Origin of the sequence: Pedobacter sp. R-06 (genome assembly GCF_049913135.1) — a bacterium.
GTDB lineage: Bacteria > Bacteroidota > Bacteroidia > Sphingobacteriales > Sphingobacteriaceae > Pedobacter.
Genome location: NZ_CP183977.1, coordinates 3690779 through 3748449, shown reverse-complemented (window position 1 = coordinate 3748449; position 57671 = coordinate 3690779). Strand labels below are relative to the sequence as shown.

The 57671-nt window shown below is 39.9% G+C and carries 51 protein-coding genes (2 of these 51 running past the window's edge); 29 read left to right on the top strand and 22 right to left on the bottom strand.

The genetic code is table 11. The features are described from left to right. The 5 genes from glp to ACN9MR_RS14890 all read right to left on the bottom strand — a co-directional run. Window positions 1-1020 carry the 5' portion of a gephyrin-like molybdotransferase Glp gene (gene glp, locus ACN9MR_RS14910; RefSeq protein ID WP_426324750.1) on the bottom strand. Its footprint begins 159 nt before the window's first position, so only the first 1020 of its 1179 coding nucleotides appear in the window; it begins with the start codon at window positions 1018-1020; its stop codon lies beyond the left edge, outside the window. Between the two features lie 7 nt (window positions 1021-1027). Then, entirely contained in the window at window positions 1028-2008 is a 981-nt protein-coding gene (gene moaA / locus ACN9MR_RS14905; RefSeq protein WP_426324749.1) for a GTP 3',8-cyclase MoaA, read from the bottom strand. Further along, window positions 2005-2595, bottom strand: coding sequence for a nucleotidyltransferase family protein (locus ACN9MR_RS14900; protein WP_426324748.1), 591 nt, complete (start codon window positions 2593-2595; stop codon window positions 2005-2007). Before ACN9MR_RS14900 ends, moaA begins: the two co-directional genes overlap by 4 nt. Before the next feature lie 13 nt (window positions 2596-2608). Beyond that, window positions 2609-3712 (bottom strand): XdhC family protein, encoded by a 1104-nt coding sequence (locus ACN9MR_RS14895; RefSeq protein ID WP_426324747.1) that lies wholly within the window; start codon window positions 3710-3712, stop codon window positions 2609-2611. Between the two features lie 365 nt (window positions 3713-4077). Continuing rightward, window positions 4078-4308 (bottom strand): hypothetical protein, encoded by a 231-nt coding sequence (locus ACN9MR_RS14890; protein WP_086547003.1) that lies wholly within the window; start codon window positions 4306-4308, stop codon window positions 4078-4080. Window positions 4309-4464: 156 nt separating this feature from the next. Here ACN9MR_RS14890 and ACN9MR_RS14885 point away from each other — a divergent pair, with 156 nt between their 5' ends. After that, window positions 4465-4647, top strand: a complete 183-nt coding sequence (locus tag ACN9MR_RS14885) for a Sec-independent protein translocase subunit TatA/TatB (protein WP_426324746.1) — start codon at window positions 4465-4467, stop codon at window positions 4645-4647. Window positions 4648-4759: 112 nt separating this feature from the next. Here ACN9MR_RS14885 and ACN9MR_RS14880 read toward each other — a convergent pair whose 3' ends face one another. Genes ACN9MR_RS14880 through ACN9MR_RS14870 form a run of 3 tightly spaced genes read right to left on the bottom strand, consistent with a single transcriptional unit; the run spans window position 4760 to window position 7080 of the window. Beyond that, window positions 4760-5551, bottom strand: coding sequence for a molybdopterin-dependent oxidoreductase (locus ACN9MR_RS14880; RefSeq protein WP_426324745.1), 792 nt, complete (start codon window positions 5549-5551; stop codon window positions 4760-4762). Further along, a complete protein-coding gene (locus ACN9MR_RS14875; RefSeq protein ID WP_426324744.1) occupies window positions 5535-6254 on the bottom strand; it encodes a cytochrome b/b6 domain-containing protein in 720 nt (239 codons plus the stop codon). The genes ACN9MR_RS14880 and ACN9MR_RS14875 overlap by 17 nt, the downstream gene beginning before the upstream one ends. Window positions 6255-6306: 52 nt before the next feature. Continuing rightward, window positions 6307-7080: a DUF1223 domain-containing protein gene (locus ACN9MR_RS14870; protein WP_426324743.1), complete on the bottom strand. Its 774-nt coding sequence runs from the start codon at window positions 7078-7080 to the stop codon at window positions 6307-6309. A 129-nt stretch (window positions 7081-7209) separates the two neighbouring features. Here ACN9MR_RS14870 and ACN9MR_RS14865 point away from each other — a divergent pair, with 129 nt between their 5' ends. The 8 genes from ACN9MR_RS14865 to ACN9MR_RS14830 all read left to right on the top strand — a co-directional run bounded on the left by ACN9MR_RS14865 (window position 7210) and on the right by ACN9MR_RS14830 (window position 12860). Then, window positions 7210-7809, top strand: a complete 600-nt coding sequence (locus ACN9MR_RS14865; RefSeq protein ID WP_426324742.1) for a sigma-70 family RNA polymerase sigma factor — start codon at window positions 7210-7212, stop codon at window positions 7807-7809. Window position 7810: 1 nt separating this feature from the next. Then, on the top strand, window positions 7811-8077 hold the full coding sequence (locus ACN9MR_RS14860; protein WP_147229072.1) for a zf-HC2 domain-containing protein: 267 nt from the start codon (window positions 7811-7813) through the stop codon (window positions 8075-8077). A 60-nt stretch (window positions 8078-8137) separates the two neighbouring features. Then, on the top strand, window positions 8138-8401 hold the full coding sequence (locus ACN9MR_RS14855) for a hypothetical protein (protein WP_426324741.1): 264 nt from the start codon (window positions 8138-8140) through the stop codon (window positions 8399-8401). Between the two features lie 51 nt (window positions 8402-8452). Then, window positions 8453-9034, top strand: coding sequence for a peroxiredoxin family protein (locus ACN9MR_RS14850; protein WP_426324740.1), 582 nt, complete (start codon window positions 8453-8455; stop codon window positions 9032-9034). 210 nt (window positions 9035-9244) lie between these two features. Continuing rightward, entirely contained in the window at window positions 9245-9730 is a 486-nt protein-coding gene (locus ACN9MR_RS14845) for a hypothetical protein (protein WP_426324739.1), read from the top strand. Window positions 9731-9740: 10 nt separating this feature from the next. Continuing rightward, window positions 9741-10355 carry a glycine-rich domain-containing protein gene (locus ACN9MR_RS14840; RefSeq protein WP_426324738.1) on the top strand — a complete coding sequence of 205 codons (615 nt, stop codon included), beginning with the start codon at window positions 9741-9743 and terminating at the stop codon, window positions 10353-10355. A gap of 190 nt (window positions 10356-10545) precedes the next feature. Then, window positions 10546-10710 (top strand): hypothetical protein, encoded by a 165-nt coding sequence (locus ACN9MR_RS14835; protein ID WP_426324737.1) that lies wholly within the window; start codon window positions 10546-10548, stop codon window positions 10708-10710. Between the two features lie 5 nt (window positions 10711-10715). Further along, window positions 10716-12860 carry a hypothetical protein gene (locus tag ACN9MR_RS14830; protein ID WP_426324736.1) on the top strand — a complete coding sequence of 715 codons (2145 nt, stop codon included), beginning with the start codon at window positions 10716-10718 and terminating at the stop codon, window positions 12858-12860. A 115-nt stretch (window positions 12861-12975) separates the two neighbouring features. Here the strand turns inward: ACN9MR_RS14830 and ACN9MR_RS14825 are convergent, their stop codons facing one another. Continuing rightward, window positions 12976-14064 carry a cell division protein ZipA C-terminal FtsZ-binding domain-containing protein gene (locus tag ACN9MR_RS14825; RefSeq protein WP_426324735.1) on the bottom strand — a complete coding sequence of 363 codons (1089 nt, stop codon included), beginning with the start codon at window positions 14062-14064 and terminating at the stop codon, window positions 12976-12978. Then, window positions 14061-15038 (bottom strand): Gfo/Idh/MocA family protein, encoded by a 978-nt coding sequence (locus ACN9MR_RS14820; RefSeq protein ID WP_426324734.1) that lies wholly within the window; start codon window positions 15036-15038, stop codon window positions 14061-14063. The genes ACN9MR_RS14825 and ACN9MR_RS14820 overlap by 4 nt, the downstream gene beginning before the upstream one ends. A 276-nt stretch (window positions 15039-15314) precedes the next feature. Here ACN9MR_RS14820 and ACN9MR_RS14815 point away from each other — a divergent pair, with 276 nt between their 5' ends. Both ACN9MR_RS14815 and ACN9MR_RS14810 read left to right on the top strand, forming a co-directional pair. Beyond that, window positions 15315-15512 carry a hypothetical protein gene (locus ACN9MR_RS14815; protein WP_426324733.1) on the top strand — a complete coding sequence of 66 codons (198 nt, stop codon included), beginning with the start codon at window positions 15315-15317 and terminating at the stop codon, window positions 15510-15512. 73 nt (window positions 15513-15585) lie between these two features. Beyond that, a complete protein-coding gene (locus ACN9MR_RS14810) occupies window positions 15586-16404 on the top strand; it encodes an endonuclease/exonuclease/phosphatase family protein (RefSeq protein WP_426324732.1) in 819 nt (272 codons plus the stop codon). 18 nt (window positions 16405-16422) lie between these two features. Here ACN9MR_RS14810 and ACN9MR_RS14805 read toward each other — a convergent pair whose 3' ends face one another. From ACN9MR_RS14805 to ACN9MR_RS14795, 3 genes are all read right to left on the bottom strand, one after another. Next, window positions 16423-17376: an alpha/beta hydrolase gene (locus ACN9MR_RS14805; RefSeq protein ID WP_426324731.1), complete on the bottom strand. Its 954-nt coding sequence runs from the start codon at window positions 17374-17376 to the stop codon at window positions 16423-16425. A gap of 162 nt (window positions 17377-17538) precedes the next feature. Beyond that, window positions 17539-19026 carry an ArnT family glycosyltransferase gene (locus ACN9MR_RS14800; protein WP_426324730.1) on the bottom strand — a complete coding sequence of 496 codons (1488 nt, stop codon included), beginning with the start codon at window positions 19024-19026 and terminating at the stop codon, window positions 17539-17541. 42 nt (window positions 19027-19068) lie between these two features. Beyond that, window positions 19069-19752, bottom strand: coding sequence for a phosphatase PAP2 family protein (locus tag ACN9MR_RS14795; protein ID WP_426324729.1), 684 nt, complete (start codon window positions 19750-19752; stop codon window positions 19069-19071). Window positions 19753-20008: 256 nt separating this feature from the next. Here ACN9MR_RS14795 and ACN9MR_RS14790 point away from each other — a divergent pair, with 256 nt between their 5' ends. Continuing rightward, on the top strand, window positions 20009-20239 hold the full coding sequence (locus ACN9MR_RS14790) for a hypothetical protein (protein WP_029278309.1): 231 nt from the start codon (window positions 20009-20011) through the stop codon (window positions 20237-20239). Between the two features lie 176 nt (window positions 20240-20415). Here the strand turns inward: ACN9MR_RS14790 and ACN9MR_RS14785 are convergent, their stop codons facing one another. After that, complete coding sequence (locus ACN9MR_RS14785) at window positions 20416-22209, bottom strand: M60 family metallopeptidase (RefSeq protein ID WP_426324728.1); 1794 nt, start codon at window positions 22207-22209, stop codon at window positions 20416-20418. Window positions 22210-22878: 669 nt separating this feature from the next. On the opposite strand from ACN9MR_RS14785, the gene ACN9MR_RS14780 reads away from it, so the two are divergent. Further along, complete coding sequence (locus ACN9MR_RS14780; RefSeq protein ID WP_426324727.1) at window positions 22879-23766, top strand: helix-turn-helix domain-containing protein; 888 nt, start codon at window positions 22879-22881, stop codon at window positions 23764-23766. A gap of 118 nt (window positions 23767-23884) precedes the next feature. Here the strand turns inward: ACN9MR_RS14780 and ACN9MR_RS14775 are convergent, their stop codons facing one another. The 8 genes from ACN9MR_RS14775 to ACN9MR_RS14740 form a co-directional block, all read right to left on the bottom strand. Then, on the bottom strand, window positions 23885-25003 hold the full coding sequence (locus ACN9MR_RS14775; RefSeq protein WP_426324726.1) for an ABC transporter permease: 1119 nt from the start codon (window positions 25001-25003) through the stop codon (window positions 23885-23887). Then, entirely contained in the window at window positions 25000-26106 is a 1107-nt protein-coding gene (locus tag ACN9MR_RS14770; protein WP_426324725.1) for an ABC transporter permease, read from the bottom strand. Before ACN9MR_RS14770 ends, ACN9MR_RS14775 begins: the two co-directional genes overlap by 4 nt. Window positions 26107-26117: 11 nt before the next feature. Next, the gene (locus ACN9MR_RS14765; RefSeq protein ID WP_426324724.1) at window positions 26118-26858 is read right to left on the bottom strand and encodes an ABC transporter ATP-binding protein; all 741 of its coding nucleotides are present in this window, start codon (window positions 26856-26858) and stop codon (window positions 26118-26120) included. 2 nt (window positions 26859-26860) lie between these two features. Further along, entirely contained in the window at window positions 26861-27766 is a 906-nt protein-coding gene (locus ACN9MR_RS14760) for an ABC transporter ATP-binding protein (protein WP_426324722.1), read from the bottom strand. A 3-nt stretch (window positions 27767-27769) separates the two neighbouring features. Then, the gene (locus ACN9MR_RS14755; RefSeq protein ID WP_426324720.1) at window positions 27770-28666 is read right to left on the bottom strand and encodes an HlyD family secretion protein; all 897 of its coding nucleotides are present in this window, start codon (window positions 28664-28666) and stop codon (window positions 27770-27772) included. A 9-nt stretch (window positions 28667-28675) separates the two neighbouring features. Beyond that, on the bottom strand, window positions 28676-29941 hold the full coding sequence (locus tag ACN9MR_RS14750) for a TolC family protein (RefSeq protein ID WP_426324718.1): 1266 nt from the start codon (window positions 29939-29941) through the stop codon (window positions 28676-28678). A gap of 65 nt (window positions 29942-30006) precedes the next feature. Then, window positions 30007-30615, bottom strand: coding sequence for a TetR/AcrR family transcriptional regulator (locus ACN9MR_RS14745; RefSeq protein WP_426324716.1), 609 nt, complete (start codon window positions 30613-30615; stop codon window positions 30007-30009). Between the two features lie 316 nt (window positions 30616-30931). Beyond that, window positions 30932-31549: a MarR family winged helix-turn-helix transcriptional regulator gene (locus tag ACN9MR_RS14740; protein ID WP_426324714.1), complete on the bottom strand. Its 618-nt coding sequence runs from the start codon at window positions 31547-31549 to the stop codon at window positions 30932-30934. Window positions 31550-31631: 82 nt separating this feature from the next. On the opposite strand from ACN9MR_RS14740, the gene ACN9MR_RS14735 reads away from it, so the two are divergent. The 16 genes from ACN9MR_RS14735 to ACN9MR_RS14660 all read left to right on the top strand — a co-directional run. Continuing rightward, window positions 31632-31970, top strand: coding sequence for a YciI family protein (locus tag ACN9MR_RS14735; RefSeq protein WP_426324712.1), 339 nt, complete (start codon window positions 31632-31634; stop codon window positions 31968-31970). A gap of 239 nt (window positions 31971-32209) precedes the next feature. After that, window positions 32210-32716 (top strand): Crp/Fnr family transcriptional regulator, encoded by a 507-nt coding sequence (locus tag ACN9MR_RS14730; protein WP_426324710.1) that lies wholly within the window; start codon window positions 32210-32212, stop codon window positions 32714-32716. A 64-nt stretch (window positions 32717-32780) separates the two neighbouring features. Further along, window positions 32781-33791, top strand: coding sequence for an NAD-dependent epimerase/dehydratase family protein (locus tag ACN9MR_RS14725; RefSeq protein WP_426324708.1), 1011 nt, complete (start codon window positions 32781-32783; stop codon window positions 33789-33791). Between the two features lie 443 nt (window positions 33792-34234). After that, window positions 34235-35125: an ROK family protein gene (locus tag ACN9MR_RS14720; protein ID WP_426324706.1), complete on the top strand. Its 891-nt coding sequence runs from the start codon at window positions 34235-34237 to the stop codon at window positions 35123-35125. A 156-nt stretch (window positions 35126-35281) separates the two neighbouring features. Next, window positions 35282-36490, top strand: coding sequence for a glycoside hydrolase family 88 protein (locus ACN9MR_RS14715; protein ID WP_426324704.1), 1209 nt, complete (start codon window positions 35282-35284; stop codon window positions 36488-36490). A gap of 278 nt (window positions 36491-36768) precedes the next feature. After that, window positions 36769-38397, top strand: a complete 1629-nt coding sequence (locus tag ACN9MR_RS14710; protein WP_426324702.1) for a glycoside hydrolase family 43 protein — start codon at window positions 36769-36771, stop codon at window positions 38395-38397. Between the two features lie 384 nt (window positions 38398-38781). Continuing rightward, window positions 38782-41943, top strand: a complete 3162-nt coding sequence (locus tag ACN9MR_RS14705; RefSeq protein ID WP_426324700.1) for a SusC/RagA family TonB-linked outer membrane protein — start codon at window positions 38782-38784, stop codon at window positions 41941-41943. Between the two features lie 11 nt (window positions 41944-41954). Then, the gene (locus ACN9MR_RS14700; RefSeq protein WP_426324698.1) at window positions 41955-43706 is read left to right on the top strand and encodes a RagB/SusD family nutrient uptake outer membrane protein; all 1752 of its coding nucleotides are present in this window, start codon (window positions 41955-41957) and stop codon (window positions 43704-43706) included. A 22-nt stretch (window positions 43707-43728) separates the two neighbouring features. Further along, on the top strand, window positions 43729-46812 hold the full coding sequence (locus ACN9MR_RS14695) for a SusC/RagA family TonB-linked outer membrane protein (protein WP_426324696.1): 3084 nt from the start codon (window positions 43729-43731) through the stop codon (window positions 46810-46812). Window positions 46813-46829: 17 nt separating this feature from the next. After that, window positions 46830-48683 carry a RagB/SusD family nutrient uptake outer membrane protein gene (locus tag ACN9MR_RS14690; protein WP_426324694.1) on the top strand — a complete coding sequence of 618 codons (1854 nt, stop codon included), beginning with the start codon at window positions 46830-46832 and terminating at the stop codon, window positions 48681-48683. 25 nt (window positions 48684-48708) lie between these two features. Continuing rightward, entirely contained in the window at window positions 48709-49203 is a 495-nt protein-coding gene (locus ACN9MR_RS14685) for a CHRD domain-containing protein (protein WP_426324692.1), read from the top strand. A 117-nt stretch (window positions 49204-49320) separates the two neighbouring features. After that, the gene (locus ACN9MR_RS14680; RefSeq protein WP_426324690.1) at window positions 49321-49479 is read left to right on the top strand and encodes a hypothetical protein; all 159 of its coding nucleotides are present in this window, start codon (window positions 49321-49323) and stop codon (window positions 49477-49479) included. 88 nt (window positions 49480-49567) lie between these two features. Next, window positions 49568-51463, top strand: coding sequence for a glycoside hydrolase family 97 catalytic domain-containing protein (locus tag ACN9MR_RS14675; protein WP_426324688.1), 1896 nt, complete (start codon window positions 49568-49570; stop codon window positions 51461-51463). Between the two features lie 25 nt (window positions 51464-51488). Beyond that, a complete protein-coding gene (locus tag ACN9MR_RS14670) occupies window positions 51489-52721 on the top strand; it encodes a sugar MFS transporter (protein ID WP_426324686.1) in 1233 nt (410 codons plus the stop codon). A gap of 297 nt (window positions 52722-53018) precedes the next feature. After that, entirely contained in the window at window positions 53019-57170 is a 4152-nt protein-coding gene (locus ACN9MR_RS14665; RefSeq protein ID WP_426324684.1) for a two-component regulator propeller domain-containing protein, read from the top strand. Window positions 57171-57324: 154 nt separating this feature from the next. Then, window positions 57325-57671: the 5' portion of an RNA polymerase sigma factor gene (locus ACN9MR_RS14660; RefSeq protein WP_426324682.1), read on the top strand. The gene runs 217 nt beyond the window's last position; the window shows 347 of its 564 coding nt (coding positions 1-347); it begins with the start codon at window positions 57325-57327; its stop codon lies beyond the right edge, outside the window.

Here is a 57671-nt window from a genome sequence, read left to right as displayed (position 1 = left end):
AAGGAAATGTGTAAGTCCTGCAGCTTTGGAATAGGAATGGGTGAGTTTTGCCTGAACCTCAATTACGCTATTGCTTTTATGAGATAAGGCTTTAATAGATGGTAATACATAATTATAGTAGCAACTGAGTACAGATGAAGGGTTTCCTGGCAGTCCGAATATTAGTTTTTGATCTTTTGTGCCAAAAAACAAAGGTTTGCCTGGTTTTTGTTTTACCTTATGAAAAATCTGTTTAATGCCACAATGTGCAGCGGCTTCGATAACAAAATCATAATCGCCTACACTTACGCCTCCGGTTAGCAGCACAACATCGCTGCTTTCTATTGCAGTTTGTAATACTTTTTTTAGGATTTCCAGATCATCATCTGCTTTGTAAACGGCAATTTGTTCAATGCCTTCATGTTTTAAAGCTGCAGAAAGCGAATAGGAATTCGATTCGTACACCTGGCCAAATCCGAGTGTTTTTCCGGGTTGTTGTAATTCTTTCCCCGTTACAATAATCGAAATCTTTGGCATGGGATAAACGCTAACTTCGTTAATACCAATCCCAGCCAGAAAGCCAATAGCGGCAGGACTGAGCAGGCTCCCTTTTTCCATCGCCAAGGCTCCGGCCATAATTTCTGAACCTTTATCCCGTACATTTAAGCCAAGCTTTAAATTAGGATCTTGCAAGGTAATTTTTCCATCTCTACGTGCGATTTTTTCTTGCATCACCACAGTATCGGCACCTTCTGGCAAAGGCGCACCTGTAAATATCCTGCTGGATTGCCCGTTTCGTATAGTAATGGTGGTTGCCGTTCCCGCGGCCATTTCGCCGATTAAGGTGAGTTCTTGTTCATGATCTGTAAACTTAATGGCATAACCATCCATGGATGATTGGCTAAATGCAGGAATATCATATTTAGCATAAACGTCGGCTGCAAGAATGTGCCCTGATGCCTTTGCCAAATCAATTGAAATGGGATTGAGTGCTATGATGTGTTGAGAAATGAGGTCTTTTGCTTCTTTAACGCTAATCATGAAAATTTTATCCTCCAATGGTAATCATACTTCTGTTTTGAATGGTTGTAGCATCAATTTTTTCGAAATCGCTTACCAACTGTCCGCCCAATGCTTTCTTTTTGCTCCAAATAGCCGATTGAATTAGTGGAAGCACATCTTCATTTTTCCGCAATGCCGTAAGCAGATCGGTTTCACTATCCGAAAAAAGGCAGTTTTTGAGTTTGCCATCTGCAGTTAAGCGCATGCGGTTACAGGTATCGCAAAAAGGATTGGTCATGGTGCTGATAATGGCAAACGAACCTTCGTGACCAGGGATCATGAAACTTTTGGCCGTATCGTGCGGTTCTCCTTTAACAGGTAATACGGTGAAATCTTTTTCAACAACGGATAGGATTTCATCTAAAGAAAACATTTTATTGCTCGTCCATTTGTTACCGCTAAAGGGCATAAACTCAATAAACCTGATCTGGATAGGATTGTGTTTGGTCCAACTGATGAAATCATTGATCTCGTTATCATTAAGCCCTTTCATCACCACCATATTTACTTTTACCTTGATTTTGTGCTGCAAAAGCAGTTCGATATTACTCCGTACCTGATGGAAAACATCCCTGCGGGTAATCATAAAGAATTTTTCTGGCTGAAGGGTATCTAAGCTGATGTTGATGGTTTTAATACCAGCCTCTTTTAATACAGGCAACATTTCGGCAATGCGGGTTCCGTTAGTGGTGATTACGAGCTCGACCGGAAGTTTACCCAATGCCGCAATAATTTGGGCTGCATCTTTTCTCACCAATGGCTCACCACCTGTAAGCCTGATTTTTTTTACGCCATTGGCCACAAAAACTTCTGCCAGCTTAATAATTTCGCCGGTTTGCATGAGCCGGGAGGCAGGGGTGAAGTCGTATTCTTCCTCTGGCATGCAATAAAAGCAGCGAAAATTGCAGTTATCGGTAAGCGATATCCGCAGGTAATCGTGTATTCTTCCAAAAGAATCTGCTATCATTGCTGGCTAATTAAATTGTTATAATCTGTTTCTGTATCAATATCAATTTCTCCATGTTCAAAAACAACTGTTTCTACATCCTGAGGATATTGTTTGAGTATCTTTTTTGCTCCTTCTGCTCCTGTGAGCGATAAAAGTGCTTCAAAATAATCTTTTTTGAAGAGGGCAGGAGTTCCTATCGTTTCGGCATATGTACTGGCAATTATATTTTTACCTATTTCTTTCTGCTTTTCGATTAAGTTATTAAAGTTAGTCATTTTTATAAAAGCCTGGTCGGCTACAGCAATAATGATACTTTCAATTTCACTATTATTTTTGATCATAGTTGAAAGTCCGGCTACAATACTCGATGCCATTCCATTTTCCCAACTTTCATTAATAACAAAATTAGCCTGATCATTTTGATGTTGGCTGGCTATTTCTTTAGCATTTGCACCTAAAACAACGATAACAGGTCTGCAACTTGTTTCTAAAGCTTCATTTATTACGGTTTGCAATAACGTTTTTCCTTTGTAATCCAAAAGCTGTTTTGGTCTTCCCAAACGTGAAGAACTACCTGCTGCCAATATGATAATGCCTGTTTTCAATGCTTAATTGTTTTTATTCGTAAACATGGATCGGTTTTTTCTTCTCTTTTAAAAACACGGCCGAAGCACCTGTAAAAACAGATTTAATCTCGGCGAGTATGGAAATGGCGATTTCTTCTGCAGTTTCTGCGCCAATATCCAATCCAACCGGACCATGCACACGTGTTTGGTTTGCTGGCGTTGCCAAATCCAGTTCATCTAACATCCTGAGTAGCTTTTTCTTTGGCCCTAGTGTACCGATATATGGAGCGTTTGTGCCCAATAGATATTTAAGTAGTTCGAGGTCGTAATTGTAATTATGGGTCATCAGAACAAAAGCCGTTTGTTCATCTATTTGAATTTGAGCTAATACATTTTCGGGTTTGCTCACCAAAACCTTGGTGGCGTTTGCAAAACGTTGTGGTGTAGCATGCGCAGGTCTTCCATCTATCACCGTTACTTCCCAGCCTAAAAGGTAAGCCATTTCGGCTAAAGGCTGTGCATCATTGCCTGCACCTGCTATAATTAATGAAATTGGGGGTTGGATGAATTCGAGAAAGGCATCAATCCGTTGGTTGTCAAAATTATACGCCTTAATTGCTGTGGTCTTATGTGCTGAAACTTCAAGGATATCTTTAATTATCTCATCAGAGATTGCCTGAGGGATTTTAGATAGAATAGGTTCATTTCTAAAAAGCATGCTTGTACCCAACTGCAGCTTATCTGTTAGGGAAAAAAGTGTTGCTAAAACTGCATTTTCCCTTTTGCCTTGCAATGCGGTTAAAATGGAAATGGGGTTTAACCCATCTTCTTCTATAATGGGTTCGAACAGAATATGCACAATACCATTGCAGCCCAGCTGAACACCAAATTTGGCATCATCTTCGTCTGTAGTATCGTAAGTAATGAGCTTGTTTTCTTGCTGTACAATTGCCGAAAGTGCTTTCCGCAATGCATCGCCTTCTAAACAACCGCCACTAATGGCACCTGTTAACTGGCCATCTTCAGTAATCAGCATCCTGGCACCAGGCCTGCGATAAGAGGAACCTTCTACCTTAACTACCGTTGCAAGGGCTGTTTTTTTCTTCTCCTTCGTTGCTTTTTGATATGCCTTTATTATATCGGTAATTTCTTTCATTAGGGATTAATGCAATAGATGATGCAATTTAATGATAATCTATTACAAATAGCCAAAGCAAAGGAAGATGTATTATGAATAAAAAACTTGGATTTTTTGATTCTACTTGTACAGTCAGATGGCACTACTAGACTATGTTTGTGCAGTCAGATGTTACCATCTGACTGATAAAGTAAATTCCAATGTGGAATTGCGATAGCAACTCCAATGCTTATTGCCTCTGAGAACGAGATTAAGTGTCAGATAGTAATATCTGACACCACTAGAAAAGATATTTTTCGATCAATGTTTGTGCAATCAGATAGTATATCCGGCACACTACAATATGATATCCATAATAATTACCGGAAATTTCAATGTTAGGCTTAAAAAGGCTCGGAATGAAAAATTTCGAGGTTAATACAGCGCAAACCAATACTGTTAAAGAGCTCGGTGATTTCTTTTGTCCAATCTCTTGGCGAATCTACCCTGAGGATTTTATCAGAATCCCATAAATCGATATTCCATTTAATTTCTTTGAACTGGCTGTTCAGCAATGGACTGATTACGTTTAACTCGCTATCAGTGGATACATTTGTTTTGAAAACGGCTATCATATAGAAAAGTTTTTAGGTTTGTTGCAACTGTAGACGTACAACTTTAGAAATTACTTTAAATACAAGTAGATTTTTTAAACTATTTTAAATTTTGCTGTAAAAGAACCAAGGCTCTGGTTTATGCGTAAGTGTAACATATCCATAATTAAAAACAAAATGTTGAATACAACCATCGCTGCCTTGCTTGGAGGCCCTGAAATGATTATTGTTGGAGTTGCTGTTTTATTATTGTTTGGCGGCAAAAAAATCCCTGAATTAATGAAAGGATTAGGAAAAGGCATAAAAGAATTTAAAGCCGGGCAGGAAGAAGAAAAACCTGAGGTACCAAAACAGGCTTAGTTAAGCTGTTCTCAATTCTGATTTTGCTTTATTCAGCCTAAGTTTAACCATTTGTAAGGAATTTCCTTGCCATATTCCTATCTAAAGCCAGAATTTAAGATGTAAGGTCAGTTTATAAACCTGAATAGTAATCATAACCTTGTTCTGCCCAGTAATCTCTAGGTCTGCTATCGCTAAAACTCATGGTGCCGATTCTTTTCAGGTTTTTAATACCATATTTAACCGGCACAATTAGCCTTAAGGGTGCTCCATGGTCAATACTGATTGGTTTGCCGTTCATTTCATAAGCCAGTAAGGTTTGCGGATGCATGATGCTTTCTCTTTCCAATCCTACATAATAAGCTCCATTTGGCGTTTCTAAGCCCATATATTGTTTTTTAGCTTCTTCCTGGAGCTTAAAATGTGCTAAAAAATCACTTAATCTAACACCTGCCCAATGTTGGATTTCGTCCCAACCTTCAACACATTTAAAATCGTAAACAATCTCTGTTTTGGGTAATGCTTTTAGTGCGTCTATGCTGATGTAACGATCTTTTTGGTTTTTAAGTTTTACAATGAGTTTCCAACTGCTAATATCAAAACCCTCGTCATCTTCAATACCGATCAGGCTGTTTACTCTTGGGGTTTTTGCAGCTTCCGTTATCGGATAGGTTTTAACCAGGTGTTTGTTGCTGAAGAAATTGCGGAAAAAGAGTTCAGTTTTATTTAGTGCCCTGCGTAAGGGAGCTCGGGTACCACCAGTAATGCCAGGTGTTTCTTCAGGAGCGTTTAAAAGCCACTTCCAGCCAGCAATAGTACTAACTCCGAGGGCTGAGAATGCCCCAAATGAAATAAAGGTTCGCCTTTTGATTTTCTGTTCAACTGTTAATGGCGTCTTAATCTTCTTTTTATAGTTTGCTTTCATCTTTATCTTCGGTTTTTCGAGGTATTGCGGGTTTGTGTTTAAGTTGAGGCTCTTCTTCCACCACTTCAAATCCAGCCACCACCGCCCTGAAATTATTCCATCCGGCAAGCACTACTTGAACAATATGGATCAAAAAGAAAAAGACATATCCAATGGTTAATGCAAAATGGAGGATCCTGGCGAAATGATAACCACCACATAACCAGCAGAGCCAGTAAAACTGTACAGGTTTGTAAATGGCCAGGCCCGTTGCGATGGAACCAATACCCATAAATATAATGGCCGTATAGGCGATGCGTTGTGCGGCATTGTATTTCTTTTGTGGTGGAATAGTTTTACGGATATGCAGATCGTGAAGGAGTACGAGCCAGGCTTCTTTAAAAGAGTATCTATTTGGTAATAGCGCTCGCCAGGCACCCGAAAAAACAGTGTAAATGATATAGAGCAAGCCATTAATGAAAAAGAACCACATAAAAAGAAAGTGAAATGCCATTCCTTCTGCCAGCCTCCCCGAAATGTGGAAGTAATCGTAAAACCATTCAGGAAAAAATTTGATCAGACTGAAGCCAAATATTGAAATGCCATAAGCATCATTGGCCCAGTAAATAAAAAGTCCGCTCCAGATCATCACCGCCAAAACCGGAAAATTAATCCAGTGTGTCCACCGCATTAAGAGCGAATGTTTTTCTTTAATTACTTTCATTGTGAGGCTGTTGATGTGATAAACACTAGGGCTTATCGTTCGGATTTACGACTTACTTATGATCTAACAAAGGGCTTAAACTTGTTGCCACAGTTATCTTACCTGTTTTATTGTTTTGCAAAAAAGCAATTAATTCTGTGGGCTGTTCCCCGTTCACTTGGTTCATTTGCACATTTACTGACCCATTGGTTTTTCCTCCCAGGACAAAGGTTTCGAACTGAGTTACAATCTGTACATGGCTTAAAGTCTTGCCTTTATTCTCACCCCTTAAAACCTGATTGCTTGCTTTTGCAATTACCAAAGCCACCGCCAGCGAATAACCATCGGTTGGTTGATTGGTATTATAATTTAGTATGAGGTTACCATTGCCGGTTTTGCCCGTTGAAATATCTAAATTTCCCATAGATGGACTGGCAAGTGCTGTTTTAATGCTATTACGGAGGATGCTTTCCTCCGAGCCTACAAATTCTTTGTTTCCATTTACCACAACCTGTGGTGTGTAAACGGTTTTTAAGCTTAGCCAATCTGCATATTGGTTTTGTCTTGCAGAAAATTTCGCGTTGCTAAAACGATCTTTCCAGCCCAGTCTGTCCCAATAATCTACATGAAAGGCCAATAAGTATATAGGTTTGTTTTGATTTTCTTTTTCGATCTCAGCCAACAATGCATCTGCAGAAGGGCAGCTCGAACAACCTTCTGAAGTAAAAAGTTCTATAACTGCAAAACCTGATTTGGCTATAGGTTTAGGGATGGTTTTATGATCTGCAATAAAGGCAGTACTGAGAAGGTTTATCACCAAAAAAGGTAATACTATTTTTCTGATCATGGTTGCTAATTTTATGCTTAGTCGTTTTTGATTTATAATCCTTACAGAAAAAATAAAAAAAAGTGTAAGGATGTTTCTTGTCTCGCGACTAATCAATTAAGCACTATATTTATATAACATACGTAAAAAATGCAAAACGAAACGGACAAAGATATTGCTCCCAAAAGTCTTCACTCAGATCCATTGAGCTGGGTTGAAAAATATGCCGATTACCTCTATGGATTTGCCATGTCGAGATTAAGGGATGAAGATGTGGCCAAAGATATGGTGCAGGATACCTTTTTGGCGGGGTTACAACGTGTAGACCGTTTTGAAGGGAATAGTGAGGAAAAAACATGGTTAACGGCTATCCTTAAAAACAAGATTGCAGATTTTTACCGGAAACGATCTTCAAACGGGCTAAGAGATTTAAAGCTAACAGATGCCGAAGGCGAGCAACAGGATTTCTTTGACACCGAATCAGGGCACTGGAATGAAAAATACCGTCCACAGGCCTTTGGTTTGGAGGTAGACAATCCTTTGATGATTAAAGAACTGGGTAGTATATTAAATGAATGTTTGGCTAAACTCCCTGGATTATGGTTTTCAGTATTCTCGATGAAACATATGGATGATCTGTCATCGGAACTGATCTGTACCGAACTTAAACTTACCGCGGCCAATTTCTGGGTAATTATGCACCGCACAAAACTTAACCTGAGGGCATGCCTTCAAAAAAACTGGAACTGATATGACGAGCGCGCTAAGAAATATAATTTATAACTGTAAACAAGCTACTTTTTTGATCGAAAAAAGAATTGCCGGAAAAATTACAGCTGCCGAAACACTACAATTGCATATACATCTGGCGGGCTGTTCGGTATGCAAAATTTATCAGCAACAGAGTATATTGATTAACAGGGTATTTGTAGGGTTTGAAAACACTGATTTTAAACTGGATGAAGCCTTTAAAAAAACATTAACGGAGAAGATTGAAAAAGAAATCAATAAAAATTGATTTTTCTTGTAAGGTTTTAATTATCGCTTCGACTAAGGGATAAACAAAACGCATAAAAACATGAAAAATCTAATTTTAAAATCAGCAGGAAAATTGTTTATGGCTGCTTTAGTTGTGGCTAGCCTTTCGTTACCAAGTTTTGCTTCGGTTAACAGTTCCTTACAGGAAAAGATGTCTAAAATGAAACAAAACAAAATGGAGAAGAAGAAAATGGATAAAATGGAGAAGAACAAGATGGACAAAATGAAAACCGATTCGATGAAAAAAGCCAAAATGGAGAAATCTAAAATGGCTAAAGGAAAAATGTCGAAAAGTAAAATGTAAAAAAACTAGGCAGGGAAGCTTGCTCCCTGCCTTTTGTTAAATAAATATAAAATGAAAAGAATTATACTATTTGTTACCTTAATTGTTGCATTATCCTTTCAGGTAAAAGCACAAAAAGGATTAAAAGAAGGGGATAAAGCCCCAATGTTTAGCGGGGTGGACCAAAACGGCAAAACCGTGAGTTTGAAAAGTGCACTTAAAGCGCACCGTTCTGTGGTATTGTTTTTTTATCGCGGTCAGTGGTGCCCTTACTGTAACAAACACATTAAAGAACTTCAAGATTCTTTAAGTTTGTTAAGCGGGAAAGATGCTTATGTTATCGGTGTTACACCTGAAACGAAAGAAAACATTGATAAAACAATTAAAAAAACGAGCGCTGGTTTTTCTATCCTTCAGGATAAAGACGATGAGATTATGAAAGCCTACAATGTTAACTTTATGATGGACGAAGCAACCTTTACCAAATACAAGGGCTATGGTATAAATTTAGAAGACAACAATGGGAATACCCGACATACCTTGCCCGTTCCTGCAACCTATATCATCGATCGTTCAGGGAAAATTAAATATGTTCATTTCGATCCCAACTATCAAAAAAGAGCCTCTGTAAAACTTTTGCTTTCGAAACTTTAAGCTGTTAATAATAGCATTAGATTGGTTTTCATCTTTTACAAATATTAGCCGCAGATTAATAGATTTTATAAAAAAAAAATGTTCAGCATTTAAGCTGTGACAACAAGAATGGGTGTTTTTGTTTTAGCATTGATCGATTAATGCTAAGACTTTTAGCGCTAAAATTCAGCTTTTTATCTGTTATTTTCTTACCTTCAGATTTTAAGGCTTATGGTAAAAGATGAAATTATTTTGTATAAAAAGGCTTGGGACCCTAGCAATTGTTCATTTATAGCCGGCATGTTTTTGTTTTCATTTATCATTATTGTCATTGTTTCCTTTTTTTCGAAAGAAAAAGGGGCCTTATCTATCTCGCTTTATGTTTCTGCGATACTGACTTTTATATTAGTAACCGTAAGAGTAGTGGGTTATTGGGCTAAGCGTGAAGAAAACACAGTGGTATTAAGGGTATGTGAAGAAGGACTTCATTATTATGAGCATACTGCCCTTATCCAATGGAAAGCCATAACCGATATACAGATTGTTAACCGTGAACTTTCGGTTTCTGTTGGCGCCTCACCTGTATTGGATTTTACATTAAATTTATTGGACACCGATCTACAGGAAACGTTCGACGATTTCTGCCAGCTGCTTAACAGGTATTATTATCCCAAAACCGTTTATATCTATGAATCTTCAGTTTCTTGCGGCTGCTAACTAATTCACGATGAAACCTGAATATATAACGATATTACCTGATGAAAGAGATGTAAAATATGCAGAAGATCCTTTGTGGCAACGGATTTATGGCTATTCGCCGGACAATGAAGATTTTGCAATCCCTTTTTCGCGCAAATTAGCAGTTACCGAGGGCTGGACAAGACGATTTACTTTACTGGCAATAGCAGAGTATAAGCGTTTTGTGTATCTCTGCTGTATATCACAGAATGGGGCATCGCCTTCTGTTGTGGTTGATAAGGTATGGCACATGCACCTGCTATATACTGTAGAGTACTGGGAAAAATTCTGTCCATTGGTTTTGGGTCGGAATTTACATCATTATCCCAATGTGGGGGGGATTGTGGAATACAATAAACATCAGGATTGGTATCTGGAAACATTAAAACTTTATCTGCTTATCTTCAAAGAAAATCCTCCTCCAGATTTTTGGAGAATACCCAAGGATATTTTACCGCATTTATTAGATAAGAAAGGTGCCGCCGCTTCACAAAACAATAGGAAATCGTTATGCAACAGAATTACAGGCATCATAATACGTAGATTTCAGTTCCTCAGTAATTTTAGAATTATAACAGATAAGGAGAGAAAAAAATCGGTGTAAACCGACTTTAAGTCATTTATACCGCATAAACTAAAACAAGAAGTACCCATCGATATCAAAATAGGCATAAACGACACCTTATAAAATAGCTTAACACATAAAGAATTTAAAAAGGCTATTGCTTATACAGTCCTCTATATCTGAAGACTTTATCAAAGAAACAGCCGCGCTTCTCAAAAAAATCACTTCTGTGAAGTTGATTAAATTAAGCGTAAAGTATGCAGACCAAGACGGGATTCCGGATGGTTGGGAAAAATCAAAACGCTTAAACCCGACAGATGCCAGGGATGCACAGAAAATTAATGCAAATGGCTATAGCAACCTGGTTCAATATTTAAATGATTTAGTAAAATAAACGGTATGTGTAGAATCAAAAACCAATTTAAGCTATTGATACTCTTCGTAATGCTTTTCACTTGTAAAACTGTTTTTGCACAGATTGATCGGGAGGCATTGGTAACACGGCATACCATTGTAGTAAAAAAAATAGATTCCCTTTCTTCCTTATCGGTTGGTAATGGCCGTTTTGCTTTTACGGTTGATGCTACGGGACTACAAAGTTTTCCAGATCGCTATGCCAAAGGTGTTCCACTCGGTACCCAATCACAGTGGGGATGGGGAGCGTACAAAAATGAAGGTAAGTATAACATCGCCGAAGCCTATAAATATTACGATCAATATGGTCGCAAAGTACCTTATACGGTACAGTTAAATACACCGCTTAGGGCCAAGGCTGCTACCAATTATTTCCGCCAGAATGTACATCGTTTACAATTGGGGAATATTGGCTTCGAGCTGGTTAAAGAGAATGGCCAGCTGGCCAAAGCCAGCGATATTAAAAATATTAACCAAAAGCTTAACCCCTGGACGGGTGAAATTAAGAGTAGTTTTACCTTAGAGGGAATTCCTGTTGAGGTAATTACGGTTGGACATCAGGATCTTGACCTGATCAGCGCATCGGTGTTGTCGCCTTTAATTGCGGCAGGAAGGTTAAAAATCAGGGTTAGGTACCCCGTAGCTACTGGCGAATGGGCAGATGTTGGAAATGATTGGAGCAATAACAACAAACACCATTCACAGTTAGTGGCACAAAGTGCCGATGGTGCTGTAATTAAGCACCTGATCGATTCTGCAGTTTATTATACTTCCTTTTCTTGGAAAGGTAAGGCTCAGTTGACCGAGAAACAGGCACATTATTTTACTATTACTCCCAATAAAATTAGTCAACAGTTTAGCTTCAGTTGTCTTTTTTCACAGCAGAAAAGCATTCGGCCTGTTCCTTCTTTTGTATTGAGCCAACAAAATAGTCAGAAGCGATGGAAAGCCTTTTGGATGAGCGGTGCTGCGGTCGATTTTAGTGGAAGTACTGATAAACACGCATTTGAACTCGAACGCAGAATCATCCTTTCCGAATACCTCACTAAAATACAATGTTCGGGCGATTTTCCTCCACAAGAAACCGGCTTAACCTACAACAGTTGGTTTGGTAAACCACACCTCGAAATGCATTGGTGGCATGGCGTTCACTTTGCATTATGGGGCAGACCAGAATTGTTAAACCGAAGCACCGATTGGTATTTTAAGGTTGCGGATAAAGCAAAAAAAATTGCACAGGTACAAGGTTTTGATGGTATACGCTGGCAAAAAATGACCGATAACAAGGGTAATGAAAGTCCCTCATCAATCGGGGCAATGTTAATCTGGCAACAGCCACACCTCATTACCTTCGCTGAATTGGAATACCGTGCACATAAAGATGAAAAAGTATTACAGAAATATAAAGACCTTGTGTTTCAAACTGCCGATTTTATGGCTTCGTTTGCTCATTTCGATGCTGCAAAAGGTTGTTATGTACTCGGACCTGGGCTAATTCCCGCCCAAGAGCGTTTTAAAGCCGAAACAACCTTCAATCCCACTTATGAGCTGGCCTACTGGGAATGGGGTTTGAAAACCGCTCAAGAATGGCGTTTGCGTTTAGGTTTGCCAAGGAACTCAAAATGGGATGAAGTTATGGCTAAATTATCACCTCTACCGATACAAAATGGCGTGTATCTGGCTGCAGAAAGTGCGCCTGATTCTTACACCAATCCCGAATATAAAACCGATCACCCTTCCGTATTGGGGGCATTTGGTATGTTGCCTGAAACAAATTTATTGGATAAAGCAACCATGCGCAAAACCTTTGATCTGGTTTGGAAAGACTGGAGCTGGAATGATACCTGGGGATGGGATTTCCCGATGACAGCAATGACTGCCACACGCTTAGGCATGCCTGAAAAAGCGATCGATGCCTTGCTGATGCCAGTACAAACCAATACTTATCTTGTTAACGGCCACAATTACCAAGATGATCGCCTGCGCATTTATCTGCCTGGAAATGGAGGTTTACTTGCTGCTGTGGCTTTAATGTGTGCTGGCTGGGATGGAAATAACACCACAAATCCTGGTTTCCCTAAAGATGGAACGTGGAAAGTACAGTGGGAGGGCTTTAAGAAGATGATGTAGGAGCAACTATTCGGATTTTCAAATCGTATTTTGTTTAATTTGTTCGTTTAAGGATTGCAGATCCTTAGCGCTTGGGACGGGATTATAAATCCGATTAACTGAAGAGTGTTATTTATCAAAAAAATTTTAATGCATCGCTTGAGCCAGGGATAATCCCTTTCTGCTTCATTTTGGAAAGAAACACTTTGAGTTTTAGTTTTTCATTGTCGAAATTGAATGGCTGGCCGTCTCCGTTTAGGAGTTCTCCACCCAATCTTTTCTGGCAATATTTTGCTGCCTCCACCATGATTTCGAATATATTTTCCGGGTCTGCGCTTCGGGCTATGGAGAAACCAAAAATAAGATCATTGGGGTTCATGTTACCAGCTCGAACTTCTTCGGGTAAGAAATAGTTTGGCGCGGTAGATGTCCATACGCTAAAATTTTCATCTCCACCATAATCATGTGTGTTGATCCAATGAAATAGGTCGCCATCTCCCCAACTTAGCCCAACACTTTGTAAGGCATCCCATGCAGAAGTTCCTTTAAAAGGTTGTTTCGCTTGGAGGATTACAATTGCATCTAAATTGAATTCTTGATGTAGTTGAATGATTTTTTTTGCTTTGGTAATCGCATGCTCTGTTGTCTCAGTTTTTTCGAACTGAAGTTTATCAGAGAACTTTTTAGAGCGTTTTTGCAATTCAGTTATGTAACCTTCTAATTTTTTTTGATAGTGATCAAGGCTTTCTGCGTTGTAAGTATCTAAGAGATTAATTGCAATTTCAATTTTATTGAAATAATCTGGGGCATCGCTGGCATCTGCAAAAGACCATCTATGATTCTTTACCGAATAACCATAAATAGTGGATGGGTATTTTGTTCTCCATTCATAATCAAATAGTTTTGCAATGTCATTCTTATTAAAGTCCTCGCCATTTACTTTTATCAACTTGATGACCCACTCGCGTTTAGGATCAGCATTGTAACCTTCATTCTTCATCTCGTTGTTTTTGGCTGGAAATGACAGCTTTGTTGTGTCAAGAATGTATGATGCATCTTCCGAAATACCATTCAGGTTTAGTGCTTTAAGCCGTTCGTTGCTTTCCATTTCGGTAGAAATAAAGTATTTGTCAGAATCTCCAGCATTTTTCTTATTTGTTATGAAATAAGCTAAAATACTTAAAGCAATAATAGCTAAAGCAATAAATAGTGTAGTTCTTTTCATGATTTATTTCCTGTAAAATTATCCATTAATTTCATCGTAATCAATGCATCTTCGCCACTGCATGGGTTTTCTCCTTTGCCTAAAAAGTAATCAACTACTTTTTCAATCATAGGTTGTTGCACATGCTGCAAAGGCTCGAATATAAATTCTTCTTTTCGATCGGTAGTAACGGTGATTTTATTGCCAAACATCGGGAAACTAATGTGACCTTTTGAACCATAAATCACGCAGCTATCAGCTTGATCTTGTGCGGCAACAGAGAAACACCAGGTACCGCTGAAAACAACTCCATTTTCGAAAAGGATATTTCCCGCAACCAGATCATCAACCCCGGTGTTTTCCTGTTGCCTGGTGGCAACGCCCATGGCATTTTTTACAGCACCGAAGTAATAAGTCATAAGATCTAATTGATGCGGAGCCAGGTCATGAAATAAACCACCCCCAGAAATAGCTGGATTGATCCGCCAATTATCGGCTGTTTTGGCAATTAGCACAGGGTTGGGTGACTGGAGCATTTTTAACCGGACTAAACGAACATCGCCAATGGCATTTGCTCCCAGCAGTTCTTTAACTTTTAAGAACATTGGTTGTGCGCGGCGATAATGGGCCACGCAAAGCTTTATCTTTAGCCGATTAGCTGCATCAGCCATACGTTGAGCAGCATTAGCATCTAAAGTCATGGGTTTTTCTACATATACTGGCTTGCCGGCTTTTAAGGCTTCAATGGTGTAAGCTTCGTGCTGTAGCGGAGGGGTAGCAATGTAAATGGCATTAACCTCAGGATCGTTAATCAGTTGAGAAGCATTATCATACCATTTAGGTACCTGATGCCGTTTGGCATAATCTGCTGCTTTGGTACCATCGCGACGCATTACAGCCACCAATTTAGAATTGGTTACTTTATTAAATGCTGGTCCGCTTTTTACTTCGGTCACATCCCCACAGCCAATAATGCCCCATCTGATTTCTTCCATTATATAATCGATTTAAAAGCTGAATTTAGAAAATATTGTCTGGAAACTATGCTCAATTGATAGAAAGCTTTGTAAAAAAGAAAAGGGATTCACTTTGGGAGTGATCCCTAATCAACTAACCAAACAAACTATTCCGGAAACCACGCCGGAATCAATTTATAAACGAAAGAATTAGGGGATTGTTTTAATGGGTTTGTCTATTTAGTGTATTTTTTTTTGAAAGAAAAATAAAACCTTTATCCGAAATTATAGTCTCCCTTTTTTTAGCTTTGTACTATGCAAAATCTTTCCAAGAAACTTCAGATTGATCTTATAGAACTTAAGGCAAAATATGCCTTTATTATGGATGAGCTTGAAGTAACATTTGCAGATGCTTACCTGTCGAAATTGCAGGCTAAACAACGCCTGGCCGAACAGATGATGATAGAAATGGAAAGGATACTGGGCGGTGAGGCTGGAGAGCATGAAAACTAATCCGTTAAGATAGAGCGATCATTTTTGATATTAATTTTAATGAAGCCTCTTTTTATTTGTTAATTTAACAGATATGAAAAAATTACATGCTTTTTTAATGATCAGTATTTGCCTTTTAGTCGCTTGTTCACCTATAATCAGCAAGCAAGCTGAATCAAAGCGAAGTAATGTACTGCGCATCATGTCTTATAACCTTCACCACTGTAACCCGCCGTCAAAAGAGAAGGAAGGCCTTATTGATGTTGATGCCATTGCCAAAACGATAGCACAAGAAAAACCTGACCTTCTGGCTTTACAAGAAGTAGACGTGAATACCAAAAGATCGGGCGTTATTAACCAGGCCGCTTTGCTGGCCACCAAATTGAAGATGAATTTTTATTTTGGTAAAGCAATAGACCATGATGGGGGCGACTATGGCGTAGCCATTTTATCACGTTTTCCCTTATCAGGTCAGCAGACTTTTATGTTGCCTAAAAATAACGATGCCAAAGCAGAACAAAGGGTTTTAGCCATTGCAACTGCCGAAATTGCCAAAGGAGTTTTTATCCGTTTTGCTTCTACCCATCTTGATGCGCAACGCCCGGAAGATAACCGTATCCTTCAGGCTAAGGAGATTAATCGGTTAACAGCAAAAGAAACTCTGTCGCTAATTGTTGCGGGTGATTTGAACGCCGATCCAAGTTCAGAAAGCATTAAAATATTCGATTCTAATTTTACCAGAACATGTAGCGATTGTGGTTTTACCATTCCTGTGATCAACCCACGGAAAACCATTGATCATATTGGTTTTAAAACAGGAAATCCTTTTAAAATTGTTTCGCACGAGGTTATTCCTGAGCGTTATGCTTCTGATCATTTGCCTATCGCTGCAGTGCTCGAATTGAAAAAATAAGAAACCATACGATTTACGCTACCTCCTTTTTAAAGCAGGAGGTATGCTAAAAGTGGGTTTTTTGTCGGCATCTTTAAAGTCTACTTCCATAAAGTAGCGCTTTTGTTTAATGATGTAATTTTCAATAAACCACAAAATATCAGGCAGGTTTTCAACCATTGGAGAGCCTGCTATTTCGTGTCCCATATCTTGCACATACTGAAAGTAATACGGATATCCATTTTTTCTGAAGGTGCGTGCAAGATACTTCGAGCCAAAAAAGCCCCTGTTAAGTAATCTCACTTTGTTGTAAGGAACAAGTTTATCGGCTGTGCCATGGAAAAGCATCGTAGGTGCTGGTGGCATAGCGTATTTTGGTGCACCATGATAACTTAATATTGCCCCGGCAAAAGAAATTACACCTTTGTATTGAAAATACTGTGGGAGTTTAGCCGATAACGCTGTTGCATTCCGCTTATTGTAGTCGGCGTGTAGTGCAGTAATAGCGCCCGCACTAGATCCCGATAGGATGATCATAGCCGTATCGATACCGAGTTCTTTTGCATTTTTAAGCAGATAGGCTGTTGCATCGAAAACATCAGTCGTAGCCGTATCAATAGCTGCTTTTAAATTTGAAGTATTAAATGGACTTGGAAATTTCTTTCCTTTCAGGCCTAATCGATAGTCAACAGACACCACTTTATAACCATGCCCTATCAAAGTATTAAAATATTGATCAAATAACTTACTGTCTCTGTGGCCCATTACAAAGCCACCACCAAATACAAAAAGCACTGTTGGCTTAATTTCTGTTATTTTACCACTGTAATAAATATCTAACTTTAGTGTGCCGGAATCTGTTTGCGAAAATATTTTAGTATCTACGTGATATTTTTTATCCTTGAGTACAATCTGCCCTATTGAGGATAGAGAACTGAATAAAAACGTCAGGAACAGCAAACTTAGCGGATATACTTTAATATTGGGCATCATCTATTTTTAGGAAGAGGTTCGCTACCAGCCAAATGTGATCGGCTTTGATTTCTAAGCTAATTTATTGCATTTTCTGCTCAAGTGCAATTAATTACTTTATATTTTATACCATCATTTTATTTAGTTTTAGATTTTAATTAATCGGCTTTAATTGAGCTTGAACTATTCTTTATAGCCATTTAGCCGAAATAATAAAATGTTTTTGCAAATAACTCCGTTTCTGAAAATAGGTGCAATAATTGGTGTTTTGCAATCTTTAAATTGAGATTTGATTAATTCTAGGCTGTTTTCATCGTAAAGATTAGAAGGGATAATGTAATATGCGTTATCTCCGGCAGTTAATTTCTGTTTAGTTTGGTTCGACCAATAATACTGGTGAAGATCGAAGATTTTTCCTATGCCAAAGGTATGTAAACCTGTTTTGTTGCAGACATAAAAATCTAAATGAGCAGCAGGAAACCATTTTGTAATCACAATGGTATGGACCGTCTTATTCTTTTTGGATGATTTATCAACGCGGTAAATAGAATCAATTATTCTTGCTGTTTCTTTCCAGCCGTATAAGTCTAAGGTGGGGTCTCCGGTACCCAAATGCATGGTGTCTTTTTGTGGCGAAAATGTACCCTTGTAAAAATTAATTGCGATGAGACCCGCACTTACCACGAATAAGAAAAACAGCATACTAGCACTAATAGTGGCTTTTACTTTTGAGAAGGTAAAAGATTCCAGCTTCAATGCAGAAAGAAATATTAAACAGCTATAGGCCGGACCAGACCAATGTGGCAATGTATCTCTAAAAATCGAAAGAAAAATCAGGGTTGCAATAAGTGGGAGTGCACAATATAATAGCAGTCGTATTTCGCTTTTAAAATGATGATTCTTGGTTTTGATCAAACTAAAAACTGCAATCCACGTCAGAAAAAAAACAATTGGATTGTTGTAAAATATTTGCCCGCTAATTTCTCTGGCAAAAGCCAATGGATTTATGCCAGCGTGGAACAGGCTAACCCGATTACTGTGATAGGTGTAGGTAATGAAATGATGCCGGATGTTCCAGATGATAAAAGGAGATACAATAATCAAGCTAATTAAGGCAGAAACATACATGCCTTTTTGTACCATCAATTTTCTATTGCTAAACAGAGCGAACAGTAGAACGGCCACCCATAAATAGATACCATGAATCTTACACATCATACAAAGACCTGTTGCCACACCGAACCAGCAGCATAAACTTAATGTGGGTAAACCCAGATGGATAGATTTGGTGATTTTAAGTAACAAAAAGATGCTCCAAAGCCAGAAAACCATTTGAGGGCTATCTGGCAAAATAAATGTCCCAGCGATAATGCTGCAATAAAAAGACGAAGAATAAAGTAATACGGCAAACCAACCTACTCGGGCATTAAGGAGTAATTTACCTGTTTTATATACGATTATTGTACCAATTGTTGATGATATTATGGCGCCGAGCCGAACAGCCAATTCGTTATGAATGTATAAATTTACTGTTGTTGCTCTGATTAACCACGCCACAAATGGGGGATGATCAAAATAATTCCATTCCAGATTTAAAGCATAGGTCCAATAATATACCTCATCGTTTCCAAGTGCTGTTGTTGAGGCAATGATCAGTTTGATTACAGTCATTACCATTATAAAAAGCCAAAGTTTAGCAGGAATTTCTTTCACTTAAATGGGGTTGGCCTGACTGGCGATTTTAAGCTGTTTATACCTTTTGCTTAGCTTGGCCGATCTGAAAAGTTTAAGATCGTATACTTGATGATAACTAACTAAAGCACAGATTATACCGGTTATTGCCCCAAAAATTACATCAATAAGGAAATGCTGAGCCAGGTATATGCGCGAATAACCGACTAAAAAAGCAAAAAATAAACAGTAAAATGAGATTTTATTTTTCTTGAAAACCAAAACCAATACTGTGGCCAAGGCAAAAGCAGAAGCGGTATGGCCTGAAGGAAAAGAATTTTGGTCGTGCATGTTTACCCCTTCAACAAAATGAGTATACTGAAATAAAGTCTGCTCGAAAAAATATTTAGGCCTTGGCATGTGGAATATCCTTTTTGCGATTTGAATAAGCAGCCCTGAATAAATATAAGCAAGAGCCACAGTCATTGCTTTTTTCTTTTTCCGGACTGAAAGCAGTATTACTGCAGCCAGAATACTGATTAAACCATCTCCAAAATTGGTGATATACTTAAAAAAAATATCTAGCCACGTTGGATGAAAACGGTTAAAAATGAGGAATCCATCTGTTTTAGAAAAGCTAAAATTAAAGAGGAGCGACAACAGAAGTACTGATATTGTTGTAAAGAAATAATAATTGAGTTTGGTCAATCTTTTTATCGTACGCATGTCCCAGTTCTTTAACACAAAACTATTAGCCGAATATCATCTGAAAGTTAAGTGAACGTCATGTTTATGTCATGCTATTCGATTTTAAGGTTTATTTCCAATCTGCATGTTGACTGGGATAACCTCAAATATCGGTGAAAGAAGGGATTATATTGAAGAAAGCCCTTTGTTAACATTTCTTAATAAGTTAATATGAAAGCGCTGATAAGTTAAAATGCTTTGTCTTGCTTTGTGGCAAAAGAATTAATAATTGATTATGCAAAACAATCAGGTAACAGTTAGCCCAGATCTACAGCAGTTTATTGATAAGTTTGAGCCCAGCAAATTTAAACTAATGTCTGGGGGAATCGAAATCAGGGGAATAAACGATATGCAAAGAAATATTGCCCAAGCCAGAGCAATTATCGAAAGACTAAAACTCCGCCTAATTGTTTCGCATAATGCCGAAATGCTTAGCTATCGTGGTTTTGAAGTAAATAACCTATAAGTCCAAAAACCGATTTATCTGTTTATATTCAGTCTGCCCATCAGGCTCATCATTAAAATGCTGTTTCCGTTATACTTGTAACATTTTTTTTCGACTGTGAATATAAATCAAAAAGACAATGTATGCAGCGATAAATAAGAAGAGAGCCACATATTGACCCTCTTCTTATTAAATTGTTAATTGTATAATCCCAGCTCTGCCAGCGATGCAAACTGCAAACCATCTTGTGCAGAGTTCATAATTACCTTGAGGTACCTTAAGGTTTTGGTACTGCCAAACGCAAAATATTGTACTCCGGCAGCATTTTGAGCTACATAATTGTTTACTGATGTGAAATTTATATTATCGGTACTTGTTAAAACCTGAAAGTTTTTAATCGCCCGGCTCAATCCGCTTCTTTGCACTAAACTTAAGCCGTTTGCCGATTTCGAAGATCCTAAATCAATCACAATCTGGTGTGGATAACTTGTTGCAGAAGTGGTCCAGCGTGAGTGCCAGAAGGTACTGTGGCTACCATCGATTAAAGTAGCTGCCCTGCCATTGATAGCGCCCTCGCCACTGGTCTCTTCAGAGCTGAAAGAGTTTATGCTCCAGCCAGTTTTACTTAATTCTGTTAAAGGTGCAACATTGTCTTGCAGGGTAGAGGGATCAGTGCTTGGCGCTGGTAAACCCAAAGCAGCCATGTCTGCATATATTTGAGTAGTAGCTGCTGAAGTAGACAAATTTAATCCCCAATTTTGGAAGAAGTTACTTAAGTTTCTGCCCGATATACTACAAGCCTTCAGCATGAAATAACGCATCCTGGCATCATCATTAGCTAAGGTTGGATTTTCAACACGCATATCCTTTGCCAAGGTTAATTGTTGGAACATGCAGAGCCTGATAAACAGATCGGTTAAAGGATTGGCATAACTTGTTGATCCGTTATAATCTTTGGTGCCGGCAGGTTTTCCTAAATAGGTAAAGGCTTTTGGCCAAACCCCATCATTTACCAGTCTGTTGATAGATGGAGTAAGGGTACGCTGCACATATAAACTGTAAAGATTTACCGAAACCTCACCCAGAGCACCCCAACGCCACATCATTTGGTGCTGGTGGCCCAGTTCGTGCCATAAGCCCCAACCATTGGTACCCACCGCGCTTAATGTTAAAATTGCATTAACATCTGAGGTGATATAAGCCGTGCGGTAATCGTAAGCAAAAAAGTAATAGGCTGGATCTTCATGCTGGGTTAAAAGATAGGTATGCACATTTTTCGCATGTGCAGGTAAGGAATTGTCTAAGCCGTTTAAATCGTCCTCTAGCGCAATAACCTGGGTAATTTTGTTCAATATAGCACTCTGATCTTCTGCCTGGTATTGTATTGCCTTAGTTCTTGATACTACAATAAAGCAATTTGTGCCCTCTAAAACAACATCAGGAGTAGTGTATGTTTGTAATTGATTAATCCAGTCTGAATTGGTGGTTACGCCAAGTTTGTAATATGGAGCGTATTGGTAACCACTATTAAAAGTTACTTTAGCGGTAGAGCCAGTTGTAGAATTTGTGTACCTGAGCCATAATAAACCGCCAACAGCGTTGGTAATGGTATTGGTGCCTGCCGTTAACTGTACGGATGTGGGCTGGGTGTTCCAGGTGCCATATCTAGAATAGGTACCAATTAATAGTTTTGGCAGGCGGGTTCCTGTGGTTTGTTCTACGGTGATATCTACAGTAGTACCTGGAGCCATGTATAAACCGGTTGCAGTAAAATCGGTTAGGTAGTATCCATTTTTTAAGCGGTCCCTTTCAATTGATGCATTAATTTTTTCGGTGACATTAAAAACATTGGTCTGAGTGAGGGATTGCACGTTGGCGCCACTCATAGTTTTTTTGCTGTTTACAACTTCTTCTTGTAATACAGCCGTTTTTTTACAGGCCGAAAGGCCTACAATTGCCGAAACGGTTAAGAGTAATAATTTTTTTTTCATTTTTAGGTTTTTAGTAAGTATTTGGTTATAGGTAACCATATTCCAGTAATGGATTACGGTGATAATTTTTACTGTAATGTTTAGTTCGCCAGTTTAAACCCTAAGATAAATTGATGTATGTCTGTTTAAAATGTCAATACAATGTATTCATAATTACATTTAAATAAAATGAAAAAGACTGCGCAAACGTTTGATCTGCCTATACTTACAGCAGTAATCACTAAATGCGCTTCCACTTTGAGCTATTCTTTTAATATTTATTAAGAAATGGTAATTAAGGCACGTGATTCGAAAAAATCATGTAGGTATCCGGCCTGTTCGAAAGTGAAACGGCTTATACCATTTATTTAAGTGTTCAAAAATGTGTGTAAGTACAGCGATGTTTTCATTATCGGTATGCCGTTCTTCAAGGTTTTTTAGGATTTGGCAGGAATTTTCTGCAATATTTAATATGACTTTAACACTTTTTTCGGTTAGTATTTACTGATTCAACTGGAGCTGAAGGCAGTTACAGTTACTTTAAGTGCTTTCCTTAAATCGATTCCCTCAGTTTTATTTTCCTTAAAATCTATTGAAATGGTGGTATTTGTAAAAAACCGATTTTATTATATTTAAAATCTTGCGCATACGTTCAAAGATTTTAAAGTAGTTTGCATATTTGTAGTTGAGATGATCAAAAGAAACTTACGGCATAGCTTTTCACTTCTTAATGTTGATTATGTGCGACTTAACGCCAAATGGAATTATAGGAATGTGATCAGCCCGTACTACCGCATTTACTATATAGATGAGGGTGAAGGTGAAATATCAGATGCAGAAAGCTTGCTAAAGCTAGAGCCTGGTTATTTGTACATTGTTCCAAGTTTTACGTTATGTAATTTAAACTGTAAGAATTACCTGGGCCAGTATTTTGTCCAGTTTTTTGAGGATTCGACAGATGGAAGTTCACTTTTTGCCAATAACAGAAATGTGTTGAGGACAGCGGCTACTGAAATAGACCTTAATCTTTTTCGCAGGCTCCTCCAGATTAATCCTGGAAGAGGAATTAACCGGTCTGATAATCCTAAAATCTACGAGAAAGATATTTATTATAAAGAATATCAGGAGCTTAATAACCAGCAGAACACTTCGGCGTATCTGGAAACCCAGGGGATCCTGATGCTGCTAACTGCCAGGTTCCTGAATCCCCAGCTTTTCAAAAGCCCGGAACAGAAAATTATACCGGTAAAAATTGCAGAAACCTTAAATTATATTCTTATCAATTTACACACAGACCTTTCTGTATATCATCTTGCTTCTCGTGTAAATCAAAATCCCGATTATTTTTCAAGGCAGTTTAAACAGCATACGGGAACCAGACCTTTGAATTATATAAACGAAAAACGCATTGAACGGGCACAGTATCTAATGGCGACAAGCAGAATGTCATATTCAGAGATTTGTACCCAGACCGGATTTGATAACCTTTCCTACTTTTCTAAAACCTTCAAAAAATTAACCGGCCTGGCGCCAAGTATATATAAGAAACAGATATATCAGGTGGGTTTTAACCATTAAATAGAATTTAAAAGATGCATGAGCTGACCTACCTATTTCATATCTAAGATTATCGTTTTTGTGGTTTTCGAAGGTTTGCTTATTCGTGCCCAGAAAAGAAAAGAATAGCAGACACCTGTTAACCGGTCTTCTTGTAATTAAAGATAGCCCAACCATTAAATGTTATGGCGAACAAACTGATAACACCAAGCTGTGGCAATACATTTTTAAGTCCACTTCCCTTAAGGATTATCATTCGCATCACCTCGATCAGGTAACTAACCGGATTAAACTTGGTAATTATTTTTGCCCAGTCGGGCATGCTGTCGACAGAAGTGAACAAACCGCCCATCAAAATAAAAATCATAATAAAAAAGAACATTATAAACATTGCCTGTTGCTGCGACTCGCAAAAGGTGGAGATCAAAAGGCCAAAACCGGAAACAGCCAATAAGTAAACCGTGATAAAACCATATAGTAACAATAAATTACCCACTGGAACAATGCCATAAACTAACCAGGCTACGATCAGCCCAAGCGTGAATACCACGTTGCCCAAAATCCAGAATGGGATCAACTTGCCCAATATGAAATGATGTTTCTTTATCGGTGTCACGTTAATTTGTTCGATGGTGCCTACTTCTTTTTCTTTGACAATATTCAGTGCGGTTAAAAAACAGCCTATCATGGTTACCAGTGTAGCGAGGATACCCGGAACCATAAACTTATGATAATCGAGCATAGGGTTGTACCGGTTTGATGCGGCAATATCAATTATCGGTTGCTGGTTAAACCTGCCGGGCTGGATAAACTGCAATCTTACTTCTCCATTAAAATCCTGGATTACATTCATAAGATACACACTTCCCAGGTTGGCTTTTGTACCGTTTATTGCATTTACGGCTACAAATAATTTCTGCTCATTTTCGCGGACCAGATTTCGTTCAAAACCCTGGGGTATTTCCAGTATGAGGTCAGCTTTATCCCTTTCGATTAGCTGGTATGCCTGGTTAAATGAAAAATTGTACCCGGTTAATCTGAAATACCCTGATGAGGTTACTTTAGCGATTAATTTCCGTGAAAAGGAGGAATGATCATTATCGATTACCGCGACGCTGATGTTTTTTACCTCATAATTGGCTGCTAACGGCAGGACGATTAACTGCACGATCGGCATGAAGATAACCATTCCTAATATTGACCGGTTACGGAAGATCTGTCTGAATTCTTTTTGCAGTAAAAATTTTATAGTTCTCATGATAAGCGGATTTTAAAATTTTTTAAGCTGATAACCAGCATAAATACAGTTATTCCCGTCAGTATAAGTGTTTCCTTCCATATAGCAGTAAAACCGAGGCCTTTTATCATAATACTCTTAACAATAATATAATACCATTTTGCAGGTATGATATTTGAAATAACCTGTAGGGGTAGGGGCATATTTTCTATCGGGAACATAAAACCGCTGAATAGGATAGTGGGTAGCATCATGCCCATTAAAGAAATCAACATGGCCACCTGCATGCTATTTGTTTTTACCGAGATGAAAATACCGATGGTTAAACAGGTAATGATAAATAATATGCTTTCGGCAAAGAGTAGCATTATGTTGCCGTTTATAGGCAGATCAAGCACAAAAACACTAAGTAATAAAATAGAGGTTACATTGATAAGTGATAGGAGCAGATAGGGGACAGCTTTAGATACGATTATCTTGAACGGACTAAATGGCGAAACCAAAAGAATTTCCATTGTGCCTGTTTCTTTTTCTTTTACAATGGAAACAGCCGTCATCATAACGCAGACCAGCATTAATACCAGGGCCATCACACCAGGTACATAATTGGGCGCACCTTTGAGCTGGGGATTATAAAGAAACCTGATTTCGGGCGTTATCCGGTAAGGTATGTTATTGATTTTAAGGGTGCCTGTCATATAATCCTGAGTAATAGAACGGATATAACTGGTCAAGGTGGTGGCATTGTTGGGATCGGAGGCATCGGCAATTACTTGGATATGGGCAAGATTGTGATGCAATAAGTCGTTATTGAAATTAGCAGGAAAAATCACAGCGAGCCTGATGTCCCCCTGTTTAAGCGCATTTTCCATTTGCCGATGATTCATTACCACTTTTTCTATCTCAAAATATCTGCTTGCTTTTATTTTAGCTATAATTTGCTTCGAGGAAATATCATTCGCTTGGTCCATAATCACTATTTTGGCATTCTTTACCTCACTGGTGAGTGCGAAACCAAATATCAGAATCTGCACAATGGGCATTCCAAACAGGATCAGGAGTGTTTTCCGGTCGCGCAGTACATGTGCGAACTCTTTTTTTATAAATATCAGAAACTGTTTCATTTGCTTGAGTTTTATTCACTTCGTTTTGCACCACGAGCCAGTTCGTAAAATACTCCGTCCATATCTTTGGCCTGAAAAGCCTTCTTTAAATTTGCCGGTGTATCCAATGCCTTTATAGAACCGTCAACCATGATGGAGATCCGGTTACAATATTCTGCCTCATCCATATAATGAGTAGTTACAAAAATGGTTATCCCTCTGTCCGCTGCGTCATAGATCAGGTCCCAGAACTGTCTACGGGTCACAGGGTCGACACCACCAGTCGGTTCGTCCAGAAAAACGATTTTTGGTTCATGTATTACAGCGACTGAAAAGGAGAGTTTTTGTTTCCAGCCAAGGGGAAGGGAAGCCACTAGTTTTTTTGCCTGTTGCTGTAAACCCAATTGTTCTATGAGCTCAATGCTTTTTGTTTTGATCTCTTTATCGGTTAAACCGTAAATTCCACCAAAGAAATTAATGTTTTCCAGTACCGTAAGATCTTCATAAAGCGAAAACTTCTGGCTCATGTAGCCAATGTTTTTTTTGATTTGCTCGGTCTGTTTATAAACATCAAATCCAGCTATGGTGGCTTCGCCTGATGAGGGTAGGGAAAGCCCGCATAACATACGCATAGCAGTAGTTTTTCCTGCACCGTTTGCACCAAGAAATCCAAAGATTTCTCCCTTATTCACTTCAAAGGTAATCTCATTGGTAGCAATAAAATCACCAAAACGTTTGGTTAGTTTATCTGTTTTAATTACGGCCTCGCTCATGATTACAATAGTTTAATAAAACAATCCTCAATGGTTACTGCTGTTTTTTTAAGTTCAATATCACTTAATCCCTGATCTTTTAAGTAGGTAATCGCCTGATCTGGATTAAATTCCGGGTCCTTGAATGAAACGTGTACAAATTCTCCGAAAGCATAACTACTCATTACCGGCTCGTATTTTCTCAGTACCTTTAAAAGAGCATGCATATTAGTGGCCTTAATAGCATACAATTGTTCTGGATACAATGTGATAATGTTTTCAGGGCTATCGACCGATAAAAGTTTTCCCGACTGGATAAGGGCTATCCTGTCGCACATATTGGCCTCATCCATATAAGGAGTAGATACAACAATGGTAATGTGCTGTGATTTTAACTGTTTGAGCATTTCCCAAAACTCCTTACGGGATACAGGGTCGACTCCGGTTGTTGGTTCATCCAGAAATAAAACGGTGGGCTTATGGATAAGCGCACAGCACAATGCCAGTTTCTGTTTCATACCCCCCGATAGCTGACCTGCTTTGCGGCTTTTAAAAGGCTCCAGCTGGATGTAAATATCTTTGATCAGGTGGTAATTCTCTGATACTGTAGTATTAAAGATTGTCGCAAAGAAATTCAGATTTTCTTCCACACTCAAATCCTGGTATAAAGAGAATTTTCCGGGCATGTAGCCCACTTTGTTACGGATCTGTTTGTAATCCTTTACCACATCAGAACCATCAACGATAGCTGATCCACCATCAGGTAGCAGCAAGGTAGTCAGTACCCTGAAAATGCTTGTTTTTCCGGCACCGTCCGGGCCAATCAGCCCAAATATTTCACCTTGATTTACCCGAAAAGAAACATCATCAACGGCAGTTTTGTCTTTACCGTAAGTCTTTACCAGGTTTTTTACAATAACAGCCTCCATAGTCTATAATTTAACCTCTCCGTACATCCCGATTTTCAGGTAACCATCATTTTTTATCCTTATTTTAATTGCGTAAACCAGATTGGCCCTTTCATCTTTGGTCTGAATGGTTTTTGGTGTGAATTCTGCTTTATTGCTCACCCATTCTATTATACCTGGATAAGTTTTATAGCTGTCCTTAGTATCGTCAACCAATACTTTTACCTGCTGACCAACTTTGATATGGAAGAGCTGGTTCCCTGTGATATAAGCGCGTAAGGTAATGGTATTTAATTCTGCTATTTTGTAGATGGGTTTGCCTATATCTGTTCCTTCGTTAACCTCAGCATATTTAGTCAATACCGTGCCGTTAACCTGATTGATTATCCTGGATTTGCGGAGCTGATCGTCAATCTGCTGTATCTGTACGCTTAATGGTACTGTCTGATCGTTTAAACTTGCAGAAGTAATACCTAATGAAGATTGTAGTGCGGTAATCTGTTTTCTGATAACATCTACCTGTGTGTTAGCGTCATCAAGCTGCTTTTGCGTAGCCGCATCTGATTTTAAAAGGCTGGCTGTGCGTTTTTGTTCACGCAAAGCCTGGTACAGCTGTTCCTGCAGAGCCGCAGTTTGGGCATGGATATCAGGTTTGGAACTCAAAGTAGCTTTTACCTGTGCAAGTAACTGCTGCTTTTTTAAATAGAGCTGTATGCTATCAATATAGCCTATGGCCTGTCCGGCTTTTAATACCTGACCTTCTTCCAGGTTAAGCTCCTTTATCGTGCCCGATGCCTGAGCTGAAACAATAGTTTCGACTGCTTCAAAAGTACCTGATGCATCATATCTGTCTTCACTTTTACTGCATGAAAACAGGCTTGTTAATGTGAGTACTGCGAGTGGTAATAGTGTTCTTTTCATGATGGGTTATTATTGATTGCCAGTTGTAGTCTGTTGGTTGTATTGGGCCATTAAGAGTTGTATCTCATGTAGTATTTTATTTTGACGTGCCTGATCTTCGTTGTTTACCTCGCTCAAAAAATCACGGCTGGTAATCACACCGTTAGCCAACTGCGCCAAAGCGGTGTTTTTTACTTTGGTACGGAGATCAATAATCTCATCATCCGATGTTAACATCTGCCTGTATTTGCTAACCTCAGCATCCTGCTGCCTTAAAACCAAATTGGTATTAAAAAGGAATGTTTCTTTTTGTATGTCTATATTTTTCCGGTTAACATCGATCAGTGCCCTGCTTTTCTTAAGGGTATAAAATACAGATGGAGACCAGGTAAGTTTAATCCCGCCGATGTAATAAGCGTCTATGTTATTGCTCAGCATATTCAGTGCCGGACGCCCTATGCCGCCCTGTAAAAACAGGTTCAGCTTGGGGAGGGTTTTAACGGTGAGGAGTTTGTTCTGTACCTCAAGATTTTTAATCTGCTGATTGTATACCTGTAGCTCTGGCCGGTTGATTTCACGTATAACGGTTACGGATTGCGGCTTTATCAGAATGGTGTGCTCATCAACGTTTTTGTTAATATATAAGCTCAGCACATCGATATAAGCCTTACGCGAGGCAATAAGCTCAATAGAATGTTGTTTGTTCTTTAAGATTTCGGCTGTTATAACATCGCCACTGCTTTTAAAAGCAACGCCATTTTTTATAGATGCAACAGTTTTCTGATAACCTAATTGCATATCCTTTATAACCAATGCATTTTGTTTTAACTGCTCGCCTAGCAGCAGTACGCCGAAAAATAACTGGTTAATGCGGCCTTTTAGTTGGTAAAGATCGGATTGAAGCTGTTGCTGGTTTAAAGTTTCATTATTTTTTTGCAGTTGTTTCTGCTGTTTAACCTCACCTCCATCATATACTACCTGGTTAATTTCTGCAAAGAGTTTGTACTGATCTTTGCTTAAAACTGGAATGGTTACTCCTGGTAGTTTAATCGGTATTGCAGTTACTTCCGATTGGTAGGTGGCCTGGCCATAAATGTTGAGCTGCGGGAGCAAACCCTTTCGTATATTTTCGATGGTATAATCAGCTGTTTTCGTAATGAGTTCACGTTGTTTTACAAGCGGGTAATTTTGTTCGGCCAGTTGGTAACAATCCTGGAGGCTTAGTTTACCGGCAGTTTGTGCCCAACCGGCAAGAACTAATAACTGAAACGCGCAAAAAAAGAATTGCTTTTTCATGGTTAATCATTTTATTTAATATTTTGATTTATTCATTTGATTAAATTATGGACAAAAAAATGATGCTATTCCAGCATCATTTTCATCCACTTAGGTATCAGTGCTTTGCGTTCTTTGAGTAGTTGAGTGAAAGTTTCGTCGTTAACTGGACCTGCCACAGTTAAAATAGGTTTAGCAATAAAAGGGAAGATCATCATGCTCATAAAATTAAGAAAGAACTGGATAGGATTGATGTCCTTTTTCCGCTCAGCAAGTTGCTGTATAAAGTGTGTTTTTAGCACATATCCTTTTGATTGTATCATTTTTCCAAAACTTTCAGCATTGTTCCTGATTTCACTTAGGACAAATATAGGCAGATCAGGATTTTTGATAAGCATGTCGATATAACTGCTTGCAATCAGTTCTAATTTTTCATCTAATGAGGTTTCCTCATCGTTTAATGCGGGCGCAATAAATGAAAAAAGTTGTTTTACCTTTTCCATCATAACAATTTCAAATAGCTTTTCCTTACTCCGGAAATAATAGTTTAATAGCGCAAGGTTTAATCCAGCCTCTTCTGCGATATCACGGGTTTTAGTGCCTGCATAACCTTTTTTTGTAAATACAACACGTGCTGCCTCCTTAATTTTTTCTTCTGTTGATACGTTACTTTCAGCTTTTATCTGTTTTGACATTTTGTATTTATCATATGGTTAACAAATATATATAATTTAATTCGGATTAATCAAATGTTTTAGTCAAATGATTAATTATAGAGCTATTAGGTGAATATCTTATATTGAACAGAGATTTGTGTCTCCGTTAATTAGTATATAGATAGAGTCAGAAAAATTAGTTGAACTAAATGAACAAAAAATCAAGGCCACTATGATAGGTGTCGATATTGTGGTTCGCACATTACAGCTGCAATCATTGATTTTCGCTTAAAAAAACAGATCACACTTAAGGATTGGCTATCTGAGCATAAGCAGGTCTGCTGCTCAGTTTAGGCTACTTAATTGAGTCTTTTATAAAGGTTTCAATCTTGCCTATTGCCTGTGTTTTATTTTCTATGATCTTTTCATAATGCTCATTGGTCAGTTTTCCCAATGCGAGTATCAACATGGTCTTTTGTTCTTTGTTCAGTGATGTAAATAATAATGAGATAACCTGGTTAAATAAGCTGTTTGCCTTTTTATAGATTTCAATGCCCCTGTCTGTCGGTTTTATTAAACGTGCTCTTTTATCTGCCGGATCAACGCGTTCACTGATCAGTCCGGCTTTAAGCATCCGGTTCAAAATATCTATACCTGTTGTGGGCTCCAATAGGAGACGAAAACTGATCACATCTGTTTTCCTGATCTCCTCATGATCGTTCAGCGTATCTAAGATATAAAACCACTCCATCTCCATTTCAGGGATCTGCCTTAATGCCAGCTTAAGGTATGTTTTAATAAGACTGCCAGATTTGCCTATTAGTTTTGAAAGCAGAACATCTCTTTCTGGATCAGGATCATCTTTCTGATTTTTATTAGATAGGTAATCGTAGCAGAAACTTTCAACATCTGCGTCGCGATGTGCATCAGCAAAGGCTTGCCAGGCGGTAATTAGTTCTACTAAAGGTTTCATGTTGCTAATATAAAATAATAAATTTAATATTTTCGTTGTATTTATATCGGATTCGTTTTAATTTTGTTGAAATTATTTTTTTATGAAAGATTATATCATTTTATTCCGGGAGCCCGATGGGAGAATGGATGAACATTCGAACGAAGATCTACGGGTACACCAGCAGCACTGGAGCGAGTGGCTGACCAGGTTAAAAGTTGAAGGCCGTTTAGTTGGGGGGAGTTCCCTGACGCTGGAGGGTAGACTCATCACAGGTGATGGCACAACAATCACTCCTGCAACCCATAAAGTGGGGACGGAGATCGTAGGTGGATTTTTATTATTAAAGGCAAATAGCCTGGATGAGGCGGCAGAGATCGCATCATCATGCCCAATCTATGAATCTGCCGGTTATTCGGAAGTGCGCGAGTTTAAAAATTAAGCCAGGTTACCAAAACGCTGGCTCATCCCTTTATAAATGAATGAACAGATGCCAGAGTACGCAAACCGGTTATTGCCTTTTCGTCGACTAAGTTATGCGCTTTCTTTTCTCACAAAGCCTGGAACGGCTTCATTTGGGATTGATCAGCATTGTTTTTTTATCTTTGTACCATGCACGGTCAACTTATAAGCCTTATTACAAAAAGCCTACAACTTTCCAACCTTGATAGAGATTTGTGTATGCGGTACTTTGAACCGGTGAGCTATCCGAAAAATCGGATAATCGAAAAAGAAGGGAAGGTACCAGGCTATCTATATTTTGTGGTTTCAGGTTTTGCAAGACTATTCCATTATAATGATAAGGGCGATGAGGTTACAACGCATATAAATTGTCCGCCTGGCTTTATTACCTCCTATGCTAATTTTACTAACCAGAAAAGGTCTGATGAAAATCTGGAATGTATTACCGAATGTGAACTTTTGCGCATCAGTAAAGCAGATCTTGATCAGCTTATACAACAGAGCCCTACTTTTAAGGACTTTAGCTTTTTGGTATTTCAACAATCTTTATCTTATAATGAAATACGTGCCAGGGAGCTGGCTACCCTTAGTGCGGAACAGCGTTATTTAAAAATGATAGAGCAGTACCCAGAAGTTCTCCAGAATGTTCCTATGCAATATATTGCGTCTTTTCTTGGAATGAACCCCAAAAGTCTGAGCCGTATCAGAAATAAGATCATTAGGTAACATTTGTGAAGTGGTTTTAAATATGCAAAGTTCAACTTTGTCAGAACATTTAAAATCAATAATTATGGCAGATAAAAAAATGGTACTGGTATCTGGTGCCAACGGGCATTTAGGCAACAACCTTGTAAGACTGTTGACCGAAAAAGGGATCCCGGTAAGGGCTTCAGTCCGTAATATCAAAAGCAAAGAATGTTTCAAGGATCTGAATTGCGAGGTCGTTCAGGCAGATATAACGGATAAAGCTTCCTTTAAACGCGCACTGCAGCATGTTGATACTTTTTTTGCAGTAGGCGCGGCCTTCAAGCTGTGGGCTAAAAATCCCAAGAAAGAAATCTATGATGTGAATATGCTGGGCACCCGAAATACGATAGAAGCAGCTGCAGAAGCGGGCGTAAAAAGAATCGTCTATGTAAGTTCCATCGCTGCACTGGATTATACCAATCTTCCCACAAAAGAAAGCAACGGATACAATCCCGACCGAAGGGATATGTACTACAATTCCAAGAATGACGGTGAAAAGCTGGCTTTTGATCTGGCAAGAGAATTCGGTATAGAATTGGTATCAGTTATGCCCGGAGCAATGATAGGAGGTGAAGCATTTCTTCCGCTGAGTATTTCCTATAATGTCTTAAAACTGATTCTTAACAAGCAGATCCCCATGGATACCAAGATTACCCTGAATTGGGTAGATGTGAGAGATGTAGCAGAAGGCTGTTACCTTGCAGCACAGAAAGGCCGGTCTGGTGAGCGTTATATCCTTGCCAACGAAAAATGTATGACCATTACCGATACAACTAAATTGGCACAAAACCTTTATCCGGAGTTGAAAATCAAAGTACCCGGAACTGTGCCAAAGTTTATTTTGTATGCTATTGCAGGTTTCATGGAGCTTTCAGCTAAAATAAGTGGAAAACCTTCACTGCTCACCACTAAAGAAATTGCTATGTTTTCAGGATTACAACAGGATTTTGATATTTCGAAGTCAAGAAACGAATTAGGGTTTAATCCGAAAGATGGTCAACAGGCAGTAAAGGAAGCATTGGCTTACCTGATGGAACATAGAGAATTGATTTAATTTGAGAAAAATTAGGTAGTAGACAATCATAGGGGAATTGCCAGCTGTGTATCTGTTTCCTGAACCTGGTTGCCTTTTTTTAATACGCTTTGTAAGTAAAAAGTGCAAGATAAAGATATAATATTCGTGGTATGGGTGCAATGTTGTTAAGTTAAGGGATAAATCGCAAAAAGATATCACCCTGAGCGTAGTCGAAGGGCATTTATTTGCGTTTTATCAATCTCAAGAAGTCTTCGACTACGCGCTCCACAGGAGTCCTTTGGACAGACTGACGACCACGGTGCTTACTTAATGACATTGGGCATGGGCGGGCTAATATGGCAGCATTGATTTACGAAATAAGAACCCGAAAGAGTATTGAACAGCAAATTTTATGTCTCTGTTCATATAGCTGATATTGTTAATACAGTATGGATAGCGTCTGGAAAAAATATTTCAACTAAATGAATAAAAAAATAAAGCCATTTATGATCGGTGTTGATATCGGTGGTTCACACATTACAGCTGCAATCATTGATTTTAGGTCACATTCAGTAGTAGATCACTCACGTGTGCGTAGCCATGTTAACACACATGGCACAAAGGAAGATATATTAGCCTCATGGATCAGTGTACTTAAAAATATTATCGGAAACCATTCCCCTGACGAGATACTTTTAGGGATTGCCATGCCTGGCCCGTTCGATTATAAAAATGGGATATCGTTGATCAGGAACATGAATAAATATGAATCCCTGTATCTTACGGATATTAAGGCCGTTTTGATCGAGCAACTGGGGCTACTATCCGAGAATATTATTTTTAGAAATGATGCAGAAGCTTTTCTCCATGGAGAAGTTAACGGGGGCAATGCTTTGGGATTCAACAGGGCGATAGGGATCACATTGGGTACCGGCCTGGGATCGGCCGTAAGTATTGCGGGAAAAACAACCGATGCAAACCTCGGGATCAGTTCATTTAAGCACGGGATAGCAGAGGATTATATTTCCAGCAGATGGTTTGTGAAACGTTATGAAGAACTCTCCGGAAAGAAAGTAAAAGATACAAAAGCGCTTGTCGACCTATACGAAAGTGATCCTATAGTGCCTGTACTCTTTAATGATTTTGCCAGAAGCCTTACAGACTTTCTTTTCCTTTTTATCAACGCGCACGATGCAGAAGTTGTCATCATTGGAGGAAATATTGCAAAAGCCCATCCTTTGTTTCTGAACAAGACCCGGAGCGCACTCCGCCAGCACGGAATTCGGGCTGAACTGAGGATAACCGCATTATGGGAAGACGCTGCAATGCTTGGTGCTGCTTACTCACATGCAACAGGAATTTTGACTTCATAAAAAAGAATGTTCGTATTATCTTATCCATGCGATTTAAGGTGGATACTTTCTGCTGCCAACAGAAATATGTAATTATTTCGAATAATATAGGCATTAAGCTATACTACCACTTCGAATTTAATGAGTATATCTTTCTGTATTTGTTGTCTAGGTAATATGTACAACACGAGATATACAGCTTTTGCCATAATTACCTTATTATCTTTTTTCGGCAGACCTGCTTCCGCGCAGATTAATGCGGCCAGGCAGTTGGCTTACTGTACCGAACAGGTAAAAAAGACATTGAGAATTATTCCTCGTCATGGAAATAATATTCCAAGGAGTGTTGTTCCCGGTTCATCTGAATGGAAGTTTGTAGGTTATAAGGACTGGTGCAGTGGTTTTTGGCCAGGGATACTATGGTATAGCTATGAAGTCACAAAATCAAAAACATTTCTTGCTGAGGCAGAGGCTTTTTCTTCGGCACTTAAGCCGCTTTCAGCGCAACACGCTTTCGATCATGACCTGGGCTTCCAGATATTCAACAGTTATGGGAACGGATATAGGCTTACCAAAAACCCTAAATATAAAGAGATTATACTCAAAACAGCAGATACCCTGGCCACCCTGTTTAACCCAAAGGTTGGAACGATCCTGTCATGGCCTAGGGAGGTTCCCGGAATGCAATGGCCACAGCATAATACCATTATTGATAACATGATCAATCTGGAACTGCTTTTTTGGGCATCCCGGAACGGAGGGGAGAAAAGATTATATGATATTGCTTTTTCCCATGCCGAGGTAACCATGAAGAATCATTTCAGACCTGATTATTCTGCATACCATGCGGTGATCTATGACCGGGAAACGGGAAAAAAAATTAAAGGACTAACCCACCAGGGATATGCTGATAACTCCATGTGGGCACGTGGCCAGTCGTGGGCCATTTATGGATATACCATGTGTTTCCGCGAAACAGGTAATGCTGCATTTCTTGAATTTGCCCAGAAGGTAAGCGACGTTTATCTGTCAAAATTACCTGCCGATGGAATTCCTTATTGGGATTTTAATGATCCTTCTATTCCCAACGCCCCAAAAGATGCATCTGCAGCAGCAGTGGTTGCATCAGGACTTTTGGAGCTTTCTACTTTTGTTAAGGACAAAGCGAAATCACAAAAATATAGGAAAAATGCTGAACTGATGCTGACTTCCCTTTCTTCATCAGCATACCAGAGCAGAAATAAGAATTCAGCCTTTCTGTTACATTCAACAGGGCATAAACCCAATGGATCTGAAATTGATACTCCGATTATATATGCAGATTATTATTATATAGAAGCACTGTTGAGACTGGAAAAACTTCAAAAAGGAATGAAGCTAAATTAAACCTTTAATATAATAATAACCAATGTAGCTCTCTTTATAGAATATTGCTGGGCGGGACGTCTGATTTAATTTCTGGCTGCTATTTTTCCATATTTAGTTTTAGTCGATTTATATGCCTGTGCAGTCAGAATACCGAGACTTAACTCAACAGTCTCGCTCACAATATTTTAATGAAATTGGTGCTCAATAATGAATTTAGAAAACCAGTTCAGTTTTCAGCATTACAATAACCGCAAACAGGACGGATCACCCTCCCTAATGAAAATAATGATGTAAAAATGAAAATACTACAATATTCTTTAATCATACTTTTAATTTTAGGTGCGCATCATTCTTATAGTCAGGATAATTTATCAAAAGTATGGACCGCCGACCTGGGAAACGGGACATATAAAAATCCGGTTATACATGCAGATTATTCCGATCCTGACGCGATCAGGGTCGGAGAGGATTATTATATGACTGCATCAAGCTTCAATTGTATTCCAGGACTCCCTATTTTGCATTCCAGAGACCTGGTAAACTGGAAATTAGTTAACCATGCACTCCAAGTTCAGGAACCAGCTGAAGTTTATGATATTCCTCACCACGGAAAGGGCGTTTGGGCACCCAGTATAAATTACCATAAAGGAGAGTTCAGGATCTATTATCCGGATCCCGATTATGGGATTTTTATGGTCAGGACCAAAAATCCCCTTGGAAAGTGGGAAAAACCTGTGCTTATCCTTAAAGGCAAGGGAATTATCGATCCAAGTGTATTCTTTGATGATGATGGACAAACTTATCTGGCTGTAGCATGGGCAGCAAGCCGAGCCGGTGTAAATAGCCTATTAACTGTTTTCAAAATGAACAGCGATGGTACCCACATAGAAGATGAGGGAAGACACGTTTTTGATGGGCATGGAAAAAACCATACGGTAGAAGGACCGAAATTTTATAAACTTAACGGGTATTATTACCTTTTTGCGCCTGCCGGTGGAGTGGCAACCGGTTGGCAGCTTGTAATGCGCTCAAAAAATATATATGGTCCATATGAGGAACGTAAGGTTATGGAGCAGGGCAAAACAGCAATTAACGGTCCACACCAGGGGGCTTTGGTCCGTACGCCAAAGAATGAATACTGGTTCCTGCATTTTCAGGACAAGGGGCTTTATGGCCGTGTAGTTCACCTTCAGCCTGTAACCTGGAAGAAAGACTGGCCAATTATCGGCTCAGATGTGGATGGCGATGGGATAGGAGAACCGGTTTCTGGCTACACTAAACCATCAGTTTCAGGAATTCATCCAATTTTCGCCCCATCAGAAAGTGATGAATTTAACGGCATTGGGCCTGGCCTGCAATGGCAATGGCACGCTAATAAAAAAATACAATGGTCGGCAATGATCCCTAAAAGTGGGTACCTAAGGCTTTTTGCTTATCCAAGTTTACAAATTGAAAAGGGCCTGTGGAATGTACCGAATCTGCTTCTCCAAAAGTTTCCTGCGCCTACTTTCACTGCTACCACCAAGCTCTGCTACGAAGTAGAGTGGGATACCTGGCAAGAGAAAAAGACTGGACTGCTCATTATGGGAAATGACTATTCCTATCTCTCTGTCTCTAAAAATGAAAAAGGATTTCAGATTGCGCAGGTAATCTGTAAAGATGCTCCCAATAACGGAATGGAGCAGGTATTGGCTCAAAGACCGTTGAAATCCGGTACAGTTTATCTTAGGGCCGAGGTTGCTCAGGAAGGACAAGTAACCTTTTCATACAGTGAAGACGGTGAACTGTATCATAAGATTGGGGAAACATTTAAAGCACAGCCTGATAAGTGGATAGGCGCAAAAATCGGAATTTTCTGTACAAGCGGGAGCACTGTACGTACCGGTGGGTATGCTGATTTCGATTATTTTAGAGTAACCAGGTAACCACCTGAAAATCTTCATGAATTGTGAATTTGCCAATATGGCTAAATCTGTTTTACAATCTGAAAGATGTTATAAACCCATAAGTCTATTCCTATCAGATTTTATATTTAGTTAATAAGTTACATCCTGCATGGAATATGCCTTTTATTTCAAAAATTAATGTTTTTTTTATTTTTTTTCTTCCTGTATGAGTATCAGGTAAGGTCGGCTGTGTCTATTAGCTATTATACCCCTATATCTAGCCAAAATTAAAAATATGAGATTAAACGCTATTTCTATGCAGCGCATTTTTTTGAATCACGATTATTTGAGCACGCCCATTTACAGGTAAGAAGGCATAGCCGTCAATCCTGCTTTTTATGCTAACAAATTAAAATATCATTTATGATAAAAGATTATATTTTAGATAAGAAAAGCCTTGCATTAGGTTTTGTTTTTCTATTTCTTAATGCCTATGGTTTTGCGGCAGGCCGAATTTCCCAAAACCATAATGTTACGGAAAAGGTTTTTTTAGATTCACTGAAAGGAACCGTAGTAGATAACAATGGAAAACCGTTAAAAAACGTAAAAATTTCCAATACCAGCAGTGGTGTTACTATATTTTCCAGTATCAATGGATATTTTGCCTTGCCTGGAAAAATAGGCGATGAGCTAAAATTTGAACATCCTGATTTTTATATTCTTGAGAAGATATACACAGGTGACAAAAGATCATTGTGGGTTCAGCTTGCCGGACGTTACCTTCCCTCAAAAGATATTGTAGGGATAGACGCAAATGATTCTTTGGCTGTTGACAGGGCTTCAGTAGAGGTGCTGCATGCACGCCAGTTAAAAGAAAACCTGCTTCAGTCTGTGGCTTCTGTAAATACCAATCAATTAACAACAACCCCTGCATCGCAGTTTCTTCAGGCACTTCCCGGACGGATTGCAGGATTAAACATCGGTTTTACCAGTGGAGGACCAGGTCTTGATGGAAATGGCTTGAACTATAATGTGCGTTCTGCGCTTGGTAATAACATTATTCTGATTGATGGGGTACAAAGACCTTATATTTCCATTGATCCTGACCAAATCGAATCGGTTTCAGTTTATAAAGATGCACTGGCTACAGTGATGTTTGGCATGCGTTCTTCAAATGGGATTATCGCGATTACGACTAAGAAGGGGGATAAAGGGGCACCGCGTATTTCGTTCTCCGCTCAGGGCGGTATCGAAAGACCAATCGTCCTGCCAAAATCGCTTGATGCAGCAACTTATGCCATGCTTTACAATGAAGCTAAACAGAACGATGCACCTGCTGGTGTAACTTTAACGCCCTCATATTCTGCTGCAGATATTGCGCTTTACCAAAACCAGACTGATCCGTTCCGCCATCCGAATGTGGATTGGTATAATACTGTGCTACGGAAGCAATCATATATCAACAGATATAATTTCAATGTACAGGGTAGCGGGAAAGGCTTTCGTTATTTTGTAGACCTGGATAATTTAAGGGAGACAGGTTTATTTAATACTAACGATTCGTTAAACAGTTATAATACTAATGCACAGCTTGACCGGTATATTGTAAGAAGCAATCTGGGTGTAGATCTCACCAAAACAACAGTAATGCAACTCAATCTTTTTGGACGGATTGCAAAGAATAATCAACCCGGCGGTACAACTGCCACGGTTTTTTCGAGCCTTGCCGCTACCCCAAACAATGCCTACCCGATATTTAATCCAAATGGCACACTTGGTGGTACCAGTACTTATGGACAAAATGCGAATCTTTATGGACAAATTTTGCAGCGTGGTTACCAATTTCAGGATGCCAGGGATGTTTCGGTCGATCTCCAGTTAACCCAGCGCCTTGATGCATTCTTGCCGGGACTATATGCTAAAATCCAGGGTTCGTACAACAATTCAACACTTTATAAAACCGACAGGTCAAAAAATTTCGCATCTTTTCAACTTAATCCGAACAATTCTTATACCGCTGTCGGAACGATTACAGAGCAAGGTACAGTAGGAACACCGGGCGTGCGCAGCAGGGTTATTTATACCGAAGCCGACCTCGGTTATGAGCATAGCTTTGAAAAGCATAACCTATCGGCCCTTGTTTTGAGAAATGAACAGAGTACCATGCAGTTCGATACTGGTACACTTCCAGAAATTTACACCGATTATGCAGCCAGGTTCCAATACAATTATGATCAAAAGTATCTTTTTGAAGCTGCGGGCAGTTATGCTGGTTACAACTGGTTTGCTCCAGCCAATCGCTGGGCACCTTACTGGGCGTTAGGAATGGGCTGGAATATCCACCATGAAGAATTTATAAAGCGTAATTTAAAATGGGTTAGCAATTTCAAAATCCGTGGTACTTATGGGTTAACCGGACAGGCAAATGCCGGTTATTATACCTATATCCAAACGTATTGGACGCCAGCCACCAATACTAATAATGGCGATGGCTACTATTTCGGAAATACCGGTGTGGGCGTTACCCGAAGTACCGGGGAAAACAGCCTTGCCAACCCTGATCTTGCAGCCGAAAAAGCGAAAAAAACCAATATTGCACTCGATCTGGGTTTTTGGAATAACAAGTTAACCCTTACCGCTGAATATTTTAATAACAGATTTTATGACCTGGTAGGGGCAGTAGGCTCAAGAACCAATATACTCGGTGCGGCCTATCCCAATAAAAATTTATACATCTATAATTATAAAGGATCTGATATTTCCCTGACTTATCAGGATAACATCAGCAATTTTAACTTTTTTGTTTCGGGCAATTTATCGCTTGTTCAATCGAAGGTGATTTACATGGACGAAATTGCCAGAAATTACGATTACCAACGCCAAACAGGTAAACCGGTAGGTACTCTTTATGGTTATACCGCGATGGGTCTTTTTCAGAGCCTCGCTGAAATCAATGATCCGGCAACGGCAGTACTTGCAGCTACTCCAAAATCTTCGTTAAGGCCCGGCGATATCCGCTACATGGACAGGAACGGTGATGGAATAATCAATGAGTTGGACAAGGGACCCATTGGCAGCGAAAAGCCGACCGTTTATTATGGTGCCACAATTGGTTTTAACTTTAAAGGCTTCGATTTTAGTGCACTGTTGCAGGGCGTAATGAATCGCCAAACCGCACTGGGGGGACCAACCGGGCAATATGGCGATTTCTATAATGGTTTTGGCAACGGTGGTACAGCCAATGCATTTGAATTTAACCTCGGACGTTGGACACCAGCAACAGCAGCTACGGCTAATCAGCCCCGTTTGTGGTTAGGTGCCAACGCCAATAATCAGGAGGTATCCAGCTACTGGCTTCAGAATACGAGTTTTGTCAGGCTTAAAAATGTTGAAATTGGATACACGATCCCGGCATACCTCACCAAAAAGATTGGAGTTGCTTCGATCAGGTTATTTAGCAACGGATTAAACCTGTTCACGTGGTCGCCACTATCTAAATTCAGAAAGGATGTTGATCCTGAATCACTAAACCCAACTTATCCAATGTTAAAGGTTTTCAATTTTGGAATCAACGCTAAGTTTTAATTAAAAATGATATGAAAAAATTAGTTATCAATCTTTTACTCGCCTTTTTCCTGGTTTTATCTATATCATGTAAAAAAGTCCTGGAAGATCATCCGTTAAATGTAACTAAAGAAAGCGACATATGGGACCAAAATGATGCAACCGGAACCAATGCACAGGCATGGGTGATTAAAATATATTCGCAGTTACCCAATGGTTTTATCCGCCTGAATGGAATGGAACTCGATTGCGCTGCTGGAGATGGGGTGCCGAGCAACAGGGGCAATGCTGTTTGGAACGTAATCAATGGTGGATACAATTCGGTTAATACTTTCGACGATAACTGGACTAATTCATACAGCATAATACGCAGGGCTAACATTTTCCTGAATAATTATAAACGTGTGCCTTGGAGCGATCCGACATTGCCCAAGTGGCTTGCGGCCGAAGTACGCACTTTAAGGGCATATTCCTACTATGAAATGATCAGGCGCTATGGCGGTGTTCCGCTTTTGGGAGAAAAAGTTTATACTCCTGACGATCCAGCTTTATTGCAGCTGAAACGTAGCAGTTTTGCCGACTGTGTGGATTATATTGTATCAGAGTTGGATGCTGTAAAGGATCAATTGCGTCCTGATGCTTCATTGGCCAGCCGGGGCAATGGCAACGGGGTGGCTGAGGGTACCGATAATGATGCCGGTCGTATGCGTCCAACAATCGCCATGGCCATTAAAGCCAAGGTATTATTGCTCGCTGCCAGTCCGCTGTTTAATCCTTCAGTTACGCCGTCGCTCGATTTTACCGGATACCCAAGTTTTGATGCCAACAGATGGAAAGCAGCGGCAGATGCCATGAAAGCCATCATGAACCTCAACATGTTTGCATTAGAGCCTAACCGCTACATTCTGAACACTACTCATGTGAACAAAGAATTTGTTTTTATGCGCTATGCAGCAAGCTACCAGACTGCCTGGGGAAACCAGGTCTCGCCTGTAGGCTACACGGTAGGTAATGTAGCAAGTGGTGGAATTGTTAGCCCAACTCAAGAGCTTGTAGATGCTTTTCCAATGGCAAACGGTAAGGCTATATCCGATCCCTCATCAGGTTACAATGCGGCTAATCCGTATGCAAATCGCGATCCAAGGCTTTCGCAAACGGTATTTTATAATGGAGCCACCTGGCTCAGAAGACCTGTACAAACCTACGAAGGTGGTTTGGATAAGCCGAATAACAGCAATATTGCTGGCGGTGTGCAAACCCAAACGGGTTATTATCAGAAAAAATTTCTGGCACAGGACGATAATAATACAGCTTTCACCCCGACAATGTATCACCCATCCGGCCTGTCAACTTTCTGCCTTATCAGATACGCTGATATCCTGCTAAACTATGCCGAAGCACAAAACGAATTTGCAGGCCCTGATGCCTCTGTCTATGCAGCTGTTAATGCTATAAGACAGCGTGCCGGCTTAAATCCTTTTGCTGCCCCTGCGGGGTTGAGTAAAGAGCAGATGAGAGATTTGATTCGGAATGAATGCCGTTTGGAATTTGCTTTTGAAGAGCGGCGTTTTTATGACATCCGCAGATGGAAGATTGCCAAAGAAGTATACGGAACAGGTTCGCTGCACGGTGTTAACATCGTCAGGAATGCTGATGGTTCTTTAACCTACACGCCAATTACGGTGGCTACCCCTTTCTTCAATGCGAACAACATGTACCTTTTGCCAATTGCAAATACCGAGATACTAGCCAATCCAAATATTGTTCAGAACCCAAACTACTAACCGATAACAACAAATATTAGTTATGAAATTTATAAAGATAATGTGTTTGTTTCTCCTTGCTTTTGCCTCCACCAAGTTGTGTGCTCAGGTTAGGGCAATACGAGGGCATATTGTGGATGAAAAAAATATACCGTTACCGGATGTTTCTGTTTCTGAAGAAGGAAATCTACGTAATGGTACCGTAAGCGATGAAAACGGAGATTTTGTCATCACATTAAAATCAGCAAATAATACGATCCGTTTTACCATGGTCAGTTATATCACCCTCGCCCTGCAGGCTGATGCAGGGAAAAAAATGGCTGTAAAAATGAAGCCAGATACTAAAGGACTTGATGATGTGGTTATTGTAGGTTACAGCACACAGAAAAGGATTACCAATCCCGGCGCAGTAAGTTCGATCAAAGCAGCCGAAATCGAAAACATTCCTACTTCCAGTATTCAGAACACACTGGCGGGCCGTTTGCCCGGCTTTACGGCAATTCAGCGTAGCGGGCAGCCAGGATCAGATGCAGCAGAATTTTTTATCCGTGGCGTAAATTCGATTAACAATGATAACCAACCACTCATCATTGTTGATGATATTCAATATACTTATGCACAGGTTGCCCAGCTTGATCCTAATGAGATTGAAACCATTACCATTCTGAAAGATGCATCCACTACCGCAATTTACGGTGTAAGAGGTGCCAATGGTGCCCTGGTGATTACAACCAAACGTGGTATGATCTCAAAGCCTTCTATTAACGTTTCTACACAATTTGGTATTAACCAGGTTATTCAGTATCCCAGCTATCTGGATGCTTATTCAACTGCAGTATTGCAAAATGAAGCTTATATTAATGATAGTTATAAGCTGGCCTCACCACTTACACTGCCCTGGACTGCAGCCGATTTAAAAATGTTTAAAGAAGGATCGGATCCCTACGGACATCCTAATGTGAACTGGCAAAAAGAATTATTAAAAAACAGTTCAACGCAGAGCAACTACAATGTCGATATCCGTGGGGGAAACAGCAAGGTTAAATATTTTACCTCATTCGGCTACTTTAAGCAGAATGGTCTGTTACGCAATTTTACACCTACCAATCCGGATGATGAAGGCGTTGAGCCCAATTATTTCTATAACCGTATAAATTTCAGGTCCAATTTAGATATCACGCCAACCAAAACACTCAATATCAGGTTTGATTTAAACGGACGTTTTGAAACCATTAATAATCCAAATGGCCCTATAGATGCAGCCGGGTTATTTAAGGAATTGATTTCTTTTAGAAACCTATCGGCATTTAGTATGCCTATAGTTAATCCTAACGGTTCTTATGGTTATGCAAACCAGAGCTGGGGAAATGGATACGTGAACCCTATTAGCCGGCTCGCCAACAGCGGATATAAACGTAATTACAATAATAATTTTAATGTTGTGGCAGGTGCCAACCAGAAACTTGATTTCATTGCCCAGGGGCTTGAAGCAAAATTAAATGTATCCTATGCCAGCAACATTAACGAACACCGCTTCCTGCAGCGCAATCCGGCATCTCTTCCGGCTTTTTATTATAACTCGGCAAATAATACCTACACCACCAAAGGCAATAACCAATTCCCTGTTTTTACCCAAGGCGTAGGGAATGATGTGTTCAACAATTCTGTAAACAGTCAGCTATCGCTAAATTACGACCACAATTTTGGCATCCACCGGATATATGCGCTGGCATTGGTAAATGACATCAGTACGGTTAACGGTGGAAATGTTCCGATAAACTTCAGGGGGATTTCCGGTAGATTGGGCTACAATTTCCGGCAAACCTACGGCATCGAATTTGATGTTGCACGAAATGGTAACGATTTGTTCAGAAAAGAACAACGTTACGGCTTATTTCCATCTATTTCAGGCTTCTGGAATCTCGGTGAGGAAAAATTCTTTAAAAAACTATTCCCTTTTGTTGATCTTTTTAAATTCAGAGGATCGTACGGACTTACGGGAAGCGACTTTGGATATCCTACAGTGCTTACTTCAATCGCTTATACATTGCCCGGATCAGGAACGATTTTCGGAAATGGTGCAACCGAGGGTGCATTGGTAAATACTGATGTAACCTGGGAAAAATCAAGAAAAACCGATGTTGGACTCGATATCAACATGTTTGCGGGGAAACTCACTATGTCTGCAGATTATTTTTATGAATACCGATATGATCAATTAATTAACCAGGGCGCAATATCTGCAATTATTGGGCAGGCTGTACCAAGAAGGAATGTTGGAATATCTGATAACAAAGGATTTGAAGTAGAACTGAATTACCGCGACAAAATAGGGGCGGTTTCCTATTCAATTGGTGGTAATCTCTCTCACTTTAAAAATACGATCATTTATATCAGTGAGGCGCCAGATTATCCGTATCTGGCACAAACAGGCCGGCAAATTGGCCTTACGAAAGGCTATCAATTTATTGGCTTCTATCAAAATTCTGATTTTGATACTAATGGATCAGTAAGGTCGGGGGTGGCCTACCCGCTATGGAGTACCATCCAGCCTGGTGATATGAAATATGCTGACCTGAATGGTGATGGCTATATCACCGCTGCCGACCAGACTTTCCTGGCCCAACCTAATATTCCAACTTATACCTACGGGGTAAACCTGGGGTTAAATTATAAGGGTTTCTCGCTGCGTGCCTTGGTACAGGGTGCATGGGGTTATTCGATTAATGTTTTTGCCGAAGGAACTGATATTTTTAACGGTGTTCCACAACCTTTGCACCTGCAGAGCTGGACACCTGCTAATGCCGATAACGCTATTTTTCCACGTATCGGTTTTAATAACAACATTAACAACAGAACCTGGCAAACCATATCCGATTTTAGTCTCACCCCAGGTAGTTATGTTCGTTTGAAATCGCTTGAACTTGGATTTCAGTTGCCTAAAAAATGGATAGACAAAACCCATTTTATCCAGAATTGCAGATTCTATGCCGCTGGCTATAACCTCTTTACCATCAGAGATACTGGTAAGTTTCAGGTTGATCCAGAAATTGCCCAGGGTAGTAATGCTGGTACGGCATACCCAATTACAGCGAATTACACTTTTGGACTGCAGGTAGGTTTTTAATTTTAAAGAAGAGAGAAATGAAAAGCAAGATTTTAATAGATAAAAATAAGGGCGGCAGATATTTAAAATATGCAATCAGATCAGGATCTCAACTAGGTCTGATGGCGATGATAATTATCGCTCTGGGTGCATGCAGGAAATCGGGATTTCTGGATCAGAAAAAATTGAGCCAGATAGATGAAAATACTGTTTTTACGGATAGTTTAAATAGTTGGAACTATGTAAACAGTAGGTATGGTAACATCAGCTATTCATGGGAACCGACCAGGTGGGGAAGAGGGGGCGTTGATGCCGCAAGTGACGAGGTACAATCGGCAAATGCCCCAACCGAACAGCAGACTTATTGGGCCGGCGGGGCAGTTAACCCGAGCAATGTAAGTTCGGAAATCTGGACAACCACCTGGCAACAAGTGCGGGCCATCAATATTTTTCTTAAAAACCAATCGCGTATCCCCATGACAGCCAATACCAAAAAACTTTTGGAGGGGCAAATGCGGTTTTTAAGAGCGTGGTATTATGCTACCATGTTAAAAACCTATGGAGGTTTCCCATTAATAGGGAACACCATTTTTAGCGATAGCGATGCGATTGATTTACCACGGAACACTTATGAAGAATGCCTGAACTACATTATATCAGAGTGCGATGCGGCTGCAAGCATGTTACCTGTAGATTTCGTAGCGGCTTTAGGTAATCCGGCCGATTATGGCAGGGCTACAAAGGGATCTGCTTTAGCATTAAAGGCCCGCGTACTTTTATATGCGGCTAGTCCTTTGGTTAATGTTTCAAGGGGCGACGATCCTGCACGGCTGGTTTCATTGGGTAATACAGATCCGAACCGTTGGAAACTTGCTGCTGATGCAGCGCAAGCAGTAATTAACCTGGGGCAATATAGTTTGTTCCGCAGGGTTACGCCGTATTTCTATAACCAGTTCCTCAACGGGCTTACTGCTGCTACACCAAATTCTGAGGCTGTTTTTTCTTTTTTACCGGCAACCACTACTCAAAATAATATGATCAGGGAAACGCTGGCCAATCCTGCAACAAGGGGCACAAGATATCAGAGTACACCAAGTTGTTTCCCTTTACAAGAGCTAGTAGATGCTTTCGGAATGGCTAACGGTAAAGCAATTGATGACCCAGCCTCCGGCTATCCCGGTATTGGAAACAGTATGTATCTCAACCGCGATCCACGTTTTTATGCCACCATTACCTACAACGGCGGGTTGCGGTTTTTGAATGGTAAGGCAACAGACCAGCCGGTATGGACCTACACCGGAGATATACCATCATCACCTACGAATGATGCATCCATCTCAGGTGCAAGGACTGATGGAATTTATACCTCAACAGGTACGATTACAGGTTATTTTGCCTATAAAATGCTTGCCAATAATGTGGCTAATGGCGGGGTCGAATTAAACCGGCCAAGAATACTGATTCGCTATGCTGAGGTATTGCTAAATGCTGCAGAAGCCAATAATGAATTTAGCGGCCCCTCCCCACAAATCTACAGCTGGCTGAAAGATATCAGAGACCGTGCAGGCATTGCTGCAGGCACTGATGGGATGTATGGGATGAAAGCGAACATGACACAAGCAGAAATGAGAACGTTTTTGCAGCGTGAACGCCAGGTAGAACTGGCTTTAGAAGAACACCGGTTTTGGGATGTGCGCCGATGGAAAATTGCACCTCAGGTACTCAACCAGGATCTTCATGGTATGGAAATTACAAGAGCAAACAACGGAAGCTACAGCTACCGTACTGTTGTAATTAGAAAAAATGTTTTTAGGGATAATATGTATTTCTTTCCAATACCGCAGACGGAATTAACTAAAGCACCTTCGATGAAACAAAACCCAGGTTATTAAAGCCTTAATATTCAATTTTAAGTATATGAAAAACATCATATTTAAATTTTTAATGCTGTGTGCAGTATTAAATCTTTGGGCCTGTACCAAAGGAAAAGAACTCGTTTCGCTTAATGGGGCAACTTATACTGTCACCGGTGCTGCAGATGCAACACAAATGGTACCGACTACAGGTGTTAGTGCCACCGGAAATTTTAATGGCTGGTACGATGAGCAGGTAAATGTATTAACCTTCACCCTTTCCTGGACCGATATTTTTACAGGAACACCCGCTGATCCAATTACCTCCGTAAAATTCTACGGGCCTGCTCCGGTGGGTACAAACGGCGCATTGATTAAGACTGTTTCTTTTTCAAATGGCAATGCAAGTGGATCTGTAAACCTGGGCCTCGGTGGGTATGCGGAGCTTTCGGCAACGGAGAAAAACACACTATTAACTGGAAATTGTTATTACCAGATCTGTACGCAAAAATTCCCGCAGGGACTTATCAGGGGGCAACTCAAATCCGTTAAGAACTGATCTGTTTAGCGAATTAAAGGTCAAAATCTACACAGGGGGTAATAAGAAAAATGGGTTTTATCCTGTGTTTTTTTATGATGTTGGAGTATATAAAATCATACCCGGTGTCATATAAATATGAAAAACAAAAAACTACCTGGCTGTACCGCTCAGGAAGAGCTACCATTTACTTTTAATCGTAAAGAGATCCCCGATAAGAATATTGAGCAACATTGGCTCCGGATCGCTTGCAGGATAACCGGAGCGGTTACCAAGGGAAATCAGTTGAAAGGTTAACGTTAACGTATTGAATATTACCCTGAATGCAAAAATATTTACCTATTTAAATAATCGGGCAATACCTCTAATTCATCTCAATTTATATATGAAATATAACCGTTTTACTATTTTAATGCTCTTCTCACTTCTTTTTTTTAATGCTACAGCCAAAGACAAGGAAGTACCTGCCGAACAGACAGTCACTTCGCCTGATCGTTTGGTTGAGCTTAAATTTTTTCAAAAAGAAATGGCCAACAAGGAAAAAGCCTTTTTTTACCAGCTCACTTACAAAGGTAAACCAGTTGTTTTGGAATCAAAACTAGATTTACAACTGGATAACCACCTGTCAGAAAGCGCAATGGCGCTTCCTGTAGATAAGCACAAAAACTGGTTTGAAAACCTGCAGATTACCGGGGTACAGCGTTCAACAAAAGATACCACCTGGAAACCTGTTTATGGCGAAAAAAAATTGATTCGGGATAATTATAATAGTCTCATCATCAGTACAGTAAAAGATGATAACCCTATTTATCTGATGAATATTGAAATTAGGGCCTATAATCAGGGCATTGCATTCCGGTTTTTCTTTCCTGAAAACGTTAAGGGTACCTATTACCGCATTATGTCTGAGCATACTGAATTTAATTTTGCACCGGGAACCTTAGCCTGGAAGGCGAACTGGGCACAAGCCCCTTACGAAAAGGTAGCACTAGAAAATTGGGATTGCGAGGCAGAACGTCCACTTACGCTCCAGTTGAAGAATGGGCTGTTTGCTACACTTATCGAAGCGGGAATGGTAGATTATTCGAGGACTAAATTCAAATTGAAAGGGCAAAACAGTTTGGTCACTTCCATGTTTACGCCGGTTGATCTGATTTCACCTGTTGCCACGCCCTGGAGGGCAGTGTTGGTTGCAGAAAGTGCTCCAGCAATCGCCATGGGTACCGATTTTATCTTAAACCTCAATGAACCATCTAAAATAAAAGATCAAAGCTGGGTAAAACCGGGTAAGATTATGCGTGTGATGTCGCAAACTACAAAAGATGCAATGGAGAACATTGATTTTGCTGCTAAACGGAACTTGCAATACATTTTGTTCGATTGGAAATGGTATGGTCCCGCCTTTAGCTTTGATTCCGATGCTTCAAAAGTAGCCATTAACGATTTCGACTTACCTGCAATTATTAAATACGGAAAAGAGAAGGGGATTGGCGTATGGTTATATGTAAATCAACAGGCGCTCTTGAAGCAGAGCGATAGCCTTTTTTCAATCTATAAAAAATGGGGTGTTGCAGGGGTTAAATTTGGTTTTGTTCAGTCTGGTTCGCATCGCTGGACCACCTGGATCGAAAAAGCCATACAGCAAGCCGCACAGAACCAGATCATGGTCAACATTCACGATGACTGGCGCCCAACGGGCGAGCAGCGCACCTGGCCCAACCTGATGACTTCGGAAGGAATAAGGGGGAACGAAGAAATGCCCGATGCTACCAGTAACACCGTTATGCCGTTTACCAGGTATATTGCAGGAGCTGCAGATTATACCATTTGTTATTTCGATCCGAGGATAAAAACTACCCATGCCCACCAGCTTGCGCTTGCAGCAATTTATTTTAGTCCAATCCAAACCCTATATTGGTACGATAAACCTGCCTTTTATAAAGGGGAGCCCGAACTCGAATTCTGGGATAAGATTCCTGTTACCTGGGATGAAACAAAGGTTTTGTCCGGAAGCCCTGGCGAGTGTATTACCACCGCAAGGCGTAGTGGTGAAGAATGGTTTTTAGGTAGTATTACCAATAACGAGCCCCGTAAGGTAGAATTGAAGCTGGATTTCCTTCCAAAGAGACAAAAATTTATTGCCCGGATCTATAACGATGACAATACTGTTGCCACGGCCACAAAGGTAGGGATAAAAGACATAGCAGTTGATTCAAAATCGATCCTGAAACTTGATCTCCAGGCTTCGGGAGGTGCTGCAATCTGGCTTCATAAAAAATAATCATAAAGGATTACAACATCATAAAATGAACAATAAACCTGCTTTTACCGAAAAAAGATTTCTTTTAACCTTTATCCTGGTTACTTCCCTCTTTATGCTATGGGGAGTGGCGCACTCCATGAGTGATGTACTTAATAAACATTTTCAGAATGTACTAAATGTATCAAAAGCACAGTCTGGACTGATCCAGTTTTCTGTATTCGGGGCATATTTTATTATGAGTATTCCTGCCGGAATATTTCTGAAACGTTTTGGCTACAAGGCCGGAGTAATATTAGGGCTTGGACTTTTTGCTATGGGCACTTTTCTGTTTGTTCCAGCCGCAAATGCAGAAAGCTTTGGTTTCTTTCGCATAGCACTTTTTATTCTTGGCTGTGGAATGGCAACCCTAGAAACCGTTGCCCACCCTTTCGCGGCCTCATTGGGCGATCAGCGTACCAGTGATAGGAGGGTGAACTTCTCCCAGTCTTTCAATGCAATAGGGGCAATAATTGGTCCGGCGATAGGAACATTCTTTTTGCTCCGTGCAACTTCCGGAGGGCAGGAAAATTCCCTCGATTCTGTAAAATTGCTTTATGCAGGGCTAGGAGGATTTATCTTGATTGTTGCAGTGGCTTTTTTCTTTATCCGTATTCCGGATCTGATTAATCCACATAGTGAATCTGATGAATCAATAGCTGCACAGAACATCGATATTGCTCCGGGAAAAAAGCTTTTTCAGCACAGGCACTTTGTTTGGGCAGTTGCGGCCCAGTTTTTTAATGTAGCAGCACAGGCCGGTACCTGGAGTTATTTTATAAATTATGGGCACGAGAAGATGGGTTTTTCTGATGAGAAAGCAGGAAACTTTATGGTATTGTTTATGGTAATGATGGCGCTAGGCAGGTTTGTTGGAACCTACCTGATGAAATTTATAGCTCCAAACAAAATCCTTGCAGCATTTGCCGTTGGCAGCATTGTGGCCTGCCTTATTGTAGCCCAAAGCTGGGGCTGGGCATCATATTGCGCCCTGCTGAGCATCAATTTTTTCTTTAGTATTATGTTCCCTACTATTTTTAGCCTCGGGCTGAAAAATCTGGGTTCACATACCCAACAGGCTTCATCCTATATTTCTATGGGGGTGGTTGGCGGAGCTGTAATGCCTTACTTTATGGGTAAGATAGCTAATGTGGATGTCGCCCATGCTTATTATCTGCCAATCATCTGTTACCTCGTAATTTTTCTTTTTGCCGCCAGATTTTTTAAGGTAATCAAATAAACAATTTTTAGTATGCATCCTTAATACGGTGTGGGCTTTAAGTCAGCGCTGATCCAAAGTTAAGGGTAATCGTTTTTTAGTTTTAGTTCTTTATCAACCCCGGTTACCGAATAGTGGCCGGTTTTTTTTTATGTTTTAAAATTTTTTGAGAAATGGCCAGATTTATCAATGTACCATAGCTTATTCAAGTGGGTAGAGCCAGCCATTTAGTTTTTGGCAACAGAGTATGAATTAAGCTTAAATATGTCCCTATTATAATAATGTTTCATTATTTTAGTAACCATCAATTGCAAAACTGTGCGAAGAATACTGCTCATCTTTCTTTTTCTATATGCCGGAGTAAGTGTAGCCACACAGCGAGACTCGCTCAGTATACGCCATCTGGAAATAGAAGATGGACTATCTAATAATTATGTCCGTTGTGTCTATCAGGACAGAAAAGGGTTTTTCTGGTTTGGTAGCAGAGATGGCCTCAACCGTTATGATGGATATGGTTTTAAGGTGTTCAGGAATGAGATCGGTAATAAGACTTCCCTTATCCATAATATTATACATGCAATTAACAGTGATACAGATAATAACATATGGATCGGTACCAGACAAGGGCTAAGTATCTACAATGATAAAAAAGGCATCTTTACAGAAGGCTCATGGCATGACGCTATAAAAGGGAAAGATTTACCGATTACAAAGGTAATTAGGGACCTTGTACCTGGTATAAACAATACCATGCTCGTCGCCACTGAAGGAATTGGGCTTCTGAGGTTCAGCAAAGGGAAGACCGTAGGCGAGCAAATTCCCCTTTTGGTAAATGGCAGGCGCACTTTTTCTTATGGCGTACAGTCTGTCAGGCTGGATGATAAGGGGAGAGAGTGGGTGTTTGTACAAAATCTCGGACTTTATTATTTTGATCCCAAATCCCGGGCACTGGTACTGGCTAGCGCTGATGTTGTTCTTGCGCTCTCATTGGGTATAAGTGGCGGGCAGGTGTACATCGGTACCTATAATGGTCTGTATCGCTATGATCCGGTCAGAAGGAAAAATACGGCCGTTACCGCCAGCAGAATCGGACTCGAAGGGAAGTCAATTCTTGCTATCGCCCCAGATAGTCATAACATTCTTTATCTTGGAACAAATGGAGATGGAGTGTTCCGCTATGATCCGGTAAGTGGAAGCATGCAATTGTTGAGCAATGAAATCAATAAGGGTCTGAACGGTGAACAGATCTACTCCATATTTATCGATAAAAAGGATAGAAAATGGATCGGAACTTATTCTGGTGGAGTAACCATTCTTGATCCGGTAAAAAAAATATTTCAGACATGGGCACACAATCCACAGGGCAATTCTATCCCCGGAAACTCGATATCATCGTTTTTAGCTCCAACAGATGGAAAACTTTATATCGGCACCGATGGCACCGGACTAAGTATCTGGGACAGGAAGTTAAACCAATTTACCAATTATAAACACGCTGAAGCTCCTAACACTATATCCAGTAATTTCATTTCATCAATGGTATCTGACAGCCATGGCGATATCTGGATCGGAACCTTTACAGAAGGGACCAATCGTTTCGATCCTAAGACAAAGAAGTTTACCAGATATAAAATTGTAGATCCACAGACCGGGGTAGAAAGCAAGGTCGCTTTTACGGTATTTGAGGATAGGGACCACGATATTTGGACGGGAACCCTCAGGCGGGGAAGTCTTCTTGGCGGGCTTTATCGCTTTAACCCTGGCTTGGATAAGTTTGAACTTTTCGACCAGAAGCTGGGCGATCTGTTTACAATGATGCAGGCGAGGGATGGCCAGATTTGGGCAGGCAATCTTGATCAATTGATTCAGGTTGATAAAAAGGGAAAGAAACATAGGTTTTACGATCTTGGCTACACTGTTCGGGTGATATTTGAGGACAAAAAGGGGTTGCTCTGGATAGGAACAGAAGGTGGCGGGCTTATCATTTTTGATCCTCTCAAAAGTAAGGTGCTGTCGAGATTAACTACTGCCAACGGCCTTTGCAATAATTCGGTACTGAGCCTGATACCTGATAACCAGGGAAATCTCTGGATGAGTACCTATTTTGGCGTATCGTGTTATAACTTTGATAAAGGTACCTTCAAAAGTTTTTATCAGAGTGACGGCCTGCAGAGCAACCAGTTCCAGATCAATGCGGGAATCAAACTTGCTAGTGGGGAAATCGTTTTCGGAGGCATAAAAGGGTTTAGTGTTTTCGATCCACGGGAAGTTATTCCGCATAGCCAGATGCCAAATCTGTTTCTTACCGGAATAACCATTAATAATACGCCGCTGGAAGAGAACCTGAAATTGATCGTAGATGAAGACAATATTGCCATCAGGGAAATAGAAGTGCCTTATGATCAGGCAGTATTTACCTTTTCGTTTACAGCACTTGAATTTTCATCCCCAGAGAAGATTTCATATAAATATTTTATGGATGGCTGGGACAGGGGCTGGACAAATTCGGGAAAGGACAGAAAAGCAACCTATACGCATATTTCTGAAGGAAGCTATATATTTCGGGTTAAGAGTACCAATACAGAGGGAATGTGGGGACACAATGAAATTACCCTGAAGATCAGGATTCTTCCTCCCTGGTACAGAACGTGGTGGGCCTACCTGGGATATATGGCCATTATCTCCTCAGTTATCTACGTATATCTTCGATATAGGTCTGCACAGACCCGTTTAAAATATGAAGTTCAGATTGTGAGCCTTGAATCCCAAAGAAAAAAAGCTGAATATGATACGCAGGTAGCCTTGCATAATATGGAACGTTTGGCGCATGACAAAGAGAGATTGATCAATGAGCAGGAAAAAGCACTTGCCGAAAAGCGCATGTCGTTCTTTACCAATATATCCCATGAGTTCCGTTCTCCGCTTTCCCTGATCATTAATCCAATTAATGACCTGATCAAAAACAGTAGTATGGAAGGCAGGGAAAATGCGGAGCTCAACATGATTCAGCGAAATGCCAAAAGGATGCTGTCGCTGGTAGATCAGCTGTTGCTCTTCAGAAAAGCAGAAGAAGGTTTTGAGAATATTAAAGCTTCAAAACTCGATCTTGAAAAACTATCGAAAGAGGTTTTTTATTGCTTCGTACAACAGGCCTCGGCCAATGAGATCATTTACAGGTTTGAAAATGCTGCTGTTGATAAAGAAGTTTATGCCGATAGGATAAAGATCGAAATTGTGCTGTTTAACCTGATTTCCAATGCCCTGAAATATACGCCAAAAAGAGGAGAAGTAGTGGTAAGCCTAACTGAAAAAGATCAGAATCTTTTGATCAGTGTCCAGGATACTGGTCCCGGTATTCCTGATACCGCAGGGGAAAAGATTTTTGACCGTTTTTATCAGGCAGAAAGAAAGGACGGGAACCATAAAGCTGGATTTGGGATCGGGCTCTATCTGGCAAGACAGTTTATGGAAGCTCATTGTGGCAGTATTTCTTATCAAAACAGGGCCGAAGGTGGAAGTATATTCAATATCTGCCTGCCTAAGGGAAAAGAACATCTTATCGGCCAGATCATTGAAGAAGAGCAGGAAGGGGCAGAAGAACTTTTTAATGAAATGTATGCTACCGCACTTCCTGAATCTGCAGAGCACAATAACATCAGTCTGGATGTAAACCTGGTTAGCGACAGGCAGTCTATACTGGTTGTTGATGATGAAAGGGATATCCGCCAGTATATTTCGAGCCTATTCTCCGGCATTTATACCGTTTACCAGGCCGAAGACGGTGAACAGGGACTTCAGACCGCTGCGGAAAAACTTCCAGACCTGATCATTACAGATTTCAAAATGCAAGGAATAGATGGGATAGAATTCTGTCAGATGATCAAATCCAATCCTACGCTTTCCTATATCCCCGTTATTCTATTAACGGCAAGTTCATCTCAGGAAGTGAAGCTGAAAAGTGTACATGGTGGTGCTGATGACTACATAAACAAGCCCTTTGAACGTGAATACCTGATTGCCAGGGTAGCCAATCTGCTGCGCAACAGGAATAATCTTCAAAACTATTTCTATAACGAAATTACCCTTCAAAGTAATTCTGTGGTGGTATCCGAAGAGTACAAGAAATTTTTGGATACCTGCATCTTGGTTGTTGAAAACCACCTTACCGATTCTGATTTTGGTATAAAGGCGCTTGCCGATGAAATAGGAATGAGCCACTCCAATTTGTATAAGCGTGTGAAAAGTATTTCAGGACAATCGGTGAATTCCTTCATCCGATTCATCCGTTTGAGGAAGGCCGCAGAGCTGATGATCAACTCAGACCATAATGTAACCGAGGTAGCTTTCCGTTCGGGATTTAATGATGCCAAATATTTTGGTAAACAGTTCTCAAAACTTTTTGGAGCAACTCCCTCAGAGTTTATCAGAAAACACAGGAAGACTTTCAATAAAAGGTATAAAATGAAGTAGATATTATTTTATCACACGGCTAATTTGAAGGGTAATATGGTCTTTTAGGTGTTGCTAAAGCGGTTTGGCGAAAATACACTCCTATTTTACGAATTTATACCCATCATTTTTTTTAGCTCATGCCATCTTCGTATCAACCAAATATTGATATGTTATGATGACTGAGAAATTGATTGCACTGTGGGAAGGAACACTGAGGGGAAATGAGCGCGACTATGCACAACTGCATGCAAAACTTTATCCAAAGCTTTTCGTTTTTACCTCCAGGATGTTAGATGATGATGATCTGGTAAATGATCTTTTACAGGACCTTTTTATTAAGTTCTGGGAGAACAGAGAAAAAATCGGAACGATCAGGAACGTGGAAGCCTACTTTTATAGATCTGCAAGGTCGATCGTACTTAACCATATCCGTCTCACTAAACACCGTGAAACTAAGCTGACCTTAATGCCAGCTCCAAGCTTAGTCTTTTCGGCAGAGGAGATCATGGTATCTAATGA

What these genes read in the sequence shown, in the direction of transcription:
- moaA (WP_426324749.1), bottom strand. Translation starts at nt 2,008, where the DNA reads ATGATAGCAGATTCTTTTGGAAGAATACACGATTACCTGCGGATATCG.
- ACN9MR_RS14855 (WP_426324741.1), top strand. Translation starts at nt 8,138, where the DNA reads ATGAAAAATCTAATTTTAAAATCAGCAGGAAAATTGTTTATGGCTGCT.
- ACN9MR_RS14670 (WP_426324686.1), top strand. Translation starts at nt 51,489, where the DNA reads ATGAACAATAAACCTGCTTTTACCGAAAAAAGATTTCTTTTAACCTTT.
- ACN9MR_RS14895 (WP_426324747.1), bottom strand. Translation starts at nt 3,712, where the DNA reads ATGAAAGAAATTACCGATATAATAAAGGCATATCAAAAAGCAACGAAG.
- ACN9MR_RS14790 (WP_029278309.1), top strand. Translation starts at nt 20,009, where the DNA reads ATGCAAAACAATCAGGTAACAGTTAGCCCAGATCTACAGCAGTTTATT.
- ACN9MR_RS14705 (WP_426324700.1), top strand. Translation starts at nt 38,782, where the DNA reads ATGATAAAAGATTATATTTTAGATAAGAAAAGCCTTGCATTAGGTTTT.
- ACN9MR_RS14840 (WP_426324738.1), top strand. Translation starts at nt 9,741, where the DNA reads ATGAAACCTGAATATATAACGATATTACCTGATGAAAGAGATGTAAAA.
- ACN9MR_RS14680 (WP_426324690.1), top strand. Translation starts at nt 49,321, where the DNA reads ATGAAAAACAAAAAACTACCTGGCTGTACCGCTCAGGAAGAGCTACCA.
- ACN9MR_RS14860 (WP_147229072.1), top strand. Translation starts at nt 7,811, where the DNA reads ATGACGAGCGCGCTAAGAAATATAATTTATAACTGTAAACAAGCTACT.
- ACN9MR_RS14765 (WP_426324724.1), bottom strand. Translation starts at nt 26,858, where the DNA reads ATGAGCGAGGCCGTAATTAAAACAGATAAACTAACCAAACGTTTTGGT.
- ACN9MR_RS14760 (WP_426324722.1), bottom strand. Translation starts at nt 27,766, where the DNA reads ATGGAGGCTGTTATTGTAAAAAACCTGGTAAAGACTTACGGTAAAGAC.
- ACN9MR_RS14800 (WP_426324730.1), bottom strand. Translation starts at nt 19,026, where the DNA reads ATGACTGTAATCAAACTGATCATTGCCTCAACAACAGCACTTGGAAAC.
- ACN9MR_RS14710 (WP_426324702.1), top strand. Translation starts at nt 36,769, where the DNA reads ATGAAAATACTACAATATTCTTTAATCATACTTTTAATTTTAGGTGCG.
- ACN9MR_RS14865 (WP_426324742.1), top strand. Translation starts at nt 7,210, where the DNA reads ATGCAAAACGAAACGGACAAAGATATTGCTCCCAAAAGTCTTCACTCA.
- ACN9MR_RS14745 (WP_426324716.1), bottom strand. Translation starts at nt 30,615, where the DNA reads ATGTCAAAACAGATAAAAGCTGAAAGTAACGTATCAACAGAAGAAAAA.
- ACN9MR_RS14675 (WP_426324688.1), top strand. Translation starts at nt 49,568, where the DNA reads ATGAAATATAACCGTTTTACTATTTTAATGCTCTTCTCACTTCTTTTT.
- ACN9MR_RS14695 (WP_426324696.1), top strand. Translation starts at nt 43,729, where the DNA reads ATGAAATTTATAAAGATAATGTGTTTGTTTCTCCTTGCTTTTGCCTCC.
- ACN9MR_RS14780 (WP_426324727.1), top strand. Translation starts at nt 22,879, where the DNA reads ATGATCAAAAGAAACTTACGGCATAGCTTTTCACTTCTTAATGTTGAT.
- ACN9MR_RS14755 (WP_426324720.1), bottom strand. Translation starts at nt 28,666, where the DNA reads ATGAAAAGAACACTATTACCACTCGCAGTACTCACATTAACAAGCCTG.
- ACN9MR_RS14730 (WP_426324710.1), top strand. Translation starts at nt 32,210, where the DNA reads ATGCGGTACTTTGAACCGGTGAGCTATCCGAAAAATCGGATAATCGAA.
- ACN9MR_RS14845 (WP_426324739.1), top strand. Translation starts at nt 9,245, where the DNA reads ATGGTAAAAGATGAAATTATTTTGTATAAAAAGGCTTGGGACCCTAGC.
- ACN9MR_RS14690 (WP_426324694.1), top strand. Translation starts at nt 46,830, where the DNA reads ATGAAAAGCAAGATTTTAATAGATAAAAATAAGGGCGGCAGATATTTA.
- ACN9MR_RS14830 (WP_426324736.1), top strand. Translation starts at nt 10,716, where the DNA reads ATGTGTAGAATCAAAAACCAATTTAAGCTATTGATACTCTTCGTAATG.
- ACN9MR_RS14685 (WP_426324692.1), top strand. Translation starts at nt 48,709, where the DNA reads ATGAAAAACATCATATTTAAATTTTTAATGCTGTGTGCAGTATTAAAT.
- ACN9MR_RS14820 (WP_426324734.1), bottom strand. Translation starts at nt 15,038, where the DNA reads ATGGAAGAAATCAGATGGGGCATTATTGGCTGTGGGGATGTGACCGAA.
- ACN9MR_RS14890 (WP_086547003.1), bottom strand. Translation starts at nt 4,308, where the DNA reads ATGATAGCCGTTTTCAAAACAAATGTATCCACTGATAGCGAGTTAAAC.
- ACN9MR_RS14720 (WP_426324706.1), top strand. Translation starts at nt 34,235, where the DNA reads ATGAATAAAAAAATAAAGCCATTTATGATCGGTGTTGATATCGGTGGT.
- ACN9MR_RS14850 (WP_426324740.1), top strand. Translation starts at nt 8,453, where the DNA reads ATGAAAAGAATTATACTATTTGTTACCTTAATTGTTGCATTATCCTTT.
- ACN9MR_RS14885 (WP_426324746.1), top strand. Translation starts at nt 4,465, where the DNA reads ATGTTGAATACAACCATCGCTGCCTTGCTTGGAGGCCCTGAAATGATT.
- ACN9MR_RS14880 (WP_426324745.1), bottom strand. Translation starts at nt 5,551, where the DNA reads ATGAAAGCAAACTATAAAAAGAAGATTAAGACGCCATTAACAGTTGAA.
- ACN9MR_RS14735 (WP_426324712.1), top strand. Translation starts at nt 31,632, where the DNA reads ATGAAAGATTATATCATTTTATTCCGGGAGCCCGATGGGAGAATGGAT.
- ACN9MR_RS14810 (WP_426324732.1), top strand. Translation starts at nt 15,586, where the DNA reads ATGAAAAAATTACATGCTTTTTTAATGATCAGTATTTGCCTTTTAGTC.
- ACN9MR_RS14870 (WP_426324743.1), bottom strand. Translation starts at nt 7,080, where the DNA reads ATGATCAGAAAAATAGTATTACCTTTTTTGGTGATAAACCTTCTCAGT.
- ACN9MR_RS14740 (WP_426324714.1), bottom strand. Translation starts at nt 31,549, where the DNA reads ATGAAACCTTTAGTAGAACTAATTACCGCCTGGCAAGCCTTTGCTGAT.
- ACN9MR_RS14725 (WP_426324708.1), top strand. Translation starts at nt 32,781, where the DNA reads ATGGCAGATAAAAAAATGGTACTGGTATCTGGTGCCAACGGGCATTTA.
- ACN9MR_RS14770 (WP_426324725.1), bottom strand. Translation starts at nt 26,106, where the DNA reads ATGAAACAGTTTCTGATATTTATAAAAAAAGAGTTCGCACATGTACTG.
- ACN9MR_RS14875 (WP_426324744.1), bottom strand. Translation starts at nt 6,254, where the DNA reads ATGAAAGTAATTAAAGAAAAACATTCGCTCTTAATGCGGTGGACACAC.
- ACN9MR_RS14795 (WP_426324729.1), bottom strand. Translation starts at nt 19,752, where the DNA reads ATGCGTACGATAAAAAGATTGACCAAACTCAATTATTATTTCTTTACA.
- ACN9MR_RS14815 (WP_426324733.1), top strand. Translation starts at nt 15,315, where the DNA reads ATGCAAAATCTTTCCAAGAAACTTCAGATTGATCTTATAGAACTTAAG.
- ACN9MR_RS14805 (WP_426324731.1), bottom strand. Translation starts at nt 17,376, where the DNA reads ATGATGCCCAATATTAAAGTATATCCGCTAAGTTTGCTGTTCCTGACG.
- ACN9MR_RS14775 (WP_426324726.1), bottom strand. Translation starts at nt 25,003, where the DNA reads ATGAGAACTATAAAATTTTTACTGCAAAAAGAATTCAGACAGATCTTC.
- ACN9MR_RS14750 (WP_426324718.1), bottom strand. Translation starts at nt 29,941, where the DNA reads ATGAAAAAGCAATTCTTTTTTTGCGCGTTTCAGTTATTAGTTCTTGCC.
- ACN9MR_RS14715 (WP_426324704.1), top strand. Translation starts at nt 35,282, where the DNA reads ATGTACAACACGAGATATACAGCTTTTGCCATAATTACCTTATTATCT.
- ACN9MR_RS14825 (WP_426324735.1), bottom strand. Translation starts at nt 14,064, where the DNA reads ATGAAAAGAACTACACTATTTATTGCTTTAGCTATTATTGCTTTAAGT.
- ACN9MR_RS14785 (WP_426324728.1), bottom strand. Translation starts at nt 22,209, where the DNA reads ATGAAAAAAAAATTATTACTCTTAACCGTTTCGGCAATTGTAGGCCTT.
- ACN9MR_RS14700 (WP_426324698.1), top strand. Translation starts at nt 41,955, where the DNA reads ATGAAAAAATTAGTTATCAATCTTTTACTCGCCTTTTTCCTGGTTTTA.